The organism is Mesorhizobium sp. J18, from assembly GCF_007829525.1.
GTDB lineage: Bacteria > Pseudomonadota > Alphaproteobacteria > Rhizobiales > Rhizobiaceae > VLJP01.
The window spans coordinates 1-53963 of sequence record NZ_VLJP01000018.1; the positions used below are offsets into that span (position 1 = coordinate 1).

50 protein-coding genes are annotated in these 53963 nt (G+C 59.7%); 26 read left to right on the plus strand and 24 right to left on the minus strand.

Annotated features, from left to right (window positions below; translation table 11 throughout):
* Together L598_RS08840 and L598_RS08845 are read right to left on the minus strand one after the other, a co-directional pair.
* Positions 1-265: ATP-binding cassette domain-containing protein (locus L598_RS08840; RefSeq protein ID WP_144861690.1), on the minus strand; the 265-nt coding region annotated here is incomplete at its 3' end.
* A gap of 93 nt (positions 266-358) precedes the next feature.
* Positions 359-1366, minus strand: a complete 1008-nt coding sequence (locus L598_RS08845) for a sugar ABC transporter substrate-binding protein (protein ID WP_246658692.1) — start codon at positions 1364-1366, stop codon at positions 359-361.
* A gap of 272 nt (positions 1367-1638) precedes the next feature.
* Here L598_RS08845 and L598_RS08850 point away from each other — a divergent pair, with 272 nt between their 5' ends.
* Positions 1639-2670 (plus strand): LacI family DNA-binding transcriptional regulator, encoded by a 1032-nt coding sequence (locus L598_RS08850; protein ID WP_246658688.1) that lies wholly within the window; start codon positions 1639-1641, stop codon positions 2668-2670.
* Positions 2671-3039: 369 nt separating this feature from the next.
* Here the strand turns inward: L598_RS08850 and L598_RS08855 are convergent, their stop codons facing one another.
* On the minus strand, positions 3040-3816 hold the full coding sequence (locus L598_RS08855; protein WP_144861696.1) for a sulfotransferase family protein: 777 nt from the start codon (positions 3814-3816) through the stop codon (positions 3040-3042).
* A gap of 155 nt (positions 3817-3971) precedes the next feature.
* Here L598_RS08855 and L598_RS08860 point away from each other — a divergent pair, with 155 nt between their 5' ends.
* Positions 3972-6314, plus strand: a complete 2343-nt coding sequence (locus L598_RS08860) for a glycosyltransferase (protein WP_144861699.1) — start codon at positions 3972-3974, stop codon at positions 6312-6314.
* 150 nt (positions 6315-6464) lie between these two features.
* On the opposite strand, the gene L598_RS08865 is transcribed toward L598_RS08860, so the two are convergent.
* From L598_RS08865 to L598_RS08870, 3 genes are all read right to left on the minus strand, one after another.
* Positions 6465-7463, minus strand: coding sequence for an LLM class flavin-dependent oxidoreductase (locus L598_RS08865; RefSeq protein WP_144861701.1), 999 nt, complete (start codon positions 7461-7463; stop codon positions 6465-6467).
* Between the two features lie 79 nt (positions 7464-7542).
* The gene (locus L598_RS21400; RefSeq protein ID WP_186444969.1) at positions 7543-7686 is read right to left on the minus strand and encodes a hypothetical protein; all 144 of its coding nucleotides are present in this window, start codon (positions 7684-7686) and stop codon (positions 7543-7545) included.
* On the minus strand, positions 7683-8063 hold the full coding sequence (locus tag L598_RS08870; protein WP_186444970.1) for a hypothetical protein: 381 nt from the start codon (positions 8061-8063) through the stop codon (positions 7683-7685). The genes L598_RS21400 and L598_RS08870 overlap by 4 nt, the downstream gene beginning before the upstream one ends.
* Before the next feature lie 787 nt (positions 8064-8850).
* Between L598_RS08870 and L598_RS08875 the strand changes: the two genes are divergently transcribed.
* Positions 8851-9246, plus strand: a complete 396-nt coding sequence (locus L598_RS08875; RefSeq protein ID WP_348642744.1) for a MucR family transcriptional regulator — start codon at positions 8851-8853, stop codon at positions 9244-9246.
* 25 nt (positions 9247-9271) lie between these two features.
* Here the strand turns inward: L598_RS08875 and L598_RS08880 are convergent, their stop codons facing one another.
* On the minus strand, positions 9272-10042 hold the full coding sequence (locus L598_RS08880; protein ID WP_144861705.1) for a response regulator transcription factor: 771 nt from the start codon (positions 10040-10042) through the stop codon (positions 9272-9274).
* 607 nt (positions 10043-10649) lie between these two features.
* Here L598_RS08880 and L598_RS08885 point away from each other — a divergent pair.
* From L598_RS08885 to L598_RS08895, 3 genes are read left to right on the plus strand one after another with little or no spacing between them, the layout of a single operon-like run.
* Entirely contained in the window at positions 10650-11918 is a 1269-nt protein-coding gene (locus L598_RS08885) for a polysaccharide biosynthesis/export family protein (protein WP_186444971.1), read from the plus strand.
* Between the two features lie 38 nt (positions 11919-11956).
* Positions 11957-12202 carry a sugar nucleotide-binding protein gene (locus L598_RS08890; RefSeq protein ID WP_144861708.1) on the plus strand — a complete coding sequence of 82 codons (246 nt, stop codon included), beginning with the start codon at positions 11957-11959 and terminating at the stop codon, positions 12200-12202.
* Between the two features lie 5 nt (positions 12203-12207).
* Entirely contained in the window at positions 12208-13725 is a 1518-nt protein-coding gene (locus L598_RS08895; RefSeq protein WP_144861710.1) for an O-antigen translocase, read from the plus strand.
* Positions 13726-13730: 5 nt separating this feature from the next.
* Here L598_RS08895 and L598_RS08900 read toward each other — a convergent pair whose 3' ends face one another.
* Genes L598_RS08900 through L598_RS08925 form a run of 6 tightly spaced genes read right to left on the minus strand, consistent with a single transcriptional unit; the run spans position 13731 to position 19229 of the window.
* Positions 13731-14903, minus strand: coding sequence for a DegT/DnrJ/EryC1/StrS family aminotransferase (locus L598_RS08900; protein WP_144861712.1), 1173 nt, complete (start codon positions 14901-14903; stop codon positions 13731-13733).
* On the minus strand, positions 14900-15874 hold the full coding sequence (locus tag L598_RS08905; protein ID WP_144861714.1) for an NAD-dependent epimerase/dehydratase family protein: 975 nt from the start codon (positions 15872-15874) through the stop codon (positions 14900-14902). Before L598_RS08905 ends, L598_RS08900 begins: the two co-directional genes overlap by 4 nt.
* The gene (locus L598_RS08910) at positions 15871-16596 is read right to left on the minus strand and encodes an acyltransferase (RefSeq protein WP_144861716.1); all 726 of its coding nucleotides are present in this window, start codon (positions 16594-16596) and stop codon (positions 15871-15873) included. The genes L598_RS08905 and L598_RS08910 overlap by 4 nt, the downstream gene beginning before the upstream one ends.
* Complete coding sequence (locus L598_RS08915; RefSeq protein WP_144861718.1) at positions 16586-17692, minus strand: DegT/DnrJ/EryC1/StrS family aminotransferase; 1107 nt, start codon at positions 17690-17692, stop codon at positions 16586-16588. The genes L598_RS08910 and L598_RS08915 overlap by 11 nt, the downstream gene beginning before the upstream one ends.
* Positions 17689-18726: a Gfo/Idh/MocA family oxidoreductase gene (locus tag L598_RS08920; RefSeq protein WP_144861720.1), complete on the minus strand. Its 1038-nt coding sequence runs from the start codon at positions 18724-18726 to the stop codon at positions 17689-17691. Before L598_RS08920 ends, L598_RS08915 begins: the two co-directional genes overlap by 4 nt.
* Positions 18723-19229 (minus strand): acyltransferase, encoded by a 507-nt coding sequence (locus L598_RS08925; protein ID WP_144861722.1) that lies wholly within the window; start codon positions 19227-19229, stop codon positions 18723-18725. The genes L598_RS08920 and L598_RS08925 overlap by 4 nt, the downstream gene beginning before the upstream one ends.
* 305 nt (positions 19230-19534) lie before the next feature.
* On the opposite strand from L598_RS08925, the gene L598_RS08930 reads away from it, so the two are divergent.
* On the plus strand, positions 19535-21190 hold the full coding sequence (locus L598_RS08930) for a glycosyltransferase (protein ID WP_144861724.1): 1656 nt from the start codon (positions 19535-19537) through the stop codon (positions 21188-21190).
* Positions 21191-21193: 3 nt separating this feature from the next.
* On the opposite strand, the gene L598_RS08935 is transcribed toward L598_RS08930, so the two are convergent.
* Together L598_RS08935 and L598_RS08940 are read right to left on the minus strand one after the other, a co-directional pair.
* Positions 21194-22405 carry a glycosyltransferase gene (locus L598_RS08935; protein ID WP_144861726.1) on the minus strand — a complete coding sequence of 404 codons (1212 nt, stop codon included), beginning with the start codon at positions 22403-22405 and terminating at the stop codon, positions 21194-21196.
* Positions 22402-23553 carry a glycosyltransferase gene (locus L598_RS08940; RefSeq protein WP_186444972.1) on the minus strand — a complete coding sequence of 384 codons (1152 nt, stop codon included), beginning with the start codon at positions 23551-23553 and terminating at the stop codon, positions 22402-22404. Before L598_RS08940 ends, L598_RS08935 begins: the two co-directional genes overlap by 4 nt.
* A gap of 199 nt (positions 23554-23752) precedes the next feature.
* On the opposite strand from L598_RS08940, the gene L598_RS08945 reads away from it, so the two are divergent.
* On the plus strand, positions 23753-25243 hold the full coding sequence (locus tag L598_RS08945; RefSeq protein ID WP_144861730.1) for an O-antigen ligase domain-containing protein: 1491 nt from the start codon (positions 23753-23755) through the stop codon (positions 25241-25243).
* Here the strand turns inward: L598_RS08945 and L598_RS08950 are convergent.
* Together L598_RS08950 and L598_RS08955 are read right to left on the minus strand one after the other, a co-directional pair.
* On the minus strand, positions 25166-25894 hold the full coding sequence (locus L598_RS08950; RefSeq protein ID WP_144861732.1) for an SDR family NAD(P)-dependent oxidoreductase: 729 nt from the start codon (positions 25892-25894) through the stop codon (positions 25166-25168). The two genes, L598_RS08945 and L598_RS08950, sit on opposite strands and share 78 nt — an antisense overlap.
* A 114-nt stretch (positions 25895-26008) precedes the next feature.
* Positions 26009-26815 (minus strand): IclR family transcriptional regulator, encoded by an 807-nt coding sequence (locus L598_RS08955; protein WP_144861735.1) that lies wholly within the window; start codon positions 26813-26815, stop codon positions 26009-26011.
* Positions 26816-26996: 181 nt separating this feature from the next.
* On the opposite strand from L598_RS08955, the gene L598_RS08960 reads away from it, so the two are divergent.
* From L598_RS08960 to L598_RS09010, 11 genes are all read left to right on the plus strand, one after another.
* Positions 26997-27530, plus strand: coding sequence for a 2,4'-dihydroxyacetophenone dioxygenase family protein (locus L598_RS08960; RefSeq protein WP_144861737.1), 534 nt, complete (start codon positions 26997-26999; stop codon positions 27528-27530).
* A 141-nt stretch (positions 27531-27671) separates the two neighbouring features.
* Positions 27672-28478, plus strand: a complete 807-nt coding sequence (locus L598_RS08965; protein WP_144861739.1) for an ABC transporter permease — start codon at positions 27672-27674, stop codon at positions 28476-28478.
* On the plus strand, positions 28475-29281 hold the full coding sequence (locus L598_RS08970; RefSeq protein WP_144861741.1) for an ABC transporter permease: 807 nt from the start codon (positions 28475-28477) through the stop codon (positions 29279-29281). The genes L598_RS08965 and L598_RS08970 overlap by 4 nt, the downstream gene beginning before the upstream one ends.
* Entirely contained in the window at positions 29278-30036 is a 759-nt protein-coding gene (locus L598_RS08975; protein ID WP_144861743.1) for an ABC transporter ATP-binding protein, read from the plus strand. Before L598_RS08970 ends, L598_RS08975 begins: the two co-directional genes overlap by 4 nt.
* Positions 30033-30356: a hypothetical protein gene (locus L598_RS08980; RefSeq protein ID WP_186444973.1), complete on the plus strand. Its 324-nt coding sequence runs from the start codon at positions 30033-30035 to the stop codon at positions 30354-30356. The genes L598_RS08975 and L598_RS08980 overlap by 4 nt, the downstream gene beginning before the upstream one ends.
* Positions 30357-30366: 10 nt before the next feature.
* Entirely contained in the window at positions 30367-31434 is a 1068-nt protein-coding gene (locus L598_RS08985) for an ABC transporter substrate-binding protein (protein ID WP_246658689.1), read from the plus strand.
* Between the two features lie 80 nt (positions 31435-31514).
* Entirely contained in the window at positions 31515-32294 is a 780-nt protein-coding gene (locus L598_RS08990; RefSeq protein ID WP_144861745.1) for an SDR family oxidoreductase, read from the plus strand.
* A 25-nt stretch (positions 32295-32319) separates the two neighbouring features.
* Positions 32320-33087 carry an SDR family oxidoreductase gene (locus L598_RS08995; RefSeq protein WP_144861747.1) on the plus strand — a complete coding sequence of 256 codons (768 nt, stop codon included), beginning with the start codon at positions 32320-32322 and terminating at the stop codon, positions 33085-33087.
* A gap of 42 nt (positions 33088-33129) precedes the next feature.
* The gene (locus tag L598_RS09000) at positions 33130-34251 is read left to right on the plus strand and encodes an iron-containing alcohol dehydrogenase (RefSeq protein ID WP_144861750.1); all 1122 of its coding nucleotides are present in this window, start codon (positions 33130-33132) and stop codon (positions 34249-34251) included.
* A 276-nt stretch (positions 34252-34527) separates the two neighbouring features.
* Entirely contained in the window at positions 34528-35748 is a 1221-nt protein-coding gene (locus L598_RS09005) for a GNAT family N-acetyltransferase (protein ID WP_144861751.1), read from the plus strand.
* Between the two features lie 16 nt (positions 35749-35764).
* Positions 35765-37069, plus strand: a complete 1305-nt coding sequence (locus tag L598_RS09010; RefSeq protein WP_144861753.1) for a glycosyltransferase family 4 protein — start codon at positions 35765-35767, stop codon at positions 37067-37069.
* Here the strand turns inward: L598_RS09010 and L598_RS09015 are convergent.
* The gene (locus tag L598_RS09015; RefSeq protein ID WP_144861756.1) at positions 36954-37916 is read right to left on the minus strand and encodes a glycosyltransferase family 2 protein; all 963 of its coding nucleotides are present in this window, start codon (positions 37914-37916) and stop codon (positions 36954-36956) included. The two genes, L598_RS09010 and L598_RS09015, sit on opposite strands and share 116 nt — an antisense overlap.
* 409 nt (positions 37917-38325) lie before the next feature.
* Here L598_RS09015 and L598_RS09020 point away from each other — a divergent pair, with 409 nt between their 5' ends.
* The 3 genes from L598_RS09020 to wecC are packed head-to-tail and all read left to right on the plus strand — an operon-like array spanning position 38326 to position 41589.
* Positions 38326-39528 carry a hypothetical protein gene (locus tag L598_RS09020; protein WP_246658690.1) on the plus strand — a complete coding sequence of 401 codons (1203 nt, stop codon included), beginning with the start codon at positions 38326-38328 and terminating at the stop codon, positions 39526-39528.
* Positions 39529-39544: 16 nt separating this feature from the next.
* Positions 39545-40309: a WecB/TagA/CpsF family glycosyltransferase gene (locus L598_RS09025; protein WP_144861758.1), complete on the plus strand. Its 765-nt coding sequence runs from the start codon at positions 39545-39547 to the stop codon at positions 40307-40309.
* Positions 40310-40332: 23 nt separating this feature from the next.
* The gene (gene wecC, locus L598_RS09030; protein ID WP_144861760.1) at positions 40333-41589 is read left to right on the plus strand and encodes a UDP-N-acetyl-D-mannosamine dehydrogenase; all 1257 of its coding nucleotides are present in this window, start codon (positions 40333-40335) and stop codon (positions 41587-41589) included.
* Here the strand turns inward: wecC and wecB are convergent.
* The 5 genes from wecB to L598_RS09055 all read right to left on the minus strand — a co-directional run bounded on the left by wecB (position 41545) and on the right by L598_RS09055 (position 48320).
* Positions 41545-42771, minus strand: coding sequence for a UDP-N-acetylglucosamine 2-epimerase (non-hydrolyzing) (gene wecB, locus L598_RS09035; RefSeq protein ID WP_281407381.1), 1227 nt, complete (start codon positions 42769-42771; stop codon positions 41545-41547). The genes wecC and wecB overlap by 45 nt on opposite strands.
* Positions 42768-43670 carry an AAA family ATPase gene (locus tag L598_RS09040; protein ID WP_144861762.1) on the minus strand — a complete coding sequence of 301 codons (903 nt, stop codon included), beginning with the start codon at positions 43668-43670 and terminating at the stop codon, positions 42768-42770. Before L598_RS09040 ends, wecB begins: the two co-directional genes overlap by 4 nt.
* Positions 43671-43773: 103 nt before the next feature.
* Positions 43774-44580, minus strand: a complete 807-nt coding sequence (locus L598_RS09045; protein ID WP_144861763.1) for a CpsD/CapB family tyrosine-protein kinase — start codon at positions 44578-44580, stop codon at positions 43774-43776.
* Between the two features lie 44 nt (positions 44581-44624).
* Positions 44625-46184, minus strand: coding sequence for a Wzz/FepE/Etk N-terminal domain-containing protein (locus L598_RS09050; protein WP_144861765.1), 1560 nt, complete (start codon positions 46182-46184; stop codon positions 44625-44627).
* Between the two features lie 444 nt (positions 46185-46628).
* Complete coding sequence (locus L598_RS09055) at positions 46629-48320, minus strand: GMC family oxidoreductase (RefSeq protein ID WP_144861767.1); 1692 nt, start codon at positions 48318-48320, stop codon at positions 46629-46631.
* A 128-nt stretch (positions 48321-48448) separates the two neighbouring features.
* Between L598_RS09055 and L598_RS09060 the strand changes: the two genes are divergently transcribed.
* The 3 genes from L598_RS09060 (at position 48449) to L598_RS09070 (ending at position 51231) form a co-directional block, all read left to right on the plus strand.
* Positions 48449-49450, plus strand: coding sequence for a glycosyltransferase family A protein (locus tag L598_RS09060; RefSeq protein ID WP_246658691.1), 1002 nt, complete (start codon positions 48449-48451; stop codon positions 49448-49450).
* A gap of 285 nt (positions 49451-49735) precedes the next feature.
* Positions 49736-50422 carry a sugar transferase gene (locus tag L598_RS09065; protein WP_144861769.1) on the plus strand — a complete coding sequence of 229 codons (687 nt, stop codon included), beginning with the start codon at positions 49736-49738 and terminating at the stop codon, positions 50420-50422.
* A gap of 74 nt (positions 50423-50496) precedes the next feature.
* Positions 50497-51231 (plus strand): class I SAM-dependent methyltransferase, encoded by a 735-nt coding sequence (locus L598_RS09070; RefSeq protein ID WP_144861771.1) that lies wholly within the window; start codon positions 50497-50499, stop codon positions 51229-51231.
* Positions 51232-51332: 101 nt separating this feature from the next.
* On the opposite strand, the gene L598_RS09075 is transcribed toward L598_RS09070, so the two are convergent.
* Positions 51333-52142, minus strand: coding sequence for a response regulator transcription factor (locus tag L598_RS09075; RefSeq protein WP_144861773.1), 810 nt, complete (start codon positions 52140-52142; stop codon positions 51333-51335).
* Between the two features lie 1016 nt (positions 52143-53158).
* Between L598_RS09075 and L598_RS09080 the strand changes: the two genes are divergently transcribed.
* A complete protein-coding gene (locus L598_RS09080) occupies positions 53159-53890 on the plus strand; it encodes a Crp/Fnr family transcriptional regulator (protein WP_144861775.1) in 732 nt (243 codons plus the stop codon).
* Positions 53891-53963 lie beyond the last annotated feature (73 nt).

The following is a 53963-nucleotide window of genomic DNA, read 5'->3' on the forward strand; positions in this document are numbered from 1 at the left end:
CCAGCGCCCTTGCGGGCGTATCGATCGTGACTTCCTGCCCCATGAACTCGATCGTTCCGGAGGTCGGCTGGTGCACGCCCGCAAGCGTCTTGACCAGCGTGGATTTGCCCGCACCGTTATCGCCTACCAGCGCCACAACCTCGCCCGCATAAACATCGAGATCAATGTCGGTCAGTGCAGAGACCGCACCGAATTGCTTGGAAATGCCCCGCAGACGCAAGATCGGCTCGCCTCGCGGAGAGCTGTCGGCCGGCGATGCGGTCATACGCGCGTTCCTCCTCATGGCTGGTTTTGCGCCCGCTTGTCTTAACCGAGCGGGCGCCTCCTTCGCGATTTCAGAATAAGGCTCGTGCAGGATTTATTCCAGAATGCCGAGTTCCCTGCAGGGCGCCTCATACTCGCCCGTGCAGATCTCCTCGGGAGTCTGGATACCCTTGTCGAAGATCTCGGCCTTGATGTTCTCCTTCGTCACCACAGCGGGCACGAAGAGTTCGGCGGGAGTATCGTAAAGGGTCGTCTTGGGTTCGGGGGTTTCACCCTTGAGGAAAGCCACGGCGACTTCGGCAGCAGCCCGGGCGACGATCTCCGAGGGCTTGGAGATGGTATTGTACTGATCGCCCGCTATGATCAATTGCAGGGCAGCGATCGTCGCATCATTACCGGTAACCGGCGGCAGCGGATCGACACCCGCAGCTTTCAGCGCCGCAATGGCGCCGCCCGCAGTGCCGTCATTGGCCGCGACAATGCCGACGATGTCGGAGCCGAAACGGGTGATCTGGCCTGCCGTCCATTCCTGCGCCTTCGGCGGAGCCCAATCCGGCGTGTCATATTCGGCCAGCGTCTTGTATTCGGAGCCGTCGAGGGCGGAATCGATGCCGTCCCGGATCAGGCCGGCGGCGGCATCGGTGGGCGAACCGTTGATCTGAAGCACTCCGGAACCGGCCGGAACACCCTCGGCCTTCAGATGGTCCACGAGGGACTGCGCGATCGCCTGGCCGATACCCTTGTTATCGAATGACACATAGTAATCGGCCGGCGTATCGGGGATCGGGCGGTCATAGGCGATGACCTTCACATCCTGGGAGTGCGCGATTTCCACGAGCGCGGCGGCAGCAGAGGAATCCACCGGGTCGAGCACGACGATCTTGGCGCCCTGTGCGATCACGGAATTGAACTGCTGCTGCTGCAGGGCAACATCCGCATTCGCATTCTGGTAGATCACGGTGCAGTCGGGGCAAAGCTCCGCCATCGCCGTCTTGAAGCCGGGGAAATCATGTTCCTCATAGCGGGTGGATGCCTGATCAGGCATCAGAAAGGCGATCGTGGCCGCTTCCTGCGCGCCGAGGCCTCCCGAAAGGCTTGCCATGGCCAGGCTTGTCGCGCCGGCGAACATTAGGATTCGGTTCATTTGGGCATCTCCTCCAGTTCTCCATGCCGAGGCCGGGAGCACCTGCTAGCCGTTGCCAAGAATGCATTTCCAACCGGGTATCGGCCTCCCTGCCACCGATTTTTGCCGGCAGTCACTGCCGCGCCTACCCGGTTGCACCATCGATTGCACAAGCCTGCTCAATCGATGAAGCTAAGATTGTTGTTCCTTCGCTTTGGTGTCAAGATCAAATCGAACAGGAGGATGAGAGCGTGGACAACGGACGTCGCGCCGACGATGGCGCCGGGCAGACGGCGAAAAGAACGACCATTTACGACATTGCCGAAATCGCCGGGACGTCTCCCAGCGCTGTGAGCGCCGTGCTGAACGGAACCTGGAAGAAGCGCCGGATCAGCGAAAGGCTGGCGGAGCGGATCACCCGGATCGCCGAGGAGCAGGGTTATGCCCTCAACCTTCAGGCAAGCGTGCTGCGGCGGGAACGCTCCAACATCGTCGGCATGATCATGCCGAAATATGACAACCGCTATTTCGGCGCCATTGCAGAACAATTCGAGGCTCGCACCCGCCGGCGCGGCCTCTTCCCCGTGATCACCTGCACCCAGCGCGAGCCGGAACTGGAACTGGAGGCGGCACGGGCGCTCGTCTCCTACCAGGTGGACTGGCTGATCGCGACCGGCGCCACGGATCCCGACCGCATCAGCGCCTTTTGCGCCTCGGCCGGCGTCCCCACCTTCAACCTCGATCTTCCGGGAAGCCTCGCGCCCTCCGTGGTGTCCGACAATTTCGCGGGCGCGCGCGATCTGACGCGCCTCATCATTTCCCGCGCGCATGCGGAATTCGGGAGGAGCGAGCCGCTTTATTTCATCGGCGGCCGCTCCAGTGACCACAACACGGCGGAGCGGCTGCGCGGCTTCCTCGAAGCCCATGCCGAGATCGGACTGGACGTGCCGGCAGATCGCATCATCATAAGAGGCTATGGAGCCGAAAAGGCCGAATCAACTCTTGAAGGCATGGACCTGCCACAGCGTTTTGGCATCTTTGTCAACTCCACAATCACCCTGGAAGGCGTGGTCCGCTGGATGCAGCGCAACAATCGCGGAGGCGAATCCGGCCTCCGTTTCGGCTGCTTCGACTGGGACCCCTTCGCGGCCCGCCTTCCCGAAAATGTCGGCATGGCCGAGCAGGACGTGAGCCGCATGCTGGAAGCGGTGTTCGAATTGATAGACGCGCAGCCAGCAGGCAATGTCCTTCGCCAGATCCCCTGCATCCTGAGGGCGCCGTAAATTACCGATAGCCGAGGGAGGAGATGCCGTGCCTGGCGGGGGACGGCATATGACCGGCGGCTCTTGAGCTTCGATCGCCTCTACATCCGGCTGCCGCTGGCCCCTGCCCCAGAACCAGGATGCTCAGATGGAGCATTAAGGTTTGGTGACCGGTTGGCATTGAGAGGCGCATTGTTCACTTGATGTGATACAGCTCCTCCAGTGGCGGGCTTTCGAGATAATTGCTTATAGTCCAAGGGAGTTTGAAGTGTAAATCCACCATTTTCAAGTCTTTCTGTTCGCTCACCTGAATCTGGGTGACGTTTACATAAATAGCACTCCTAAGCTGCCGCAAGATGCCCTCGGAATGACCAATGGATACACATGTCATCAAAAAGTATACCCAAAGCGCCGATAGTCCTCGGCATATATGTCCCAGACCAATTGCCGTGTCGTTTCGTTTTCATAATCCTTACGAACTTTTGACGCGCTAACACTGTGTTCTTGCCCAAGAATAACAGGCGGCTTCCTCCACCATCCATTGCGCTTCTGGATCAAGCCGAGAACATGATCAAAGTCGTGGGTAAAGCTCTCAAGACGGCCAATAAAATCGAAATCGATCTCTTCTGCCATCAACGATCCAGTCAATGTACGCCAATGAAGATCGCGCTCATTGTCGGGTTGACAAGCCACAGCCTGCAGAAATTCTTCAAAACTCCATTGTGCATCCAGCGAAGCCTTGCCAACAGGTGCGTAGGGGAGCAATGACTTCATATGGCCAAATTGCTCTCGGACTACAATCTTATTGAGATAGGCTGACAGTACCCGGTTGAACGGCTCTCTCACGAACGTGAACTTGAGGAAGCGAGGATTTTCAAGCAGGTCCCAAAATTGCGCGTTACTCAATTCCATTGGAGAAACAAGTGGATTGGGATAAAGTTTTCCGTTCCAACGTCGGTTAGTGTCTAACTGCGCGATATCCGCCACTGGGTATTTCTTATTTTCATATTCTTTGACTGCCAACGTGCGGCGAATGGTTTGACTAGCAACTTTCGCGGGAGAGAAGCAAATATATTCATTCGGATAGGAAATGAATACGATTTTATGAAGGACAATTCGACCGTATTTTTGGTGTAGATTGGGTCGCTCTCCCGGCATCGCTGTCATTCCAGCAAACCTCCGTTCTTAGGGCCTGGTTTCGTTGGCCAGGCAGAGTTTTTTAGTTTTTCAATTTTAGATTGCAAGATTGATTTTTACAACCTTATGGACTATTGCCCCACGGCAGTGAAGCAACCATCCACCAAAGTAGGGGGCACCGACGGATGGCCAAACTGTCTGTTATCATACCTTTGCGCGCGAACGAGAACATCGACGTGATCGAGCGTCTGTGCTGGAAAGCAATTCCCGAAGACTCTCAGATTGAAGTGGTCATTTCGGATGATGGCAGCTCAAACGCACGAGCTATCAAATCTCTCTGCAATTCACGCGGATGGAGATATGTCCGACTACGTACGGCAGATGCGCCTTTTTCGCTTTCGCGGGCGCGCAATGCCGGTATACGTGCAGCGATGGGAGAATACTTATACTTTGAAGACGTCGACTTCCTGCACCGCGGCGACTTCTATCAAAATCTATTAGATTTGCTCCCATCTTTTGATGAAGCACCATTTAATTTCGCGTCGATACCTACCCTTTTCCTAACTGACAATGCATCGAACAAACTAATAGAAAATATTACCGATAGAAAGGAGTTCGATCGGATATTTACCTCTTATATTCAGCGCCTTCCGTTTACAAATCCCGACGAACCTAATGACCTTTGCAATAGCTATGCAATTATTGGATCGAATATCTTACTGAGACGAGATCTCTGTTTTCACATAGGCCTGTTTGATGAATTCTTCAATGGCTGGGGCGGAGAGGACCGCGATTTCGTGTTCAGGCTACTTCACCATAATAGTCATCTATTACGCCCAGCAAACTTTTCTTCAACTAAGAACTGGAAACCGCATCGAACAAATGCTTTTGAGGGTTGGCGTTCAGTCTATCGACTCCACGGCGATTGGCTCAAAAGCCTCGGCATCTATGCGGTTCATATCTACCATCCCGAAAATGCCTGGAAGGAGCCAGAGATCCGCCGCCTTAATTTCGAGTATGCAGAAAGAAAAGCAACGGAAATTGAAACTGGACGCCGTAAAATAGATCCGATTCCCTTTCCGGGTAAGGAGCCTCTGAACATTTTCATCGGGCGCAACCCGGTCTTTTATAACGATCAGATAATGCAGGCACTGGGCAACGTTAAAGTTGCCGATCCACTTCAGACCATCCCACCCGCCACGTTCGCTGCGGATGTAAAAGCAGATAATCCAGCAAGAGTTTTCTTTCAGAATCCCTACGGAAATGAATGGTTACGGGAAGTTTGGGCACTTCTGAAAGACGCTGACATCCCCTGTTTTTGCGCCGAGCGCGGAGCGCTGCCATGGTCCATCTACTTTGACAAGAATGGATTCTGTTGTGAAAGCCAGTCCTATCGCCGCGAACTTTGGGACAAATCAGCTCCTGTCGATGCAATGCAATACCTGATGAGGTTACGTCAAAGTGCAGAATTCTTAGAGCCACAAGGCAATAAACCTATCTTTGATCTTACAAATAATCTGGATCCAGATAAGAAAACAGTACTTGTTCTTCTTCAAAGCCTAACAGATACGACTACTTTGCATTTCTGCCATCCGTTAAATAACTACTCAGAGTTTTTAGATACAATACGCGAAATTGATTATATCAAAAAATATAACATTCTTATTAAAAACCACCCCTTAAACAAAATACACCCCATTCATGATGTAGGTATCCAAGTCGATGAATACTCTTTATATGATCTTTTTGATATATCTGAATCGGTAATTACTCTTAATTCTGGGGCAGGATTGCTTGCACTTGCGGCCGGGCGGCAAGTTATAAATTTGGGGACCTCTTTTTATGCACAAGAAGGTCTCGCTCAGAGTGCCAGCACTATAGGAAGCATTCTAGAAATTCTGGAGAGCGGAATCGCTCCTAGCCAGGACGACGTTAACCGATTTTACGGCTATCTCCTCAATGACTTCTATTCTTTCGCCTCTTGGCAATATGGCTCGCGCGATGCAAGTGACCGAACCAAACTTTCAATTATGAAAGAAATTAGATTTAGAGATATTAAAATCGATGATATCAGAAAGAGTGTCAAAAAGAAAGAATTGGAGAAATATTCTCTGATAATGGATCCTTTTTCATACTACTTTTTTGTATCTAGGAAAAAAGATACAAGAGAGTTATTTACGAAATCTGATTCCAGAATCTCAACTAAAGCGAACTCAACCAAGACAAATCCGACACCGTTGCCGACCGCAAAAGAATCAGGTCTTTTGACGGGGCAGATTCTGCCACCAGCCAAACAAATTAATGGATACCAAAGTGTTTCTGCGGATGCGGCTATTACTCAATCTCGATCTATCGAAAAGATACAAAGGTCTGTCCGATTTAGGGTTTACAGCACTCTTTACGGCGCCTTCTTAACTAAAGGACAACGTATGCGTCTAAAAGAAGATCCCATCGACTTCTTTCAACGCGCGCGTCATCCAGCATCCAGACTCGGACGATCTATATTCAGGAAACAAATAGAAGTCTAAGTATACGGTACCGTTTATCGGTATATAGCAGTGACTTAAATATCCCATACCGCCTTGCAAGCTTGATGTTTTAAGGTGCATGAGTACCTCCATCTCCTCACCACAGGTTCTATAACCATAGCCCTCCCCCTGCTTGCTCACTCACCGCCGTCAGGAACGGCGGTGTCTCGGCAGGTATCCCGGAATATGCGAAATGCGCGCTCCGGGCAGGTCGGTCATGTGGGCTCCGCGCGTCCGAACCTCGACGAGCGGCATCACCTTTTCGGCAAAGTCCGAGATCGCCTGCTGCGTATCGAGTCCATGGACCATGAATTCGCTCACGCCGATATCGGAATAGGCGGSGAGCCGGCGAGCGATCCCGGCCGGATCGCCGGGCAGACACACGACCTCGGATTCGCCCTCCTCGGCGGTCGGCGAAGACGGTCCCTGCATTCCGAACCGGGAGACATCCACCGGCAGCGCAAAGCTGATCTTGCCGCCGCGGCCGAATTCGGACGCCGCAACGCGCAGCCGCTCCATAAGCCGGACCAGGCCCAGCGGATTGGCCGGAGGCAGTTCGAAGACGTCCGCATGCCGGCCCGCAACCTTGAGCGAGGTGCCGGAAAGCCCGGTCATCCTGAGCGGGAGGGATGCCGCATAAGGGCTCTTGCGACCCACGAATCCGTCCTTCACCCGATGATAAGCGCCTTCATAGTCGAAGGGCTCGTCATTCGACCACAGCCGCTTCAGCAGCATGAGATATTCGTCGGTGCGCGCCATGAGCTCGGCATGGGCGAGCGATACGAATTCGGCATGGGCCAGAGACGTATCGCCGCTGTCTTCCTCATATGAGGCCTCGGACGGGATGCGCAGCGACACGCGACCGCCGGCGGTTCTGTCGATCGCAGCGATCTGCTGAGCAGCCGCGACGGGCGACACGACGCCAGCCCAATGCGTCACCACGATATCGAGAGACCGCGTCTGGCGGGCCGTCTGTCCGGCCAGGTCGAGATTGGAAAGGATGCCGCCGATATCGTCTATGACGACCCGGCTGAATCCAACCTCTTCCAGCAATTCCAGCATGTTCCGCGCTTCGTCGATCTCAAAAAACGACGCATCACCTTCCGAACCGAAACTCGTCCTGGGCACATAAGTGAATTCGATGGTCATGGCGTTTCTCCTCCGCCTGATGCCCGCGAACGGGCCATGTGCTCGATGCGCGTTGCCTGCCGGTCTTTTGCCGCCCTTCTCAAGGGATGATCCCCAGGACGACTGCGGCGGTAAACCCGAAGGAAAGCAGGAAGATCAGATAAGCCACGAGCGCCCCGCCCGTCGCCGGAACCATCTGCATCTCACCCTGCCGTCGGGTATCGGTGGATTGCCGGATGCTCATCGGGCGATCTCCTTTCCGGCTCGCCAGAGGCGAGCGGCAGATTTGCGATGGATGGCAGGCGCCTTCAACCGTTCGAGGCACAGCGCCCGTAGGATGAAGGCCGCCGCCGCATAGGTGACCTCGCGGCCATCCGGTTCGCCGGCGAGATCGCCGGTGATCGACCGGACGGCCTCCAGTGAACGGATGGGCAGGATGTCGTTGCAAGTCCTCATCCGCCCGAAGATCGAGCTGATCGGGACGAGCCTTCCCTCGAATTCGACGGCAGGCTCTTTCGTCCCCGGCTTCCAGTCCTCATAAGCTTCGATGGCCTCCTGAAACGCCAGATGCAGGAAGATCGGCGCGTGGCCTTCATGAAGTGCGGGCAGAACTCGTGTCATGGCAGTCTCCTGTCATGGTTTTGGATCGTGACTCACGGCCCGACGGGCAGCAAACTCCAAGCTGCACCAAGTCGTTGCAGGTCAACGATTGTCGATGGAATGGGCTGGCGCCCCGGGAACTCGGCCTCTTGTCAAACCATCCCCAGGACGCCGCCATGGCATCTGGGAGCGTTCCCGGCCCTTGCCGGAAGGTATGCTGCACTCTGCGTCATCGTCACCTCCTGGATCCTGCATCCGGCAGGATTCGATTCATTGGCGATAGGCGGCAGTTGTCGAAAGGTAAGAGGAAAGCGAGGACCTGTCAACTAATGTCTATAGAATTAGTAGTGATTAAGTGGATAACCCTCGCCGGGGCAATCCCTGCGTTCCAAGGCCATAGCGGCGCGGCCATCGAGCAAATTTCCGGTGGCAGCAGGCAAAACCGCGGACAAACCCGCACGGGATCAGGCAAGCGTTGAGCCAGCGGGATATCATTTCAGTTCCGGTCGAAATACCCTCCGTCTCTCGCATGTTCTCGATCCAGGCCGGGCTTGGTCTTTGACATTGCAGGGAAATCCATGTTCCAGATGGAACACATTTCCTAGGGAAAACCAGCCGGGATGCCTATTTCGCGGCGTTCACCATCTTCCAGTGGCGGCCATCGGGCGCTAACTCTTTTTTTACCGTGTTTTCAACCGTTGGTGGCGTGGGGTTTCAAGCGGTTCCAAAACCCGGTCCAACCCGTAGTTGTCGTTTTTCCCATCAAATGGAGCGATGAGAAGAGATGGATGAGACGGAACGCACAGGTGTGCTGCAGATCACCGCGCGCATCGTCAAGGCGTTTGCCGCCCGGAACAGGTTGACCACGTCCGATCTGTTCGACCTGATAGAAAGCGTATCCAGTACGATCACCGTCCTCGGCAACCCTGAGGCAAAGCCGGCAGCCGAGAAGCGGCGTCCTGCGGTACCGATCAAAGACTCCATCACGCCGGAATACATCATTTCGCTAGAGGACGGTCAGAAGTTCCGTTCTCTCCGGCGTCATCTGATGCAAAAGCACGGCCTCACCCCGGAGCAATACCGCATCCGCTGGAATCTTCCCGCCGATTATCCGATGGTAGCCCCGGAATATGCCCAGAAGCGTTCGAAGATTGCGAAAAAGGCGCGGCAGGAACAATTGAAGGGCTTGAGCAAGGATTCATGAACCGCGCTTTTGTGCGGTCACCCTTTCAGCGGATGTCGCGACCTGCAAAGGCCATGCGATCCTGATGGTCGCGAAAGCGCGCGGCGGCCTCGGTGCGATTGTGAGCGCCGAGCTTGCTGATGATGTTGTGCAGATGGATCTTCACCGTATGTTCGGACAGACGGAACTCCGCGGCGATTGTCTTGTTCTGCATGCCGCGCGAGACCATTTCCAGGATCTGATATTCCCTGCTCGTCAGATCGGCCAGACGCTCGCTCGTGCCGTTCAGACCGCCCGGTCGGATTCCCGAATTATGGCCGTCGCTCATTCTCCTGGCATGCAAGTGGAACATGCCGGTCGGAAAATATTCGCCGCCGCGCAGCATCAGCCCGATGACCGAAAGCCAGACATCGAGCTTCAGGTTCATCGGCAGAACGCCGCGCACGAGGCGGGAGCCGAATATCTCCGCCAATGAGTAGGACGGATTGTGACTGTCGAGTTCAAGCAGCGCGGTCAGCGCCGTCGGATGCTGGCGTGCGAGTTCGGCAGATGCTTCTTCCGCCGACCGCAGAAGGGCCGGATCGACAAGGATCAGCGCCACCATGTGGCCGAAGGAAGCGCATGCCTCCTCGATTGTTTCCACCTGCCTTACCGTTACCCAAGGATATTCCCGCTCAAGCGACCAGACCAGACATTCCGGCACCGTACCCTGTGCGGCAATGAACAGGACAACGCGCCTGGGCTCTGCATGGGCCCGCGGCCCGCCCGCCGCGCGGATTCCGGGCTCCCTGCAATTCTCGACGTCCGGTTCGGGCATGCGTCACCTTTGGAATTGTTTCGTTCAGTCCGGCCTCGCCGTCATGAATCCTATATCCAAATAGCAACGCAAAGACATAGATCGGTCGATTTAGGAAATCTCCCGATATGACATCATTGTGGCCGAGCTTCAGCTTTACCGCGAAAGCGGTAAAAGGATGAACCTCTATCTATTTGCACCTTTCCATTACCCATTTTTGCTTTCTTCATGTTCCTTTGTTTTCGCAAAGAGGATGAAGCTGGACCATGCTGGCCAATCCCGCCACTCCCTAAAATGATCAGCACGGGCGTGGTTTCCTTCTAGTCGAACGGTTTAGGCGATCTTGGCCGCCGGCGAAGCCAAGGAGGCACGTCCACACGCTCCGACCAAGGGAGTAGGTGGACGGTATATGGCGGGTTTTCTCCCTCGCCATTGTGCTTAGAAACACTCACGCCGACATCGCCGGACCGCCTCCAATTAAGCAGTGCTCCACCCTCGCCTCGCAGTTTGTATGAGGCCCGAGCGTCTGTCTCCCACTTCTCAAGCTTTGCGTAAATCCGCAGACTGCAAGTGCCCAGGACCCGCCATGGGGGCGCGGTTCCAGCCGGATGGCAGGTGGAGCATTTTGATGGGTGGATCACGCCTTTTCGCATCGAGCCAGTTCGTCCGGCTGCTGGTAGCTGGCACCGCATTCTGTGCCATATCCGGCATCTCGCTTACACAAGCTGCGGCCCAGCTTGCCCCACAGACCAAGCTGCGCCTTACCGTCGTGAAATGGAATCCGACCGAGGGCGAATATCAGCGTTGGGACGCCCTTGGAGGCGAGTTCGCAGTAACCTCCGAGGGCACGATCGTCCTGCCGGTGATCGGTGCCGTCGCAGTCGGCGAACTCAACAGCTCTGACCTCGCCGACGCAATCGCTACAAGGCTCCAGGATCAGATCGGGCTTGTGCGCAAGCCGGACACGACGGTGGAGATCGTCGAATTTCCCCCGGTCTATGTGGTGGGCGACGTCAATGCGCCAGGCCAATACCAGTTCCGCTCCGGCATGACGGTGCTGCAGACGCTGGCCCTGGCCGGCGGCGAATATCGCGATGCAGAGGGAACGAAATCGCAGGAGCAGATACGGCTCATCAGTGAACTGCAGAGCACCGACAACGAAATCCTGCGCAGCCAGTCAAAGATCGCGCGGCTCGAGGCCGAACTCACCGGCGCAAGCACCATAGCCTTTCCGCCCGTGCCCGCGACCGGACCGTTGGCGAAGCTGGCCGCACAAGTCTACGCGAAGGAGAAGATCATCTTCAAGGCGCGCGCCAACGGGCTGGAGCGGCAGGCCAAGTCGCTCTCCGAACTGCGCGATCTCCTGAGTGCCGAGATCGACGTATTGAACGAGAAGATCAAGGCAGCCGACCTCGGCATCGCCTCCGGCGAGAAGGAATTGGCTGGCGTCAAGACGCTTGTCGAAAAAGGCATCGCTATCGCCTCGCGCCAGTCGGATCTGGAGCGACTCCTGGCAGGTTTCCGCGCCGACCGGCTCGATCAGGTCACGGCTGTCATGCGTGCCCGGCAGAGCATAACGGAGGCCACGCGCAGCCTGGAAGGGCTTCGTGACCAGTTTCAGACCGACGTCGCTGCGGAACTCCAGCGCGAGGAAGCCAGTCTCGACCAGTTACGCTTCAAGCGCGACATGGCGCAGAAGCTGTTGCTCGAAACCCTCGCCTCGCAATCAACGGCTGGCCTTCCCGGCGAGGACCGGACGGTCGAATTCACGATCACCAGGAAGAAGGCAGGCGATGCCAGCGAGATCGAAGCAGACGAAGCCACGGTGCTTTTGCCGGGCGATGTCCTCAAGGTGAGCTTTCTGCCGTCGCAGAAGCCGGAGGACATCGGTCAGTAATCGGAAGCCGACGGACGTTGCTGTTATTTGGGGGCGCAATGAAGGGTATTTTTCTCGCCGGGGGTAGCGGCACGCGGCTTTATCCGAGCAGCATCGCGGAAGGGTCCTACGCCGACGTGTTTGACATCCCCGTCGCGGATCATTCCTCCAAGGTCAGGCGGCCCACGAATTCCCGTCTTTCCGGCGACAAATTCGAAGCAACATTCGGATGGCAATTGCCGGACTGGCACTTGAGCGCAGAGACGGCAGCGCGGCGGCTGGTTCCCGAGAGCCGCAAGGTCTAGGACCGATGGCAATCGCAAGCCAGACCGGCGAACAGACCTATACCCAGATCCTGAAATCGACCGTCATGATCGGCGGCTCATCTCTGGTGAATATCCTCTTCGCCATCATCCGCAACAAGGCGATGGCCATACTGCTGGGGCCTGGCGGCGTCGGCCTGATGGGACTTTACACCTCGATCGCCGACCTGACGCAAACCCTTGCCGGCTTCGGCGTGCAATCGAGCGGCGTCCGTCAGATCGCCGAAGCGGCAGGCAGCGCCGACGAAAACCGCATCGCGCGCACGGCGACCGTGCTCAGGCGCATCTCGGTCGTGCTTGGGCTCATCGGTGCGCTGCTTCTTGCGGGCTTCGCCATGCCGGTGGCGCGCCTCACCTTCGAGGATAACGCCCATGGGGCAGGCGTCCTGCTCCTTGCCGCCGCTGTCTTCTTCAGGCTCATCTCGGCCGGACAGATGGCGCTGATCCAGGGAATGCGGAGGATCGGCGATCTCGCCCGCATCAACATGCTGGCGGCCCTGTTCAGCACGGTCATCAGTATTCCACTGGTCTACTGGTTCGGCGAGCAGGGCATCGTGCCCGCTCTGGTCGCCATGGCCGCCGTCTCAGTGGCCACATCCTGGTGGTATGCGCGCAAGGTCCGGATACCGGCACCGAAGATGTCGGTGCGCGAGGTCCGGGATGAAACGGCAGCTCTGATGAAGCTCGGCATCGTCTTCATGGCGAGCGCAGTGCTGACGGTGGGTGCAGCCTATGCCGTGCGCATCATCGTCCTGAAGCATGAGGGTGTGGATGCGGCCGGTCTCTATCAGGCGGCCTGGGCGCTCGGCGGCCTCTATGCCAGCTTCATCCTGCAGGCCATGGGCACAGACTTCTACCCGCGCCTTACCGCGGTTGCCGACGACCATCCCGAATGCAACAGGCTCGTCAACGAGCAGGCGCAGATCAGCATGCTACTGGCCGGTCCCGGCGTGCTCGGCACGCTGACGGTGGCACCTTTCGTCGTCACACTCTTCTATTCTGCCGAATTCGCCCCGGCCGTCGATCTGCTGCGCTGGATATGCCTCGGCATGATGCTCCGGATCATCGCCTGGCCGATGGGCTTCATCGTGCTTGCCAAGGGCGCGCGGCAGATCTTCTTCTGGACCGAGGTGGCAGCGACGGTGGTGCATGTCGGGCTTGCCTGGCTGCTGGTGCCGCTGATCGGACCGGACGGCGCGGGCGTCGCCTTCTTCGGCCTCTATGTCTGGCACGGCGTGCTGATCTATCTCATCGCCGGCAGGTTGAGCGGCTTCCGCTGGTCGACGGAGAATGTGAAGTTGGGCCTCGTCTTCCTGCCGGCATCGGCCGCAGTCTTCGGCGCGTTCTATCTGCTGCCGTTCTGGCAGGCGACGGCAGCGGGGGCGTTAGTTACCGGTATAGCCGGCATCTATTCGCTGCGTTTGCTCCTGACGCTGCTGCCGCCCGAATCCCTGCCGACGCCGCTTCGCGTCCTGGCGGTGCGGGTAAATCGAGCAGTTCGGTGACTCGCTTAGCCGCCGGCGCTCAGAATATCCTTGAGCGTATCGGCCACATAATCTAGGTCGGCATCATCCATTTGTGCATAGAGCGGCAGGATGATCGCATGCTCCTGCGCGGCGACGCTGCGTTCCATGCCTGAAGCGATGCGTGAAGAAGCACCGTCGGAATAGGCTGGTTCCAGATGGGCGTTCATGATGCCGCGCCGTGTCGATACGCCCCGATCGAGAAGCGCCTGCATCACCGCCGGCTGGTCGCTTCTGGCAGGCAGCTTTACGCAATAGCTCTGCCAATTGCTGCGCGCCCAGGCCGGCTCCTTCGGTAGGCAGAGGCCGGAAACGCCCTCGAGCCGGTGCCGATAGCCGGCGGCGAGCGCGCGGCGCTGGGCGATGATCTCCGACAGCCGCGCAAGCTGCTCGCGCCCGACGGCGGCCTGCATGTCGGTCATGCGGTAATTGTAGCCAAGTTCCGGATAGGCTTCGAAGACGACATCGCGCGAACCGTGCCGCACAGTGTCGCTGACGCTCATGGAATGCTGGCGCCAGAGGCGGAATTTCGCATCGTATTCGGGATTGGCAGTCGTCAACATGCCGCCGTCGCCGGTTGTGACCACCTTGCGCGGATGGAAGGAGAAGCAGGCGATGTCGCCATGCGGCTTTCCGATCTTCTCCCACTTACCATCGAAGAGGATTTCGCTGCCCGTCGCGCAGGCCGCGTCCTCGATCACCGGCAGGCCGTGGCGAGCCGCAATCGCAAGGATACGCTTCAGGTCGCAGGGCATGCCGAGTTGGTGCACGCACAGGATGGCTTTCGTCGCCGGCGTGATCGCGGCTTCAATGAGATCGGGATCAATGTTGAAGCCGTCCGCCTCGATATCGACGAAAACCGGCACCGCATCGCAATAGCGGATGGCGTTGGCCGTCGCGATGAAGGAATGACTGACGGTGATGACCTCATGCCCCGGCCCGACGCCGACTGCCCTCAAAGCCAGATGCAGCGCCGTCGTGCAATTCGACACCGCGCAGGCATATGGCGCACCGGTGAACCCGGCGAAATCCTTTTCGAAAACAGCTACTTCCGGCCCTTGTGTCACCCAACCCGAGAGGATGACGCGACGCGCGGCTTCCGCCTCGCGCTCGTCAAGCACCGGCCGTGCCACAGGTATTTTCCTGAACGCGCGCGTCATGCCGCCGCCTCCGCCGCAAGTGCGCGCTCGGTCCGCCACCAGGCGACGAGGTCGCGCAGGCCATCATCGAGTTCCACCTCGGCTTCGAAGCCGAGCAGCCGCTTCGTCTTGCTGATGTCGGCATGGCGGCGCGTTACGGCATTCACCTTGCGCGCCGGCGCATGCTGAGGCTCGACGGTCGAACCCATGATGCGGATCAGCTTGTCGGCCAGTTCACGCAGGCTCGTTTCCGCGCCGCTCGCGACGTTGAAGACCTCATCGGTGACGTCTGACTTCGCGGCCAAGACATTGGCGCGGGCGATGTCATGCACATGGACGAAATCCATGGTCTGCAAGCCGTCGCCATGGATTAGCGGCGGCTGGCCGGCGGCGATCCGCTCCATCCAGCGGATCAGCACCTCCGTATAGACGCCATGGACGTCCATGCGCGGCCCGTAGACGTTGAAGTAGCGCAGCGCGACATAGTCGAGCCCGTACATCTCGTTGAAGGAGCGCAGGAGCCCCTCGTTGAAGGTCTTGGCCGCGCCGTAGATGGTGCGGTTGTTGTAGGGGTGATGGTTCTCGTCTGTCGGAAAGATTTCAGCAAGCCCGAGCACGGAGGCCGAGGATGCAGCCACGACCTTCTTCACGCCGGCATTTACCGCCGCCTCCAGCACGTCGAAGGTGCCGGCGGCCAGAACGTCGAAAGCAAGCCTCGGCTCCTCGGCGCACTGCGTGATGCGGATGGCGGCCTGATGGAAGACGATGTCCACGCCCTCGAACAATTCCGCCAGAAGCGGCCGGTCGCGGATGTCGCCCTCGACGATGGTCAGCGGCATGACGCGCATCGCCTCTGCCAGGTTCTCGCGCCGCCCGCGGACGAAATTGTCGAGAATGATGATCTCGCTCGGCCCCTCGCGCGCTGTCAGATCGGCGATGTGCGAGCCGATGAGACCGGCACCGCCGGTGATCAAAATCCGCTTGTCTTTCATTGCCTTGCCCACTCGCCTTGCGAAACCGATTCAGAGACTTCATGTCGATCGCGCCAGCGCAGGAACCGTGCCGGCACACCTGCCACGATGGAGAAGGGTTCCACATCCTCGGTCACCACTGCCCCCGCCCCAACGATCGCGCCCTTACCCACCGTCACGCCCGGAAGGATGGTGGCATTGGTGCCGATATCGGCCCATGCCTCGATGCGGACCGGGCGGATTTCGAGATCAGTGGCGACGATCGGGACGTCGATGGGAAAGCCGGTATGCGCGGAACCCAATACCTTGGCGCCCGGCCCCCAGCCGACATGCTCCTCCAGCACCAGGTCACGCGCGTCGAAATAGGCTTGCGGACCGATCCACACGTGATCGCCGATCACGCATGTGCCGTCGAAACGGCCCTGGATATAGGCCTGCGCGCCGATGAAGACGCCGTTGCCGATCTCGAATGTCTCGGGATGCTTGAAGCCGGCGCCGCTGCTCACCTGCAGCCCCTGCCCGCAGCTTATGGCCAGCGCGCGCAGGATCGATCGCCGCATCATCGCGTCCAGAAAACCGTCACCGTTCACGAAGCGTGCATAAAGCTCGATAAGCCCTGACGTCCCGTAGGATGTTTTCAACGCCTGCGAAAGGCCGCTTTCGAACTCCGGATCGGCAGGCGCCTGCCGCCGGCCATGGACCGCCTCGACGATACGGCCGGGCCGCTTGGGCTCATGCTGCATAGGCGACCCCGTCTATGGCCGCGGCCACCCATTCTACCTGCTCGGCATTCATTTCGGGATAGATGGGCAGCGAGAGCACTTGCCTTGCAGCCGCCTCCGACTCCGGGAAATCGCCTGCCCTGTGGCCGAGATCGGCATGCGCCTTTTGAAGATGGACGGGGATCGGATAATGCAGACCGGTGGGGATACCGGCCGCAATGAGACGGTGTTGCAAGCCGTCCCGATCACCCGTCCGAACCGCATAGATGTGATAGACATGCCGGCGGTCCGGCAGTTCCGCGGGCTTTATTACCGAGGGCGAGGTGGAAAGCAGCCGCGAATAGTGCCGCGCATGCCGGCGCCGCGCCTCGGTCCAGTCTTCGAGATATCTGAGCTTCACGCGCAATACTGCGCCCTGGATGCCGTCCATACGGTAATTGAAGCCCTTCAGGACATGGTGATAGCGCCGTTCCTGCCCCCAGTCGCGCAGCATACGGATCTGTCTCATCTGCTCGTCGTCACTGGTCACGACCATTCCGCCTTCGCCGCAGGCACCAAGATTCTTGCCGGGATAGAAGCTGAAGCAGCCTGAGAGGCCGACGGAGCCGGCGCGCCGCCCCCTATATTCGGCGCCATGCGCCTGGCAGGCATCCTCGATGACAGGCAATCCGTGCCTCTCCGCGATCTCCATGATCGCATCCATCTCCGCCATCTGGCCGTAGAGATGGACTGGCAGGATCGCTTTGGTTCGGGGCGTGATTGCCGCCTGGATTGCGGCAGGGTCCATGGTGAAAGTGACCGGGTCGATATCGACAAAGACCGGTCGTGCGCCCGTGTAGCTGATGGCCGATACACTGGCGACGAAGGTGAAAGGCACGGTGATCACCTCGCAGCCCGGCCCGACACCGGCGGCAAGCAGCGCCAGATGCAGGGCGCTGGTGCCGGTATTGACGGCGATCGCATGCTTCACGCCGCAATAGGCCGCGAATTCATCCTCGAAAGCCGCAACCTCGTCGCCCAGCACATAAGCGCCGGAAGCCAGCACCTTCAGCACTGCCGCGTCGAGCTCGTCCTTGATGCTGACATATTGCGCCTTGAGATCGAGAAAGGGCATCATGCCACGCACCTCGCCTGTTCAAGCTCAATGACACGGCCGCGCTGCGTTAGTGAAAGGGTGGCCGCTTCCAGTATCCTGACCACACGCAGGCCCGCCTGACCGTCGGCCTCGGGCGTTTCGGCCCGATCGATGCAATCGACGAATTGGCGCAGCTCGGAGGCGAGCGCCTCGGTTACATTCAGGTGCGGCGCCCACATGTCGCCGGTGCGATAGCCGACCAGCATCTGATAGACCTTCTCGCCGTTCTTCTGCGGATTGCCGTTGAGGGTGATGCCCTTGTCGTAGACCTTGATCTTCTCGCTCGGCTCCAGATCGTCGTAGACGATCATTTTCCGACTGCCGCCGATCAGCGTCCGGCGCACCTTCACCGGCGCCAGCCAGTTCACATGGACATGGGCGATCAGCTTGGAATCGAAGAAGAGGTTGAGATAGGCGATGTTCTCCGGCTCGCCGGCGACGTGGCTCATGCCGGTGGCCGAGACAGCGACAGCCTTCTCCTGCAAGACGAAATCCATGATCGAAAGGTCGTGCACCGCCAGGTCCCACACGACGCTCACATCATGCTGGAAAAGCCCGAGATTCACGCGCACGGAATCATAGTAATAGACCTCGCCCAATCCGTCCTGCACGATCTCGCGCAGCTTGCGGACGGCACCGGTATGGATGAAGGTGTGGTCGACGGCGAGCACCAGCCTTCGTTTGGCCGCCTCGTCGACAAGCCTCTGCGCCTCTTCCACCGTCGAGGCGATAGGCTTTTCCACGAAGACATGCTTGCCGGCCATAAGCGCCCGCATGGCAAGCCGGAAATGGGAGGAAACCGGCGTGGCGATCGCAATTGCATCGATGCGCGGATCGCGTAGCAGCGCCTCGAAATCGTCCGTGATTTCGACCGCGGGATAACGGTCGCGCACGGCGGACAGACGCTCCAGCCTCAGATCGCAGACCGAGATAAGCTTCGCACCTGCGGTCTCGGAGAAGTTGCGGACGAGGTTCGGCCCCCAATAGCCGTATCCGACGACGCCGATCCCAATCATAACGCGCCTCCGCTAACCACGCGCGGCGAAACCGTGCTGCCCGTCGTGCCGACTATCTTCGCCGGCACGCCCGCGACGATGGCGAAGTCCGGCACGTCCTGGGTCACCACCGCGCCGGCGCCCACCAGCGCCTCGCGCCCGATCGTCACGCCCGGCAGAATGGTCGCGTTGCTGCCGATCGAGGCCCGCCGGCGCACCCTTGTCGGGATCACGGACCAGTCTTCCTCGGTCTGCAGATTACCGTCGCTGTTGACGGCCTGTGGATAGAGATCGTTGGTGAACATGACGCCGTGACCGATAAAGACGCCGTCCTCCAGCGACACGCCTTCGCAGATGAAGGAATGACTGGAGATCTTGCAGTTGCGGCCGATCTCGGCGTTCTTCTGGATTTCCACGAAGGCGCCGATGCGCGTACCCGCACCGATCGTGCAGCCATAAAGATTGACCAGGTCCCGATGATGAATGACGACATCATCACCCAGGACGACATTCGAAGCGATCATCCTGCCCCACTCCCGTTCCGCAGAACCCGCGGCCCAAAGCCCGAATACATGACGGAAGCAGATTGCTTTTCGCCAAGCCGGTAAAGGACAGAAAATTCGGTAGCGCCGCCGTCGAAAGGCTTATGAGGTTTAGGATCCACTCCACCCGAAGCAGAGCCGGGCGGCGGGCGACGTAGGTCCGTTCTGCGAGCGATCGCCAGGCGCTAAGCCGGTAGGACTATCGGGCTAGACGACCTTCTGTCTTGCATTATCGGCTCGCATTTCCAGCATTGGAACCGGATGACCAGGGTCAGGGGAGCCGTCGTTTGGGGACATTGCCGATCGGAACGGAACAGTTTCTGGCGGCCAACAGCGATGCCTATGAATGGCTGTTGGGCGAGATCGGGATGCGCTCGAATCTTTCGAAGCCGGAAACCGTTCTGCGCAAGATCGAAGCCGCCGCCCAGTTCGCGGCCACGTCCCACACGGGCCGCTTCGCCGACGGCGCCATCGAAAACCTCGCCCTGCATATCGGGGCAGAGCTAAAGGAGCCTGCCGAGAGCGACGGCGACGAACCGGTCGAGCCCGATAACGTCCGCCGCGTCCTGCATTATATCGACCGCGTCAGCAGCATAGGCGGCCACACCCGCACTCTGATGCATTGGGCGCGTGAGGATCATACGTCCCGCCATTCGATCGTGCTCGCCTTTCAGGACGATGTTCCGATACCGCCGGGCGTCAAGGAGGCGATAAGTCGAAGCGGCGGCACGATAACGAGGCTGCCCGAAACCTCTTCGCGCATGGAACGCGCGCTTTTCCTACGGCGTCTGGCGAGACGGGATGCCGATCTCGTCGTGCTCCATCATTCCGCCTGGGATGTACTGCCTGTCGTCGCCTTTGCGGTCGGCGGGCTGCCGCCGGKGGCGGKGSTGAATCATGCCGAACACATATTCTGGCTCGGCAGTTCGGTGACCGACCTCGTAATCAATCTGCGCAGCGCTTCCATTTCCCATTCGCTTGACAGACGCTTCCTGCAGCGCGGCGTCGTCCTTCCTGTTCCGCTGGCCCACCCTCCGGTGCTACCGGACAATAAGGCTGTCCGTCACGAGCTTGGCATGGGAGAAGACGAGGTCGTCCTGATCAGTGTCGGGAGGGCCGAGAAATACCGGTCCTGCGGCGAACATGATTTCGTAGCGGTGGCAGCATCGATCCTTGACCGCGAGTCGAGGGCGCATCTCTACGTCGTCGGAGAAAGCGCGGAAGGGATTGCCCGTCACATCGCCGGCCCATTGCATCCGCGTCTGCATTTCGTCGGGGAAATCGAGGACCCTTCCGCTTACCGCGCGGCGGCCGACATCTATCTTGAAAGCTTCCCTTTCGGCTCGCAAACAGCACTGCTGGAAGCGGCGCTGGCTGGCCTGCCGGTCGTGCCCGCCCCCGCACCCCTCAGCCCCTTGCTCGTCGCCAATGACGACGCGCTTTGGGAAATCCTTTCCAATCCTGCCAGCCGGGAGGACTATATCGAGCGCGCTGTTACTCTGATGCGGGAACCGGAAAAGCGTAAGGCGCTGGGAAACGCACTGCGGGAGCGGCTGCTTGCCCGCAATGTCGGTGCAGGATGGTTGGACAGGCTTGGTCTCGTCTATGCGCAGACGGATGCGCTCATCCATTCACCGCATCCCATTCCGGCGGCTGCAAGCCTTGCCGAGGAAGGCGATCTCGGCCTCTGTCTCTGGCAGGTCATGTCGGGCCGCAGCGCGCCTGCCACTGTCCGGCACAGCGAACTAAGCCCTTCGGTCACCCATGGCACATTCGCAAGACAGCGTGTCGGAGACTTCCGCACCGCGCGGCGCAAGGTGCTGGAGGTGCTGGCCAGAGCTCCGCATCGTCCTTCCACATGGCACTTGGCCGTCTTTGCGCTGCGCAGTCACGTCGGGGCGGGCCTGCGCTGGATCAGAAGCCATCGTCCGCTGCTTCGGTAATGTTCAGATATCTAGTAATTCAGGCTCCGACCGCCATCCGACGCGCCCGCCCCCGCCGAGCGGAATGGCGCGCCTTTGCTGCCATGCCGAAGGCAAGCGCGCGGCGGCAGGTCCCGTCACGAGCCACAACATGCCGTCATGCACACCGATAAGCGCCGGCACGGGGCTGTCCTGCAGCAACATCCGCAAAGGCGCGAGATCAGTCATGGAAAGATGGGTGACGAGTGCAGAATCCTTTCCCGGCACCTCCCGCAAAGCGGCAACGAGCTCCACAGGCGAAGCGACAGCCCGGAGGCAGACTGCGCCGCCCCGGCGCAATAGCCGCAGCGGCTCCGTCTCATAAGGCGCGAAACTGCCGTCTCCGTCGACATTGACCACATGCAGCACACGGCCGTGCCCGACCTCGAGCAGGTCGACATCGCGGCGGATGTCGCAGATCACTGCGGGAAGACGCAGCTGCCACCGTGCCCGCGTCGCAAGCAGGGATTCCTGCAGCCATTGATAGCGCCAGCCATGGCGGCCGATGACCGGCCATGTGCGCATGCGGTCCCTCTCGTCGCCGCCCACCGTGCCGCAGGTGGTGCGAACCGGAACAGCACCGGGATGCATGGCGGCGACTTTCCGATGGGCGACATCGAGCCGGGCCAGATTGGTCGTCATGCTGTTATGGGTGATAGCGAGATCGACCGCACCCACCTCGAGCCCGTGCGCCTTCACCCGCAACCCGTATTCGACGGCATAAGTGTGCCAGGCAAGGTCCTGATGCTCCGACAGCGGATCCTCCAGAACGAGATTGCGCCGAACCATGAAAAGCACCTCGTCCAGGCTGTCGACGGGAACGGGATGCGGCGCCGATCTTCCCAGGAGCTGGACGCGGTCGCGAATCCGTCCGACGAGGGCACCGGCGGAGGTCACCCCGAGCGCGCCGAGCATTCCCCATCGGCCTTCTTTCCGAAGCAGCGCGGCCGCTTCAAGGAGACGGTCGATCGAATGCAGGTAGACATCCTGATGCACAAATATCACGACGTCGTGCCGAGCCTTCCGCGCCCCGTGATTGAGGGCTGCGCCGGCCGTGGTGAAAGCGTGGGCGGTATTGTCGACAGGGATGAAATCAATCTCCGCCCGGCCCGCGATCGATCGGTCGAGGCAATCCCGGCGGACCTCGGGATTGTTGAAGACGCAGACGAGGGATACGCCTTGCTGCTTCACGGTCATGCCTGGGCCTCCTCCTTGATCGCTCCCGCATCCGCGCAGCGCGCCGCAGTGCCGAGCGCTCCCTCCACTATGGCCGCCAGCCGCGCGGCGAATGCCTCGCGGGAAAATTCCCTCTGCGCCCGCCGCATCGCCCTTTCGCCGAGCTCGAGCCGTTTTACTTCGTCCGAAAGCAGATCCACGATCGCGCTTGCAAAGCCTTCCACGTCGCCGGGCGGGACCAGGATGCCTGCATCACCGATCTGGTCGGATACGCCGCCAACGGCGAAGGCGACGATCGGCCTGCCGAGGAGCATCGCCTCCATCACCACCAGCGGAAACGGATCGTCCCGCGACGGCAGCGTGGCAACGGTGAAGTGCCGCATATGGGCGTAGGGATTGTCCGAAGGGCCGAGGAATTCAATCCCCTCGATCTTCTCCGCCCCTTCAGGGGGAGCACCCTCCCCCACCCAGAGGAAGCGCAACGGAAGCTCAGGGAGGGCTTGCCGTACCCGCCGGTACGCCTCGACCCACAGATCGGCTCCCTTGCGATGCTCGACGCGACCGCAGCAGCCGACGACGAATTCTTGCGGCGTATAATCCCGGCCCGGCGGCTCCGATGACAGTGTTAACACACGGGCGCCGTCCGGTATGGAAGGCAGGAGGGCAACGGGCTTGCCGGCATGAAGCCGTTCGAGATCGCCTCCCACGCTTGGCGAGCAGGCGACGAGGGCAATGCCGGCCGGCATCACGGCAATAGCGGCCTGTTCCAGGAAAGGGCCGAACACCTCCGCGGATTCATGGAAATGCAGCMCCMCCGGCAGGCGCAACAGCCGCGCCGGTCGGATATAGATCGCCGCCGACGACGAATTGACATAGACCAGGTCCGGCCGCGCCAAAAGCAGGGTGGCCAGGGCGCAGCCCATGTCGAAGACGCGCGCTATAGCCCTGCCCCATGCTCCGGGCAAATCCCACAGGCGTCGGCGCACCCGCCACAAGGGCTCCATACGGGTCGGCGCGATTGCCCGGAATTCCGCCATCAGGGGCCCGGCACGGCGCGAGACCATCCGGACATCGTGTCCCTGCTCCATCAGGCATCCGGCAACGAGCTGTGCCACCCGCGGCGCGCCCGACCGCGAGGCCTCGTGGGTGACGAGCAGAACTCGGCTCATGGATATTCCCGCCCGGTAGACCATATCCTCTCGCGCACAAGGCCGAGAGGATCGCGATCAGAGTTTCACGATCGCAGAGGCAAGACAATTCCACCCAGCATCCATCAAAGGGACTAATCGCCTTGATGCACCCCCTTGCTGTAACTCCATCGGGGAGCGCGTTTTCACTACGGATGAACGGACCGGACGGGGCGGCAACATGCAGACAAGGGCGCAGATGGGGGCGCAGGCAGGGACGATGCGGCCAGCCGTGATGCCGCAGCGCATAGCCCCGGTCCCTCGGGCAAGGGAACGGTCGAGGGCACGTGCTCAGCCGCAGGCGGAGAGCGCCACCGACGCCCGCAGCAGGAAGCTGCCGCTGCCGATCACCCTCTTCCTGCTTTCGCAGCTCGTGCCGTGGATCATCACCATCGGGCCGATCAGGATGTCTGCCTACCGTTTCGTCCTCATCGCGTGGCTCATCCCCTGCCTGATCATGTGGCTGTCCGGGAAGGTCGGGCGGATCAGGATCGCGGATTTGGCACTGCTCGCCTACTGTTTCTGGTGCTTCCTGGCCATCATCGCGGTGCATGGCTTCAGCTATTCGCTGGAGCCGGGAGGTATTATCTTCATCGAGACCATGGGCGCCTACATGATCGCCCGTTGCTACATCCGGGATGCTGATGACTTCTACAATACGGTGCTGCTTCTGTTTCGCATCGTGGCCGTGCTCCTGCCCTTTGCAATGCTGGAATCGATTACCGGACGCAATTTCGCACGCGAAATCCTCGCCATGATCTATCCGACCTTTCCAGATGCGATGCTCGATCCGCGCTGGGGATTGCGGCGGGCGCATGTGATCTTCGAGCATCCGATCCTGTTCGGCGTTTGCGCCGCGAGCATCTTTGCGCTCACCCATCTTGTGCTCGGCTACAAGGAAAGCTTTTTTCGTCGCTGGACACGCAACGCAGTCGTCATCGGCGCGGCATTCTTTTCGCTTTCTTCCGGACCTCTGAGCGCGCTGGGTGCGCAAGGAATGCTCATCGGCTGGAACTGGGCGGCCGGCAGCATAAAGGAGCGCTGGAAGATCCTTCTCGGCTTCTCCTTCATAGCGGGCCTGTCGGCCGAGTTGCTCTCCAATCGCTCGCTGCCGGCGATATTCATCTCCTATTTCGCCTTCAACGAATCCTCGGCACGCGTCCGGCTGCAGATCTGGGATCACGGAATGGCGTCGGCCATGAAGCATCCGCTCTTCGGCGTCGGCTTCAACGAATGGGAGCGCGCGTCCTGGATGACGACAAGCATCGACATGTTCTGGATCATCGACGCTGTCCGGCACGGCGTACCGGCCGAGCTCTTCATGGTCATCGGCTTCTTCGCGGCCGTGCTCACCGTCGCGTTCAAGAAGGGGCTCGACGAACGGGCAGGCGTCTACCGGACTGCCTATCTGATTGCCATGACCGGCTTTTTCATGTCCGGCTGGACGGTCTATTTCTGGAACGCCACCTATGTGCTCTTCCTGTTCGTTCTCGGCAGCGGCATGTGGATCGCCGATATCGGCGGCCAGCATTCCGGACACCATGCCGCTTCACTGGCGGCAAGGCGTTCGGATGCTCACGGTGATCGTCGTAATTCAGTACGTGGCACGCCCGCCCGAGAGGTCGAAAACCGCGCCGGTATTGAACGAGCACGAGTTGGAACTGAGCCATAGGACCATTTCGGCAACCTCCCGCGGCTGACCCAGACGACCCATCGGGCTCTTGGCCAGCATAACGGCAACATGTTCGGAGCTCATCTGATCGAGCAAACTTGTATCAACAGCCGCAGGCGCAACGACATTCGCCAAGACGCCGCTTCCGGCAAGCTCCTTGCCAAGGGATTTCGTAAGAGCGATCACGCCTGCCTTTGATGCGCTGTAGGCAGCGGCGTTCGGGGTGCCTTCCTTGCCGGCAAGCGACGCGATGTTGACGATGCGTCCCCAGCCATTCGCTTTCAGCGCTGGCACGAGTCTGCGGCATACATTGAAAGTGCCCGTGAGATTGACATTGATGATGTGGCCCCACGCATCGTGATCGTATCTTTCGACCGGCAACGTAGCACCGGCGAAACCAGCATTATTGACCAAGATATCGAGCTTGCCATGCGCATTTAATGTTGCGTCAGCCGCCCGGTCCACCGAACCGACGTCCGATACGTCGACCTTGAGCTGACCAGCCCCGAGATCATCCTCAGCCGCCATGTCCCAGATGACAACGGTCGCCCCCATTTGCCGGTAAGCTGCCACGATGGCTGCACCAATCCCCTGCAACCCTCCCGTAACGACCGCCACACGACCGCTGAAGTTATAGGTTGCGTCTGACATGGCCGGTTCTTTCAGGAGAAAATTTGATGCTCACTATATGGGTAAGTTGACCATATATTGGATAACAATCGAACCAGAAGAGGTCAATGCAAGGTTTCATGCGTCGGCGCGTTTTCAAACAATGGTTGCCATAGAGTCGGAAATGGCCTGCACGGTCTCCTGAATCTTCTCGACATATGCTTTTGCCAATTCCTTGTTATAGCGATAGATCGGGATGCTGAGGCTTACCGCGCCGACTGGCCGCCTCGAACGATCAAAAATGGTGCCGCCAAAGCAGCGGATATCGGCCTCGTTTTCTTCGTTGTCATATGAATATCCTTGCGCGCGGCTTTTCTGGATATCAGCGTATAAAGCGTCAGCGTCAGTGATGGTGTTCCGGGTTCGTGGCTTCAGATCCATCCCCTCGATAATGGCGCGGCACTCCTCCTCCGGTAATCCTGCCAGATATGCCTTGCCGACCGAGGTAGAATAAAGTTCGACCCGCGTGCCGATACGTGATGTCATACGCACGGTACGGGGGCTTTCCAGCTTGTCGATGTAAACCATGCCATTGCCGCTCGGCACCGCGAGATGGACTGTCTCACCGGTGGCATCGCGTAGAGCTTCGATGTGGTCGCGTGCTATGGAGCGCAGATCCGAGGTCTCCCAGCTCCGTGAAGCCAGCTGAATGAGCCTGTGCCCTAGCTGGTAGGTGCCATTTTCAAGGCTTTCGGCAATAAGCCCTTCGGCCAGCAATGCCGTGACGATGCGATAGAGCGTGCCTCGTGGATAGGGAAGAATCTTGGTCAGCTTCGCGAAATCGAGCCGGGTCGGTTCATCGGCGATCGCCTGAAGAACGGTCATGAACTTCGAGAAGGACGCAGTGCCCTGAATTTGCGCGCGCACAGGCTGAACCCTTGGACCGGAGGTAGTCTTGCTCATGCCGGATATCCCTTCATCCGATGACGCTTGACAATTGATCGATACGCCATCGATAATGTGGGCATATTGTCCATATTATGGTCAATATGTTCAAGTGTATTTCCGTTTCGGTATCGCCCTGTCTGGATCGGCAGGACGAAGTGCCGCTGAAAGTGGTTGGGCTGCCTTTGGGAGGAGGAGCATGACAGATCATCAGCCGGATGCCGGCGACGGGAAGTTGGTCCCCTACAGGAAGGCGCAGCCGCCTGAATCCCCGCCGGAACTCGTCATTCCCGATGCGATACCGGCGGACGAGCGCGTGTGGGTGCCCGTGGAGGAGAATGTTTGGTTCCGCCCGCTGCTGATGTGCGTTTCGCGCGGCTACTGGATGAACCTTCTTAAGGTTCGGAAGTCCGGCGTGCTTTCGCGTCATCGCCATCCTCTCCCTGTTCATGGCTTCGTTCTGAAAGGCGAGTGGCGTTACCTGGAGCATGACTGGATCGCGCGCGAGGGTGGGTATGTCTACGAGGCGCCCGGCGAGACTCACACTCTTGTGGTCGACGATCACGTGGAGGAAATGATCACGCTGTTCCAGGTGAATGGCGCCATGATCTATGTCGATCCGGACGGCAACACCATCGGCTATGACGATGTCTTCACGCGCATCGACAAATGCCGTGCCCACTATACCGGGAACGGTCTCGGGGCCGACTTCATCGACCAGTTCATCCGCTGAACACGCTTTTATAGAGCGTCCCCGCATACAAGTTCAGGAAAGTTCGAACCTTACGGAGGCCGGCGTCAAGCTGGCGATACGAGAGAAAGATGGTTTCTGACGAGGCGGAAATCCGCATGACGAAATCGGGCCAGCCACGCCATGGCTGACGAAGCGGTTATTTTCTCCCCGGTGCCGTACAGGCGGACTTGGCAGGCGGTGAAATTCGTCGCGCCACTGCTGTTGCTTGTATTGCTGTGGCAGGTGGTTGTATCGGCGTTCGACGTCAACCCCCGCATTTTCCCGGACGTTCCGACCGTGCTGCGTGCGGGTTGGGAAACTATCGCCAACGGCTCCCTGGCCGCCCATGTCGGCGCCAGCATGCTGCGGGTTTCGGTCGGCACGGTGCTCGCGATAGTCACCGCCGTGCCGCTCGGCATAGCCATGGGTGTCAGTAAGGGCGTCTCCGACTTTCTGACGCCACTGTTCCGCTTCTTCTCCGTGCTGGCTGGCATTGCCTGGATCCCGATCGCGACACTCTGGTTCGGTTACGGTTTCGGCGCCATCACCTTCGTCATCTTCAACGCAGTGTTCTTCGTCGTGGCCTACAACACGCTGTTGGGCGTCTCGACCATTCCGATGCCGCTGCGCCACGCCGCCGCTTCGCTGGGTGCCGGACGCTGGCAGATGCTGACCCAGGTGCTCTTGCCTGGCGCGCTGCCAAACATCGTCACCGGCATCCGTACCGGCATGGGTTTCGCATGGCGCGGACTGATCGCCGCGGAGATGATCGCCACCAATGTCGGGCTCGGCTACATGCTGTTTCTGGCCCGCGACTTCTACCGCACAGAAGTGATCGTCTTTGCGATGATCGTCATCGGCTTGATCTGGCTGGTGCTCGACCGACTGCTGCTGGCACCGCTGGAGCGCGCCACGATCGAACGCTGGGGGCTCGTGCAGCGGTCATGACGGCACTCTACACCATATGGGGCTGCTATGTCCGCTGGTCGCAGCGCTGGCCGGCACTCGCCGCCTTCGTTCCCTTCATTCCACTGATCGCTGCCTGGTGGTTCATCGCCTGGTTGCAAATCTTCCCGCCCGTGTTCCTGCCTGGCCCGGTCGAGGTGGTACAAACGGGATGGGATCTTACCTACAAGGGCATCCTCAGCGAATATCTCGCCGACAGTCTGGCGCGTCTGGCCGTGGGGGCGGCCGCAGGCATGGCGATCGCCATTCCGCTCGGCGTCTTCATCGGGCTTAATCGCAAGGCGCACGAATTCTCCTGGCCGATCCTGCTGTTCTTCCAGGCGATCGGCGACATTGCATGGTTGCCGATCCTGCTGGTCTGGTTCGGCTTCGGGCTCACGACGATGACCTTCGTGATCGTCTACACCGTATTGTTCCCGGTTGTGCTGAACACTGTGCTCGGCATCCGCTCGGTCAAGCCCGAACTGGGTCGCGCCGCACAAAGCCTCGGCGCCTCACCTGCACGCATCCTGTTCGAAGTGACGCTGCCGGGCGCGCTGCCCAACATCATCACCGGGCTGCGCAACGGGCTCGGCTACGGCTGGCGCGCGCTGATTGCCGCCGAGATCATCGTCGGCACCAGTGGCATCGGCTTCCTGATGTTCGATGCGCGCCGCGCCGGTTCCGTGGAAGAGATCGTCGTCGGCATGATCGTGCTCGGCGTGCTCTGGTACATCGTTGACTCCTGGTTCCTAGCGCCGATCGAGCGCGCGACGGGCCAGCGCTGGGGATTGGTGACGTCATGAAAAGCCTGGCTCTGGAAAACCTTTCGAAAACCTATTTCGACCCTTATCGCGGTACCCAGCTCACCGCGATCAAGGACGTGTCGCTGAATGTAAAGGAAGGCGATTTCGTCGCTGTGGTCGGACCTTCAGGCTGCGGCAAATCGACGATCCTTAACATGATCGCAGGTTTCGTGCCCGTCACCAGCGGACGCATCCTGGTGGATGGACGCGAGGTTAAGGGGCCGGGGCCGGATCGCGGGGTCGTGTTCCAATCTCATGCTCTGTTTCCCTGGAAGACGGTGGCTGAAAACGTCACCTTCGGTCCAAAGATGCGCGGCGTCGGCAAGCAGGAGCGGGCAAAGATCGCAGAAGAATATCTGGCGCTCGCCGGTTTGTCGCACGCAGCCGACCAATATCCCGCCGAGCTTTCCGGCGGTATGCAGCAGCGCGTGGGCGTGGTGCGTGCGCTCGCCAACAATCCGGACGTGCTGCTCATGGACGAGCCCTTCGCCAGCGTCGATGCGCAAACGCGCATGACGCTGCAGGAGGAGCTGACCCGCATCTGGGAGGAACGGCGGCCAACCGTAGTCTTCATCACCCACGACGTTTCGGAGGCTGTGTTCCTGGCCAATCGGGTTGTCGTGCTGTCGAAAGGACTTGTGCTCGAGAAGGTCGAAATTCCGCTGGCACGGCCACGCTCCTGGGAGCGGCTGGTCGAGGACGACAAGTTTAAGGCACTGTCCAACCAGGTGCTGCAACTGGTGCGCTCGGCATGAGCATGCTTCGCGACGCCATATATTCGACACGCGGCAAGGTGGTGATCGGCGTGATCACCGCGATTGTCGGTTGGCAGGTATGGTTGAGCGTCGCGGCAGCCGGCAAGATCGGTGAAGGCATTCCGCAAGAGGGACGGAGGGTCGACGTGCTGGTCACTCTGGCCTTTCCGCCGGAACGCTTTCACATCCAGAAATTCCAGAAACTCGGGCGGGTCTCGGGCACGAAGGAAAACTCCGTGCAGGTGCGCGGGGTCAACAGGGCGGATTTGAAAGCACTCGCCAGGCCCTTCTGGGTCCTACGGGTGGAGCCGCTGACATGAGGAGGAGATAATGATTAGACGACTGGCATTGGCGGTCGGTCTGGTACTGGCGGCACCCATTGCCGCAAGTGCGCAGGACGACCTCATCGAACTCAACGCAGGCATGGTCTCCGGTATCGACCAGCTCGGCTTGCCGATCGCGCTCGAACAAGGCTTTTTCGAAAAGCACGGCCTCGATGTGACTATCGCAAACCCATATGCGACGGGTGTCGATTCACTCAATGCGCTGCAGGCAGGAGAGGTGGACACCGTTCAGGTCGGCGTGCCCATGATTGGCGCTGTCGTGCGCGGGATGGATCTCGTAGCGCTCGGCAACTATTCGGGCAACGCCGCGCAGCTCGGCTCCGACACCACCATGGCCCTCGTGGCGCGTGAGGGCTCAGGGATCGATGGCGACGATCTTTCGACGCTGAAAGGCAAGAAGGTCGCAGCTTCTTTCGGCACCATCAATCACCTATACATCCTCGCGTTGATCGAGGCTGCCGGCCTGTCGGTCGACGAAGTGGAACTGGTCAACACCCCGCCTCCTGATATGACTGTGGCGCTGCTGTCAGGTGGCATCGACGCCTTCGTCGGTTGGGATCCCTGGCCGATCGTCGCCCAGAAGGATGTGCCAGGCGCTTATCAGGTCGTGCGCGGCGGCAATTACATCTCCTATGTCGGCTTCAATGTCGCCATGCGCGACTGGGTAGCCGAGAACGGCGACACGATCGAGAAATACCTCGCCGCTCTTTCGGAAGCCGACCAGTGGATGCGCGCCAATCCCAAGGACGCCGCCCAGGTGGCGACCCGATGGATACCTGGTCTCGACCCGGCGGTTGCCGAGGAAGCGATGGGCTACAACATCCAGCAAGCCGACCGGCGGCTCTCTGCCAACAATTACGAGGCTCTTCACGCCGCCGTTTCGACACTGCACCGCCTGGGCTTCATCGACAGTACGTTTGACGTGAACAAACACATGAACGCCACGCATATCGTCAATGTCATGAAAGAGCAGCCGGAGCTGTTCTCCGATCTGCCGGAAATCCCGGCCGAGGCTATGATCGGAGAGGATTACACCTTCACTCCCAAGGATTGACATGGCACGTCCCGCCGCCTCGAGTCGGCGGGACAACCACCCCGCGCCACGAAGGCGCATAAAACGGAAAGTGTTTACCGATGGATCTTGGAATCAAGGGCAAAACTGCCATCGTCTGCGGCGGATCGAGAGGGCTCGGCAGGGGCTCCGCGGAAAAACTTGCCGAGGCTGGCGTTGATATCATCCTCAATGCGCGCTCGCAGGAGCCCCTCGAGAAGGCGGCAAGCGAGATCGCACGGAAATACGGGGTCAAGGTAACCCCTGTCGCTTGTGACGTGACAACGCCGGAAGGCCGCGCCAAGCTGCTGGAGGCTGCACCTGCGCCCGACATCCTCATCAACAACGCAGGCGGCCCGCCGCCCGGCATGTGGTACGACTGGGGCGAAGAGGAGTGGCAGGCCGCGATCCGCGCCAATATGCTCTCGCCGATCCATCTCATCACGGCCGTCCTGCCGGGTATGATCGAGCGTCGCTGGGGACGCATCGTCAACATCACCTCCGGCTCGGTGAAGGCTCCAATCCCCGTACTCGGCCTTTCAGGTGCAGCGCGCAGCGGGCTGACCGGCTTCGTCGCAGGCACATCGCGCCAGGTGGCACAATATGGGGTGACCATCAACAATCTGCTGCCGGGCCAGCACGAGACCGCGCGTATCGAATCGCTCATGAGCAGCGCTGCACGCGACAAAGGCATCACCGTCGAGGAGGCCCGGGCGCAAGCCTATGCGGCCAATCCTGCGGGACGGTTCGGCACCACCGAAGAATTCGGGGCAATGTGCGCATTCCTGTGCAGCCAATATGCCGGCTATATCGTTGGCCAAAACATCCTGCTTGATGGCGGCGCGATCAATTCGACGCTGTGACGCTGGCAAAGGCAGCGAGGCAGACATGACCATCGACGAAAGCGCCGTAGCTGATCCCGGCTGGGCCCGCCCATTCTTTGCGGGAAAGAGCGTGCTTGTGACCGGAGGGACTTCCGGCATCGGAGCGGCCATCGCGGCCGGATTTGCCGAAGCGGGGGCAAGTGTCACCGCCACTGGCGCGACTGATCCAGAGGTCGAGGCGGCGAAGGCGAATGCTTCTTCCGCGCTATGCTTCCGGCAGCTCGACGTGCGTGACCGCTCAGCAGTCGAGGCGTTGGTGGCTTCGCTCGATGTGCTCGACGTGGTTGTAAACTGTGCCGGCATCATCCGGCGTGGAGACGAACTCGATCCAGATGTTTTTGCTTCCGTCGTAGATATAAACCTGACTGGCTCGATGCGCGTCTGTGCGGCGGCACGGCCCCTGCTGGCGCGTTCCGACGCTGGCGCGATTGTCAATCTGGCCTCGGTGCTGACCTTTCAGGGCGGCGGGCTGGTGCCAGGCTATTCGGCCAGCAAGGGCGGCATTGGCCAGATGACAAAGTCGCTGGCCATCGCCTATGCCGATGAGGGCATTCGAGTCAATGCAGTGGCCCCCGGCTGGATTACAACGCCACTGACATCCGCATTGCAGTCCGACCCAGGGCGCAACGAGGCAATAATCGCGCGCACGGCGATGAGGCGTTGGGGCCAACCGCAGGACATCGTCGGTGGCGTCATGTTCCTGGCCTCGCCGGTCGCCAATTTCATCACCGGCGTGATTCTACCGATCGACGGCGGCTATCTGATTACCTGACCCGGCCGCAACGGACGGCGATAGACAGTTGCGGAGGACGACATGGACATCATCACATATCTGACCACAATCAATTTCGGTGCCGGTGCACTCGCCTCGCTGCCTGACGCCATGCGCGATCTTGGGATTTCTCGCCCGCTGATCGTCAGCGATCACGGTATCGCAGCCGCCGGGCTGCTTGAGCGACTGAAGGTGCATGCACCCGACGCGCCCACTTTTCTTGACGTGCCAACCAATCCGACAGAAAGCGCGACGAAAGCGGCGCTCGCCGTCTATCGCAAGGAAGGTTGTGATGGCGTCGTGGCCTTCGGCGGGGGGTCGCCCATCGACCTTGCCAAGGGGGTGGTGTTGCTGGCTACCCATGAAGGTGATTTGGAACAATATGCTGCAATCCTCGGCGGCATCCCGCGCATCACGCCAGCGGTCGCGCCGCTGATCGCCATTCCCACCACGGCCGGCACCGGTTCGGAGGTGGGACGCGCGGCTCTGATAACGCTGGAGGACGAACGCAAGCTTGGTTTCATCAGCCCGCACCTGATCCCCAGGCGGGCGATTTGCGATCCGGAACTGACGCTGGGCCTGCCACCACACCTGACGGCCGCCACTGGCCTCGACGCGCTGTCCCATTGCATCGAGACCTTCCTGTCGCCGCGCTTCAATCCGCCGGCCGAGGCAATCGCTGTCGACGGCTTCGCACGCATCTGGTCGGCGCTGTCGACAGCATTCGAGAATGGCTCTGATCTTGCCGCGCGCAGCGAGCTGATGATGGGTGCGCTCCAAGGGGGCCTCACCTTCCAGAAAGGATTGGGGGCGGTTCATGCGCTCAGCCACGCGCTCGGGGGACTAAAGGCACTGAAGCTCCATCACGGCACGCTCAACGCAATACTCATGCCGCCGGTGCTGCGCTGGAACGCCGATGCCGCAGGCGAAAAGATCGCCCGCCTGGAAAAGGCGGTCGGCCTGCCGTCGTCCACCAGACTTGCTGATGCGCTCGACGAGCTTAATCGCCGGCTGGGCATACCCGAAAAACTTTCAGAGCTTGGCATCACGCGCGATGTGTTCGGCTGGACGTGTGAGCGAGCCCTGGCCGACCACAGTCATCAGACCAATCCGCGCCGGCTGACTGCAGCCGACTATGCGGAAGTTCTCGAAAGCGTGACGTAGTTCTGCGTGGCGACCCCCCGTCCAAGGCTCGAACGAGACGGCAGCGCAAACAACCAAACAGCCGTCTGTCTCAAATGTGCCGAGGATATGCCTCTTGTACGGCTTTTCGTCCGCGATGATTGAAATTCGGACAGTGTCGAAGCGAAGGCGGCCCCGAAAAACGCGAACATAAGCATTATTGGCGAGCGTTTTACGCCTTTAGAAACCGACAGGGTCGATGGCCCGCCGCCTGCTGCTCGGGTAGCCTTCTCCCGGACAGACAGGGAAGACCGTCCGATGTCCTATATTTCCGGCTTGAAGATGGAGCCTCTGGTGGCCAGCAAGGCCGCCGATGCGGTTACGGTGACAATCGCCACGACTTTCGAGGCGGTCGAGAAACTTCGTCCCGCCTGGCATTCCCTCCCGGTTGCCGAGATCGATTCCGACATCGATTATTTCCTGACCGTGGTGCGCAATGCCGAGCAGATCCTGGCGCCGCATGTCATCCATATCCGGCGTCCCGGGCGGCGCGACCTGATGGCTGTCGCCAGGCTTGAGAATCTGCCAGTCTCCTTTCGCTTCGGCTATTCTATATTCGGGCGAGCGACATTCCGGGCGATCGTGCTTGCCTTCGGCGGCATACTCGGCGCGGAAAGCCGGGAAGACGAAAACCTGGTCATCCGCCATCTGCTGGCCTCGCTGGAGAAAGGCGCTGCCGACCTGATTCTCATGCGCAACGTGCTGGTGGACAGCAGTCTGTACGCCGCTTTCATAGAATCCGTTTCCCCCTTCAGGCGCGCCAATGGCCAGCCTATGGCGCGCCGCTGGATAGCGAGCATTCCCGATTCCTTCGACACGTTCCTTTCAACCCGCTCAGCGAAAACAAGAGGCAATCTGCGCCGGCACGAGCGGCAACTGCTCAAGGACTACGGGGACCGGCTGCGGCTACAGCGCTTCGAACGGCCGGAGGAACTGCCGGACCTCCTCGGGGACATGGAAACGGTCGCCTCGCGCACCTATCAGCGTGGGATGGGCGTCGGCTTCATGGGTTCTGCGCTGGACAAGGGATTGATGAAGCTTGGCCTCGAAAAGGGCTGGTACAAGGCCTGGATGCTCTATCTCGACGAGCGTCCTGTCGCCTTCTGGACGGGCATGGCCTATGGCGACACCTTTTTCATAGGTACGCCCGGATTCGATCCGGAATACACGAAGGATTCGGTGGGCCGCTTCACCATGCTCAAGATGATCGGGGACCTGTGTGCCAACCTAGACATCTCCCGCCTCGACTACGGCCATGGCGATGCGGAATACAAGGCTGCCTTCGGTCACTCTGCCGGCTTCGACTGCGACGTCCTAATTGGCTCGCCGCGCCCGCGCACCATCCTTGTCCTCATGGCCTATTCGGCTCTTTCCCTGCTCAACAACAGGGCGAAGCATTTCATCGAGGAAACGAGCTGGGGGCGGCGGCTGAAGACGGCATTGCGGCGCAGCCACGCCCGCAAGACCAGACCTTCGTGAACAAGGGCGGATTCCGATGGCCAGGCTCCTGCTCATAGCTCCCACCTGTGACGGCGAGGATGTCGGCGAGGCTTGGGTGGCCTATCAATGGGCGCACCGGCTCGGCGAAAGACACGACATAACGCTCCTGACCTATCACAAGCGAGGCAAGACGCCCGCCGCCCGTCAACTGCCGCATATGCGTGTGGTGGAGTGGACGGAGCCGCCCCTGATGGGACGGGCCGAGCGGCTGAACAGTATGCTGAAGCCGGCCTATATCCCCTTTTACTGGCGGGCGCGCAACTGGATCAGGCAGGCGCTTGCCGCCGGCGAGCGTTTCGACCTTGCGCATCAGCCGGTGCCGGTCGCCATGCGCTATCCCTCGCCGGTTGCCGGCCTTGGTATTCCCTTTGTCATCGGGCCGGTTGGAGGCGGATTGTCGTCGCCGCCTGGTTTTGCCGCCGACGAGGACACCGCACCCTGGTTCATGTCGCTGCGCAAACTCGATGGCTTCCGTCGGCGGCGGGACCCGTTGTTGCGGCGGACATACAGCATGGCGGACTGCGTTCTGGGCATCGCAGATTACGTGCGCGAGGAGCTTTCGGACATTCCATTGCCCCGTTTCGAAGTGATGAGCGAAACCGGGCTGGACGAGATACCTCCGCCGGTAGACCGGTCGGGCCGGGCCGGGCCGGTCCGTCTGCTCCATGTGGGCCGCCTTGTGCGCACAAAGGGCGCACGCGACGTTATTCGCGCAATGGCCCTGCTCAAGGGATTGCCGGTCCGTCTCGACATTGTCGGCGATGGCCCTGAACGCGCAGAATGCGAGCGGCTGATCGAAAATTTCGGGCTCTCCCAGCGCGTGACGCTGCATGGCTGGCAACCGAAAGCCAAGGTGGCCGAGTTCTACCGGCGGGCCGACATCTTCGTCTTCCCGAGCTATCGCGAGCCGGGCGGCAATGTGGCGCTCGAAGCCATGGGGCATTCCCTGCCGCTGATCGTGGTGGACCGGGGCGGACCGGGCAGCGCAACGGACGACAGCTGCGCGATAAGGCTGCCGGTTTCCACACCCGAGGCCCTGGCCCGTGATGTCTCCGAAGCAATCCGGCTTCTGTGCGGTGACCCGATGCTGCGCTTCCGCATGGGCAACGCGGCACGACAGCATGTGGCGAAAACCGCGCTGTGGGCGGCGAAGCTCGATCGCATGGACCGCATTTATGCCGAGGTCATGAAGGGAGGGCTGCACCCTGCCGCGGCACCGGCACCCGCATCGTCAGCGCCGCCCGCAGAGCGGCCCGATGGCCCGGTCCCAGCGCAAAGCGCATTGTTTCGCCAGCGATGATGCCGAGGCGGAACATCCCTGTCGGCAAAACTCCATGGTGCCGGCGGAAGTACCTTATCCGGTTGGCAGTCATCAGACCCGACAGGTAAGGATTGTGCTGGTAGTCGCCGCCGATATGAACTGCCTCGGCTTCCGGTACATAGACGACCGAACCTCCCCTCTCGCGAACACGTCGCAGGTAGTCGACCTCCTCGCTATAGAGAAAGAATGACTCGTCCCATTCGCCGACAATGCGTCTGGCGCGAGCCGACACCATGAGGATCGCTCCCGTCGCCCATTGGACGCTGCCGCCTCGTTCGTAGATTGACCGGTCGGCAACGATCTCGCCAAGTCCGAGCCGCGCCGCCCGGCGGGTGCCGAGCAGGGCATCGGCCCAGACGGTCGTCATGGAAGGTTCACGGCGAACCGAATGGGCAAGGCTGCCGTCCTCATGCAGTACCTTCGGCACCGCGACGCCGACCGATCCGTCACGCAGGCGCTCTCGCAAGGTAGCGGCAGTGCCCGGCCGCAGGCGGATATCCGGATTGAGGATCAAGAGATCGGCACCGGACGGGGCAAGAAACGACGCGGCATTGATGCCCGCCGCATAGCCTGCATTGCGGCCCATGCGGATCACTTTCGGCTGGACGGTATGAGCCTCCGTCAGTTCCACGGTCCGGTCCTTGGAATCGTTGTCGACGATGATCACTTCGACGCGCGGAATGCCGGAGAGACCGGCAGGCAGCGAGTCGAGCAGGCCGGAAATGACGGATGCGCTGTTGTAGGTCACAACAACGACCGCCAGGGGCGGCGTTCCCAGGCCGGCACTTCCGTCCGGCCTGGTCTGGTCTCTTGGTGGGATGTTCATGCGTTGCCTGTTCCCTCCAACCACCCCGAGAGTATCCCCCATGGAAGGACGATTGTCGCGCGGACCTGGCGGGTTAAAGCAACCGCACTTCAGGTGAGAGGGCATATCCGACTGACGCCGGCATAGTCCGATCGGGGTAGACCGCGACACGATCGCGATATCCTCCGGCGACCGCCTAACACTTTCAGGCCAATGGAATCTTTGGCCGGATTCAATAGCATCGAAGCGGGTATTGGCGATCTGCGAGACATGGAACTTGTTCCGCATTTTCAGGCATTGCCAATATTTCGATCGAAGAACCACAGTCCTCGCAAAGCACCCTGGACGGGAACATACCGTGCAACAAGTCTCTCAATTCGCCGCATACAGGATCGCCAAACAAAAGGTTGATGATGGATTGGCTTCCGGCATGAATAGAAGGCCGAATTCCACCGAGCGTCTCGAAATATTCCCCCTCGATCGTCTTCGGGCCCTCGGGGTGCAATCGCCGGCGACGCGGGCACGCACCGAAGAATTTGTGGAACTGGCCAAGGCCGGCCTTCCGCAGATGTTCAGGAAAGACGCCTTCGCCCATACGGTGCGCCCCGTGCGAACGCGCAGCGGTCCTTGGGTTCAGCCGGAAGGCGACAGCCTGCGTTATGCGACCAATGTGGCGCTCGGCCTTGCCTATGTGGATGAGGATGTACAGAGGGAGATCCTCGCCGGCATGTCGGCTGCCGACTTGGCCCGGCTCACCGCCGCCCGCGGCGAACTCTCCGATGATCCGGGTGCTGTCGCCCTGGCCGCCTGGGCAGCAGCAGAAGCCGGTAATTTCTTCGCTGCGCCGCTTTTCAAGCGGCTGTCAGTCCTGTTTGCCTCGAACGCTCCGGTCGATACGGTGGATTGCGCCTGGACGCTGATCGCCGCGCTGGCGGCAAATCATCTGGGCGACACGAGGGTACTCGCAACGTACGCTGCCGAAAGGCTGATGCATGAACAAGGCCCCTCCGGCCTTTTCCCGCACAAGCTGCCGGCATCCGCCAATGGGCGTTTGCGCGCCCATATCGGCTGCTTCGCCGACCAGGTCTATTCCATCCAGGGGCTGGCGCGCTATTCCGTCGCCCGCAACGACGCATCAGCGCTAGCATCGGCCGATGCCTGCGCTCTGCGCATCTGTGAATTGCAAGGCTCGTCAGGCCAATGGTGGTGGCACTACGACACCCGAACCGGCAAGGTCGTCGAAGGCTATCCCGTCTACAGCGTCCACCAGCATGCCATGGGGCCGATGGCGCTGCTCGACCTGCGCGAAGCCGGCGGCACCGCCCATTGGCGCGCCATCATCAGCGGGCTTGCATGGCTGGACGAACATCCGGAAGTGAACAAGCCGCTCGTGGCGGAGCGCGAGAAGGTCATCTGGAGGAAGGTCGGACGGCGCGAGCCGAACAAGGCCGTGCGAGCGATCTCGGCCTTCACCACTTCCCTTGCGCCGGGCCTCCACCTGCCAGGACTCGACGCCGCTTTCCCCGCCAATCGGATCGACTATGAATGCCGGCCTTACGAACTTGGCTGGCTCCTTTATGCCTGGCTGTCGCAAGGCGCGGTGGAGGGACTGCGGCCGCGGGCGGCTGGCTGATCGTGCGGGGAGCGCAATGAAACGGGAACAGCGACTGTTGTTCGGGCTGCGCCTCGACGCCATGAACATGGACGAGGTGATCGAAAGCTGCCGCACGGCATTGGCAGCCCGCAGAAGGCTGCTGATCGGCGTTCTGAACGCCGCCAAGGTCATCAAGCTGCGCCGGGATGCATTGCTCAGGAAGTCACTGCTCGATTGCGACCTGCTTCTGGCCGACGGCCAATCGATCGTCTGGGCAAGCCGGCTCCTGCGCCGTCCGTTGCCGGAGCGCATTGCCGGTATAGACGTCTTCGAGCGGCTCCTGCAGCTTGCCCATGAGGAGCAGCGTTCGATCTACCTGCTCGGCGCCCGTCCGGACGTTCTGAAGGCGCTGGAAACTCAGCTCCTCCGGCGCTTTCCCGGCCTGCGGATCGCAGGCAGCCATGACGGCTATTTCGATGAGGCGCAAGCGCCGAGGATCGCCGCGCAGATCAGATCAATCGCCCCCGACATGCTGTTTCTCGGTATGCCGTCGCCGAAGAAGGAGGTCTTCCTCGGCACCTTCGGACCGATACTCGACGTGCCTGTCCTGCACGGCGTCGGCGGGTCCTTCGACGTACTTGCCGGCATTACGAAACGCGCGCCGGTCGCCTGGCAGAAGATCGGCATGGAATGGGCCTACCGCTTGTTGCAGGAACCGCGCCGGCTTGCCTGGCGCTATCTGACGACCAATACGGCCTTCATATTGCTGACGGCGCGCGAGCTGATCGCACCCGCCGAGGCCATGACAACCGACAATTAGCAGAACGGGTGCGAGGGCGCTTCATGGGTGACGTATTTTCCGGGCGCATCGCCATTCTCGGAATGGGATATATCGGCCTGCCGACCGCTGTCGCGCTGGCGACACGCGGCATCGAGGTTGTCGGGGTCGATACCGACGAAGAGAGAGTATCGGCCATCGCGCGCGGCGAAGTGCCCTTTGTGGAGCCCGATCTTGCCATCGGGGTCAGCGGCGCGGTGGCAATGGGAAGGCTGAAAGCGACCACGGAAACGCCCGAGGCCGATGCCTACATCATCGCCGTGCCCACTCCTTTCAATGGCGACCGCACCGCCAATCTGAGCTATGTCGAGGCGGCAGCGAAGCAGATCGCCCCGCACCTCAGGCACGGCAATATCGTCGTTCTGGAGTCCACTTCGCCGCCCGGAACCACCGAAAAGGTCGGCCGCTGGATCAGCGAATTGCGGCCGGACCTCAGGATGCCGGGCGACGGCGAGACCAGCGCCGACATCTTCGTGGCGCATTGTCCCGAACGCGTCCTGCCTGGCCGCATCATGATCGAGCTCGTCACCAATGACCGCGTGGTCGGCGGGCTGACACAGCAATGTGCCGAGCGTGCCGCCTCCATCTACCGCGTCTTCGCCAAGGGCGAAATCCTGGTAACGGACGCCGCCAGCGCCGAGATGGCCAAGCTGGTGGAGAATGCCTATCGCGACGTCAATATCGCCTTCGCCAACGAGATTTCGCTCATCTCGGAGACGTTGCACATCGATGTATGGGAGGTGATCCGGCTCGCCAACCGCCATCCGCGCGTGAACATCTTGAGCCCCGGTCCCGGCGTCGGCGGCCATTGCATTCCCGTCGATCCGTGGTTCATCGTGGCGGCAGCGCCAGAGCAGTCGCCGCTGATCCGCACCGCACGCCAGGTGAACGATCGCCGGCCGCATCATGTGGCCGAACAGGTGGCGGAAAAGGCGCGCCGCTTCCGCACCCCGACGATCGCCTGCCTCGGCCTGACCTTCAAGGCCAATGTGGACGACATTCGCGAAAGCCCGGCCATCGAGGTGGTCGGGCTGATCGCCGGGGCGCTTCCCGATATCGAGATCCTGTTGTCGGACCCTTATGTGGATGAGGTTCCGCCTCTATTGTCCGAATATTCCAATCTTCGCATGGAGCGTGCTCATGCCGCGGTGGACAGGGCGGACATCGTCGTGCTCCTGGTCGAGCATGAGCCTTTCAAGGCGATCCGCAACACGCGACTAAACGGCAAGGTGGTCTACGACACGCGCGGCGCCTGGCGCTGAGGCCATATCCGGCAGCATCGGCAGGGGATCGAACTCGGTCGGTGGCGCGCCGAAACCGAAGAAATTCTCGATCGCCCGCACCGAACGCAGCGACGCAAGGCCGTCGCCATAGGGGTTCACCGCACGCGCCATGATCTCATAGGCCGCAGCATCCGTAAGCAAGGTCGAGACCTCGGCGAAGATCAACTCCTCATCGGTTCCGACAAGACGGACGGTGCCGGCTGCAACCGCCTCTGGCCGCTCGGTGGATTCGCGCATCACGAGCACCGGCTTGCCGAGCGTCGGGGCTTCCTCCTGCACGCCGCCGCTGTCGGTAAGCACGATCGTCGATGCGTTCATCATCCAGACAAAATCGCCATAATCGAGCGGATCGGTGACGACCACATTGGCAAGACCGGCAAGCGGTGGCAGCAGCACTTCGCGAACGACCGGATTGAGATGTGCCGGCAGCACGAAGACGATTTCCGGGAACGTCCTTGCCAGCCTTGCGATCGCGCTTGCGGTGCGCTGCATCGGCTCGCCCCAGGATTCACGGCGATGCGAGGTGATCAGCACACTGCGCCTGCCGGCCAGTTTCGCCAGATCTGGATTGGAGGGCACAAGGTCTCGGGAAGCCACGTTAAGAAGTGCATCTATGACCGTATTGCCCGTCACCGTGATGACCTGCTCGGGCACCCCGTCGCGCAGGAGGTTGGCCTTGGAGGTCTGGGTCGGCGCCAGATGCACGGCGGCAAGCTGGGTGGTGATGCGGCGGTTCATCTCCTCAGGGAATGGATTGTACGGGTCGCGCGTGCGCAGGCCCGCTTCGAGGTGAACCACCGGCACCTTTGCATAAAAGGCCGCCAGGGACGCGGCAAAACAGGTCGTGGTGTCGCCCTGCACCAGAACGGCGGCGGGCGCTTCGAGTTCGATCACCCGGCACACGCCCTCGAGCACCCGGCCGGTGATGTCCTGCAGTCGCTGGCGCTCGGTGATGACGTTGAGGTCGTGGCTGGGCGTTATCGCGAAGAGCTGGTTCACCTGATCCAGCATGGCGCGATGCTGGCCCGTCACGGCCACAACAGGCCGGCAATAGCGCGAATGACGCATTTCCTCGATTAGTGGCGCAAGCTTGATCGCTTCCGGCCGCGTGCCATAGACGACGAGGATCTTGCGCATGTCTCCTGCGGCTTCACGTTTCATGTCCATACCGGCAAGCCCCATTCCAACTGCGTCGCACGAGGGGCAGGCGCCTCCGTCATGCTGTTCAAAGTGACTCCGCGATCGGCCACGACCTGTCGGATCATCCGCCGGTCGACATGCTTCCGTTCCTGCGCGAAGGCATAGACCAGGGCGTAGTCACAAACTTGGTTGATGACACGCGGCAGGCCGCGGCTCACATCGGACACCGCTTCGCAGGCATCGGCCGTGAAAATTTCCCGCTCCCCGCCTGAAACCCTCAGCCGATGAGCGATATAGTCCGGCACTGCATCGGCCGGCATGCCGGCAAGATGAAATTCCGAGGACACGCGCTGCGCAAACTGCATCATGCCCGGCCGCCGTACGATGTCGCGAAGCTCCGGCTGGCCGACGAGAACGAGCTGAAGCAGCTCTTCCTTCTCATTGTTCAGATTGGTGTAGCAGCGCAGTTCCTCCAGCATCTTCGCCGAAAGGTTCTGCGCCTCGTCAAAGATCAGCACCGTATGACGTCCGGCCGCATGCTCCGCCCTCAGAAGCGTCTCGAAACGGGCGAAGAGTTCGACATAAGGCGTGCGGCTCTTCACCGACTGACCGAAGGAGGTCAACATCCAGTGAAGCAAGCGGCCCTGCTGGCTATGCGCGTCGGAGACGAGTCCGATGCGCAGATCATGCGGCGCATTGCGCAAGAGATAGCGGATAAGGGTGGTCTTGCCCGCTCCCACCTCGCCGGTGATCAGCGTTATGGGCGCAAGGCTCGTCAGGCCGTATTCCAGCATGGCATAGGCCTGCGAATGGTTGACGGACCAGAAGAGAGATTCGGTTTCCGGCAGCAGGCTGAACGGTCTCGCCTTCAATCCGAAATATTCCGCATAGATCAGAAAAGTGCCGCCCGCTACACCCACAACGGTCTCCTGAGTAGTTTTTTATATTTTATTCCACTATATATTTTCTAAAACTAGATATTTATATTGATTAGTGTGGCTAAGTTGAAAGTATTATATTCAATCAATATCCATACTTATCGGGCATATATCTGCATTTATTGAGGACAATTCCGAGAACGTTCGTCTTTTGGGATAGTTCCCGCTCGCACAGATCAGCCTCGTTCATGGTGGTTGCTTCCGCCGCTACCACCAGGATCGCGCAATCGACATTGGGCACGAACGCCATCACATCGTCATTGGCCAGCATTGGCGGAAGATCGAAAATGACGACATCCGGCCGAAGCCTGCGCGCCATATCCTTCAGGATGCCGACTGTCTCGGGCGACTGCAGCAATTCCGCCGCAAATCTGACCGGCCGGTCATTGGCGGCAATCGCAAGATTGTCCCCATAGCGCTCAAAGGCGCGCTCGATCCGCTTCTCGCCCCGCAAGAAACTCTCCAGCGGACGAGGACCCGACATGTTCAGGGTCTTGGCCACCTGGGGGCGCCGCAGATCTAGGTCTACAAGCACCGTCCGGCAATCTTTCTGATGCTCCAGACTGAAGGCCAGATTCAATCCGACTATGGTCTTTCCGCAGCCCGGCGTGGGCGATGTGATCGCTATCGAGGTCCATTTGTTCTGCCGCAGAGCCTGAAGCACTTTCGTGCGCAGGATATCGAAGGCCGTATGAGAAGGGTCGGAGCGACCGACCGTCACAACGCGTTTTCTGCCGGCCAGCACAGGGTCGGCTCTACGCCCCGGAAGCCTTGACCAGAGCGCGTCTCCCTCAATCTGATGAGCATGCAGGGGCGGCGGCAGCACCTCTTCGACCCATGGCCGTCCCTGCTGCTCCCGTGCCTTTTGCAGTGCCGTGCGAATATGTTCCATTTATTTCCCGCCGTTCTTGATCTTGAAGGTCCGGTGCTGCCGGATCACATGGCGCTGCTAACAATGTCAGCACTGTTTCCAGCCGCGTCCTTGCTCGCCGGGACCCGGTAGTAGGTCGCCAGCAGAAGAAGAACGGCCGCTGCTGCTCCCGCTGCCACAGCGCCGCCCGCTACTAGTCTCTTGCGCAACCACCCTTCCCTCTCCGTCCGGATGTAAGGCACGGTGGCCAGTGGCTGGACCTGGAAGAAGCGCGTGATCTCCGCAGGACGTCTGATGCTCTTGTTGAGGAGTTCCAGCAGCACGACGAAACCGAGGCCGAGGCAGATGCCGGCGGCGACCCCCGCGGCGGCGATGCGTTTGCGGTCCGGGCTTATCGGCTTTTCAGGAGGCACTGCCGGCTCGACCACGGAGAAGCGTCCACCCTTAGAGCGTGCCTCGATCTGCTCCCCCGTCGAGGCCTCGGCAAGCTTGGCCGTGGCTGTCTTGTACTGGGCCTGAACGTTGCCCCGTTCGAGCTCGAGCGCATTAAGGGTCATCTCGTTTCGCGGGGTAGCCGCAATGGACCTGGCGAGGTTTTCGAGATTGCGCGCGATCGCCGTCTTTTCCTCGGCAATGAAACGCAGGCGTTCATCGATATCCGAAAGCTGCAGGTCAAGTTCCGACAGCCCTTTCTTCCCCTCCTTTCCGGCATTGGTCCTGTTTTCCGCCCACACCTTCTCCTGAAGAGCGGTGATGCGCGCCTTGAGAGCAATGATGTTCGGACTGTCCTCGGAGAAGATGGCAAGCTGGCTGCTCAGCGCCCTGTTCAGATCCTGGAGCATCTGCTGCTCGACGGTCGCCGGACCGGCATTGGTGACGAGCCCTGTCGTCTCGAACATCTGCACCAGATTGTTGCGTCGGCTGCGCAGGCTCGCTTCCTCGCGCTCCAGCATCGACAATCTTTCCTGGTCGCCGCGCTGCTGGTTGCGGCGGAACTCAAGGCTGTCGGGAAGCGCGTCCTTGTTGTTGTTCTTGAAACGCAGGATCTCCTGGTCGAGACGGGTGAGATTGGCTCCCAGCCGGTCCACTTCGGCAGCGAAGAATTGCAAGGTGTCCTCTGCCCGGTCCGCACGCGTGCGTGCGTTACGAGCCAGGATGAAGCTCACCAGTTCGTTGACCACCTTGGCGGCAATGACCGGATCGCCATGGTCGAACGATACGGCGAAGACTATGACGCCTTCGCCGCTGCGCGAGGCATCCATCACCACCTGCTCGAAGGTGGTACGCGAGCGCATATCCTCCACCACATCCGCACTCGAAAGCTTGCTGAAGTCGTCGCCATAGACATGGAGCCTCTCGGCGACTGCCAGCATATTCTCGCGGGTGGTGATCTGCTGACCGAGGATCTGAAGTTGCTCGAAAGCGCTGACCGGGACAGTGGAGCGCGCCAATTCTGCGGGAATTTGTGGTGCCTCGACGAGAATTCTGGCGCTCGCGCGATAGACGGAGGGCAGCATGTAGGCGATCGTCACGCCCGCCGCTGTCGCGAGCACCAGTATCGCGAGACAATATGGCAGCCGTCTGAGAAGGATGGAAAGGTAGAATCTGATATCTATGTCGCCCATCGAGAAGAAGCCCAAGCCCGAATAAGAGATCGCCAGATGGCGCCGCGCAAATCGATCTTAAGCCCAGACTGGATGGGTGATAGACCTTCGATGGTGGCTGCCGCGGCAACGTTCCGATCAACGGTCTAGTCCCTAAGGATGATGTCCTCGACCGAGGACTTATCCTAGAGGCTGCTTCCCGCAATCTCCGACGGGAATTCCGATCATCGCGAACCAGTCAGATCGCTGACTTTGTCCGGCACTGCTAAAAGGCGGGAACCTCACGGCGCAGCCGCTGCAAGAAAGCCGCCTGTTCCTCCAACTCGGCGATACGGGAGGAATGACGGGCTATCGAGCCGGTCATCTCGTCCAGCCGGAACGACATGGCCTTGTCTTCGTCTGTCTCGAGTGTCTGCAAAGAGCTTGCGGTATCATCGGCCGCATCCTGAACCGAAGGCCGAAAGGCTATAGAGGCTGTCCCTTCGGCAGTAGGTCCTGACCGGCCGCATGGCCGATCACCGACAACGGTTCCTCCGTTGCCTTGGCAAGAGAAAATGCTTCGCGCCGGCTGGTCGTACGACACAAGAGGCTGTCAGCGAGCGACAGCGCAAGCATCATGATGGTGAAGGTCGGATTCGCGCTGCCGGCCGTGGGGAATACCGCCGCGCTTGCGACGGAAAGATTGGGAATGGCATGACAGCGCAGATCGGGGCCGACAACCGATTCGGCCGGATCCGTCCCCATGCGGGCCGTACCGGAAGGATGCGCGCATGCTTCCGCATTGTCGGTAACCGGGATTTGCCTGTCACGGCTGGCAGCTGACCACTCAAGAGGGCAAAGACGATCAAATCCCGCGCGGACCCAATAGTCGCCAATGCGCGATATGGCGGAACGGAAAGTTCGCTCGTCGGGCTCTGTCGGTCTCCACTCCAATTGCGCCTTCTGCATGCCGAGCCGATCCCGTTCATGCGACAGGCGAATGCGATTGTTCCAGTCGGGGAGCTGCTCGGCGCAGACGAGCAGCCGCAGCCCGATATCGGGCGGGACGAAAAGCTGGTGACGGGCATAGCGCCACCAGGCCGATTTCGCGACAAGGCCAAAGCTGCCGGCAAGGCGCCAGACCTCGCCGATATCGACCTGACCGCGCTGGACGCTGTGGGCTATCTTCTTGACCTCAGCCAGCGGACTGTCCGCCAGGTTCATTGAAACATAGGCGAAAGCGCTCGCCACCCTGTCTTCGCGCTGCGCCTTTTCGGATAGCTCCAGATGCAGATCGCGCCGGGTGGCATTGAGGAAGCGATAGCCGAAGAGGTGATTTGTGAGCACCGGATCGGCCCGCCCGATGGTCGCCACCTCTGATTTCAGATGATCCTGGAAATACCTGCCCAGCACCTTGCAGCGGCTGAAAGCCTGCTGATCGGCTGCCGCATCGATCAAAAGGAGAAGCCGGGTCGACTCAATCGTGCCGGCGGCGATGACGAATTCATCCGCCTGCACCGTAAGCTTCCTGCCGCCAAAATCACAGGCCGAAACCGAAACCAGTCTTCCGCGTTCTCGGTCGAGTTCGAAATCGCATACGGTCGCGCCGAGCCATATCTCAATATTCTCATGGGTCCGAATCTCCCCTTCAAGCAGCGTTGCAATATTGCAGTTCTTGAAGGAAGGGCATTTCGCCCAACGCGCCACAAGATCGGGATCGTTCCTCGGCAGATATTGCCGCCTATCTATAACGTCCAAAACGTCGTCGTTGTAGGACCCTGCTTCGACACCGAACAGCTTCTCAGCCGTTTCTCGATGGACATACAAGCTTTGCGGATCGACAGGCCAGGCTTCCTGCCCGACATGAGGTCGCGCGGCCGCCTCATGATCGCTGATCGGGATCATCCTGCCGCCCCAACGGCTCGATGTCCCGCCGAGACCGCGATAGCGCCCATCGAGCGACCGGGAATAGCGGCCCAGGGGGTCTTCCACCTCGTTCAGTTCGTGGATGGCGGCGTCGAAGGAAAGGGTTCCGCTCTCGAGGACGATCACTCTTCGCCCGCTCTGCGCAACGCGACGCGCGAGAATGAGGCCCGCAATGCCGCCTCCCACGACACAGAGCGACGCAGAAATTCTTTTACGTTCTATTTCTAGTTTATTTAGATGAAACAATGTCATAGCAGGAGTAGAACACTCGAAATTGTCATTTTCAATATAACCTTTCCTATAACTTAAGACGTAATATTTATATGCGCTGAGCCAAGCTAGGATGTCTATTTCAGACAATCCGACGCCGAGGCGATCCCATGCATGACGACCTGATGCAGCATCCCTCCGGCCAGCCCGCCCAATCGCGGAACGAAGAGGGACAGGGCGAGCAGGAGACAAATCCCCGTCTGAGCATCGTCATACCCCATCTCAATGAGCCGGAGGATTTGCGACGCTGCCTGTTGTCGCTGGAGGCGCAGCGCAACGACGGCATCCCCTTCGAGATCATTGTTGCCGACAACGGCTCCACGAAACGGCCGGAAGCGGTCTGCGCCGCATTCACGGATGTGCGGCTGGAAACCGAAACCATTCCCGGTCCCGGTCCCGCCCGCAACAAAGGCGCGGCCGCCGCAAGGGCGGAGATGCTCGCCTTCATCGATGCCGACTGCGTTGCCGAAGCGGGCTGGGTGCGGGCGATCGTCGATCACTTTGACTGCCATCCGGAGACGGATTTTCTCGGCGGCGACATCCGAATTCTGCCCGCGCAACCGGACCGTCTGACCGCAATCGAAGCCTACGAGAGTGTCTACAGCTATCGCGCCCAACGCTATGTCGAACAATATGGATTTGCTGCGACAGGCAATATGGCCGTGCGAACACGGGTTTTTCGGGACGTCGGCCCCTTCGGCGGCATCGGCTCCATGGAGGACACCGAATGGGGCCAGAGAGCGACGGCCAAGGGTTTTCGCATCGCCTATCTGCCCCAGGCGCGAGTGAGGACGGCCTCATGCAAATCCTTCGCCGAGCTCGCGCGACGCTGGGACAGGCACGTCGCTCACGAATTCCGTCATATAAGAGGCAGCAGAACAGGCTTTCTGCGCTGGATGATCAATGGCACCCTCATCGCGGCATCGCCGGCCGGCGAGATCGTCCAGCTCCTGCGCACAGATCGCCTTTCATATCTCCGCGATCGGTGGGGGGCATTCACATGCCTGACACGGGTCCGTCTCTACCGCGCACGGCGTATGTTTGGCCTGGCGTTCCACGACAACGCAGGCGCTTTGGTCGACTCCTGGAATCGCGAGCGCTCCAAAAGCTGACATTCCATAATACATCCGTCAGGCTCCCTATCAGCCGGCAGCGGTATTTTCTTCAACCTTTGTCCGCCATCTCAAAGACTAGACCGAATTTCCTATCGGCGATTGATTGTCGATGAACGTATTCTTTGGATAATAATATATCACGATTTCTGATTCCTGAATAAAGTACGGAATAATTTAAAGTATCAGGAATAATTCTCCGACGCATTACTTATAGCTCGGATCACTACAGAAATATTCAAAGCGCAAAAGCGGAAGAAATTCCTTCCGCCTCAGGGGTGGGGCATGCTTGCAATATTCTCGCGACCACAGCCGGGTTATGGCTCTCTCGATATTGTCGTACCGGCAAGACTGCCGGTCCGTTCCCGGTTCTTCTACCTTGCCGCCAAACGGTGCTTCGACATCGTTGCGGTTGTCATCTCGGCACCATTGACGCTGCCTCTCATCGGCATACTGGCCTTTCTAGTCCGGCTGGATGGTGGCGCAGCGTTTTTCGGCCAGCAGCGCCTCGGGCGCAATGGCAAGACCTTCACCATCTGGAAGCTCCGCTCCATGGTTCCAGACGCCGACCGGGTTCTGGAGACCTATCTGCGGGAGAATCCGACTGCCAAGAGCGAGTGGGACCGGACGCAGAAACTGCGCAACGATCCTCGAGTCACATCGCTGGGACGGTATCTGCGCAAATATTCCGCCGACGAACTGCCGCAGCTTTGGAATGTATTCCTCGGTCATATGAGCCTAGTGGGCCCACGTCCCATGCTCCCCGAACAGCGCGCAGAATATCCCGGCACCTCCTATTTTGAGATTCGGCCCGGCCTGACCGGCCTTTGGCAGGTCAGCGACCGAAACGCCTGCTCATTCGCCGAGCGTGCGATCCATGATACGCGCTATGCCGATATCATGTCCTTCGGTACGGACATGTGGATTCTGTCGATGACCGTATTGGTGGTAGTGCGCGGTACCGGGGTTTGAGCTCTGAGAAATGGGACTTCAGCCCTGATGATCGCGGCATAGTGCCAGCGCGATCCTGTTCATGAGGCTGCCCGATGCCGATGCGCAAGCGCGCAAGGTTATTGAAGCCCCTTTCGCAAAAAATCGCACGCAAGCTGCGACAGGACGGATTGTGCGGGCTCTTCCGGCAAGGTCTCAACGAGGCAGGGATATGGTTCCGGGGTCGAGGCCGCATCCTACCGCAAGATTCCTTCGACAACGAATACGGGACGGATACGGGCGGCGTCATTCCCCTCTGGAAGCTCCAGATAGATAGCCCGCATAGCAACGAAGGCGTCCGCTACCAGACATTGGAGGCGGGCCTGTTGCGCGAGCTGATCGGCAGCCTGCCGATCCGGCACGAAGATTTCGTCTATGTGGATCTCGGATCGGGCAAGGGACGGAGCCTGCTCATCGCCTCGGAATATCCGTTCCGGAAAGTCATCGGAGTGGAATTCTCGCAGGAGCTGGATGTGATCGCCAACCGCAACATCCTGCGCTATCGACCCCCGAACCGCAGATGCGGCAACGTCTCCTCGATCTGCGTCGATGCAGCCGATTTCCGGTTCCCACCCGACAGGCTGGTTGTTTTCCTCTACAATCCGTTCGGCACAGGCGTATTGAGCCGCGTGCTCGAGAATTTGGAAAGGACGCTCCACGAGCACCGTCGTGAAGTCTGGATCCTCTATAGCAATCCGGTCCATGCCGACCTGCTGGACGGAGCCGGATTTCTGGACCGGGAGAACCTGGCCTTGCCTGACAATGCGGCAGTCTACAAGACCGGGAATTGAGCGGATTTCCGCCCCGAAGTAGCAAATGGCGCCGGATACGACACCCGGCGCCACCCTGCTTTGCTTGTCACCAGCTACCGGCGAATTGCCGGAATGGCGGCTTATCTGTAAAGGCTGACCTGTCCACTCGGCCTCAGGCCGGAGGGATCTGGCGGGAAGAGATCGTTTATCTTGTAGGCAACTTCCGTTCTGTTTGTAGCCTTGAGCTTCTTCATTATGTTGCGGATATGCACCTTGACCGTGCTTTCCCGCAGATTGAGCTCATAGGCTATTATCTTGTTGGCCTTCCCGCGTCTCAGCGCCTCGACCACTTCCGCCTGGCGTGCGGTGAACATGCTGGCCATTGGCCTTGTTACGGCAGCCCCCGAATCGAGCAGCTGACGCATCGCCAGCACGCTGCTCGCCGGCACGAATATGCCGCCGGCAAGTGCCAGGCCAACAGCCTCGATACAAACATCGATGCCGACGGAAGAAGGTATGTAGCCCCGCGCCCCGTATTCGAGCGCCTTGAGAATCTGGATCAGTTCATCCGTATCGGCCAGCACTATGACCGGCGCTGGCGCAAATTCGGAAGCCATGTTCCTGATTTCTTCGGCGACTCCTGGATCGGAAGCCTTGCGGCCGCCAATATTGAAGAGAATCGCAGCGATGGGCGGATGTCTCTCCTGTTCGAATTTCCAGCCTTCGATCGATCCAAAGGCGAGCACCTTCATACCCACCCTGCGGGCCTCGATGCTCCTGGCGAAACATTCACGATCCAGTGCCCGACTGTCTATGATGACAAGTGATCTATCGGATTGCTGTAGTTTTTCAGTTTCGGCGACATCAGAAGAGACCGGTTTAACGATCGCCCCCGGTGGCGTCAGCTTGATATGTTGCCGGCTCTCATTGCCGGGTATTGACGAATTCATGACATCCTCCCCGTGTTTACAGTGCGCCCACCGTTTGGCGCAGCGGACGCTTCGCCCCTGCTGAAGTTCTAGTACTCATTGGTATTTGCCCCCTACCAGAGGTCGCCGAAACAGACCCTGGTTTATCGACAGGCCAGCACAAAGGCCTGCGGCACACCCGACCGAGCATCATTTTTTACGTGTTCGAGGATACACCACCAGCGATCAAATACAAGCACTAACCTAGATTAACTAAACATATGGATCGACCGGATAAATATCAAATGATGTTACCATAAATATCTAAAATATGTTTATGGAAATATATAAAAATACTAAGAATTTTCATTACATACTACGTTAAATGATCGTGAATAATAAATTATAATAAAGTAAATCAAAAAGATAAATATGATTTATTCAAAAGATTTACTATAGACTTTAGATTTATAATATACATAGATAAATCATCTATACATTTATTTATGTATATAAAGTACGCTCAAAAATTTCCTTATATTAAAAGTTTATACACTTAAATATAGTTTTTTACCGTTTGGTAAAAAAGCATTGCCTTATATATTCTTTCCCGCTGGGATCCCGACATTCTCAGCAGGTGATCTATGCATTCGGAACAGTGCCGTTGGATTTCCCAAGTCAACTACGCCCATGTTGGCAGGAAAAAAGTCCTTCCGGCAGCCGACCCAGACACATTTCCTCAAGTTCATCAGGTGTGTTCGGAAGAGTAATCTACGCCAAAAGGGGTAGGCAATATTAGACTTATTGGTTGTAATCTGGCGAGAGTACAAGAAGCATGCGAGCTGAGCTTCAGGTCTGAGAGATCGATGGCTTGGGGCATGGCTCCGGTCCGAGTTGACGGACTGATTCTACATCCACCCGGCACGAGTGGGATTTTCTAAACCAATCGTATTAGCATATAGGAAATATTCATTACAGTCTCCTCAAAATATATCTATTTTTCTCAAAATTATCCCTGGATATCATAGGTTTTGATTCCTTATGAACTGAAATGGACTATGAAATCAGGATCGGATGCTTTCTCCAGGAAGCTTGGAACTTATCTGCCGCTGGATGCAGATGAGCTAGGAATATTACAGCGACTGGCGAATCCACGCACTATTTTTTCGGCTGGCAGAGAAATCGCTCAAGAGGGCCAGAACGACCATGCAGCCTATATTCTCCACGACGGCTGGGCTTGTTCCTATAAGCGGCTGCATGATGGCGGCCGCCAGGTCATCAATATACAGATTCCCGGTGACTTCCTCGGCCTGAGAAGTCTGCTGCTTCGCTCTTCCGACCAGAATCTTGTCGCTTTGACGCCAGTGGAAGTCAGCCAAGTATATCCGGAGCGATTGCTTGAAATGTTCAGCACCGCGCCACGTCTGGCGATGGCATGGCTCTGGGCTGCATCGCGGGATGAGGCGATGATCGTCGAGCACCTCGTCAGTCTTGGCCGACGCGATGCTCTTGCCCGCACGGCCCATTTCTTTCTGGAGCTCGGCGCTCGCATGAAGCTTATCGAACGCGGAACCGCCGACGGCTACGCTTGTCCCTTGTCACAGAGTATGCTTGCGGACGCGCTCGGTATCACGGCCATCCATCTCAATCGCGTGTTGAGACAATTGCGCGAATCCGGCCTTCTTGTGTTTCGCGACAGCACAGTCACCTTTCTGGACCGGAAACGTCTTGCCGAGATTGCCGATTTTGATCTCTCCTATCTCGACCACGGGACAGCGGCCAAGGATTGAGACTCTCATCAGCGTGCCATGGGCAAACCTCCGATGAGTGATCGGAACCAGGGATCCGTGGGCCGCACCGGCT

Coding starts and splice junctions, on each gene's coding strand:
- L598_RS08990 (WP_144861745.1), top strand. CDS start 31,515: ATGGATCTTGGAATCAAGGGCAAAACTGCCATCGTCTGCGGCGGATCG.
- L598_RS08890 (WP_144861708.1), top strand. CDS start 11,957: ATGAAGGGTATTTTTCTCGCCGGGGGTAGCGGCACGCGGCTTTATCCG.
- L598_RS08910 (WP_144861716.1), bottom strand. CDS start 16,596: ATGCAGCATGAGCCCAAGCGGCCCGGCCGTATCGTCGAGGCGGTCCAT.
- L598_RS08960 (WP_144861737.1), top strand. CDS start 26,997: ATGACAGATCATCAGCCGGATGCCGGCGACGGGAAGTTGGTCCCCTAC.
- L598_RS08975 (WP_144861743.1), top strand. CDS start 29,278: ATGAAAAGCCTGGCTCTGGAAAACCTTTCGAAAACCTATTTCGACCCT.
- L598_RS08895 (WP_144861710.1), top strand. CDS start 12,208: ATGGCAATCGCAAGCCAGACCGGCGAACAGACCTATACCCAGATCCTG.
- L598_RS08880 (WP_144861705.1), bottom strand. CDS start 10,042: ATGCCCGAACCGGACGTCGAGAATTGCAGGGAGCCCGGAATCCGCGCG.
- L598_RS09075 (WP_144861773.1), bottom strand. CDS start 52,142: ATGAATTCGTCAATACCCGGCAATGAGAGCCGGCAACATATCAAGCTG.
- L598_RS09045 (WP_144861763.1), bottom strand. CDS start 44,580: ATGGAACATATTCGCACGGCACTGCAAAAGGCACGGGAGCAGCAGGGA.
- L598_RS08945 (WP_144861730.1), top strand. CDS start 23,753: ATGCAGACAAGGGCGCAGATGGGGGCGCAGGCAGGGACGATGCGGCCA.
- L598_RS08870 (WP_186444970.1), bottom strand. CDS start 8,063: ATGACACGAGTTCTGCCCGCACTTCATGAAGGCCACGCGCCGATCTTC.
- L598_RS09010 (WP_144861753.1), top strand. CDS start 35,765: ATGGCCAGGCTCCTGCTCATAGCTCCCACCTGTGACGGCGAGGATGTC.
- L598_RS08970 (WP_144861741.1), top strand. CDS start 28,475: ATGACGGCACTCTACACCATATGGGGCTGCTATGTCCGCTGGTCGCAG.
- L598_RS08855 (WP_144861696.1), bottom strand. CDS start 3,816: ATGACAGCGATGCCGGGAGAGCGACCCAATCTACACCAAAAATACGGT.
- L598_RS08845 (WP_246658692.1), bottom strand. CDS start 1,366: ATGGCAAGCCTTTCGGGAGGCCTCGGCGCGCAGGAAGCGGCCACGATC.
- L598_RS08995 (WP_144861747.1), top strand. CDS start 32,320: ATGACCATCGACGAAAGCGCCGTAGCTGATCCCGGCTGGGCCCGCCCA.
- L598_RS08860 (WP_144861699.1), top strand. CDS start 3,972: ATGGCCAAACTGTCTGTTATCATACCTTTGCGCGCGAACGAGAACATC.
- L598_RS09065 (WP_144861769.1), top strand. CDS start 49,736: ATGCTTGCAATATTCTCGCGACCACAGCCGGGTTATGGCTCTCTCGAT.
- L598_RS08905 (WP_144861714.1), bottom strand. CDS start 15,874: ATGAAAGACAAGCGGATTTTGATCACCGGCGGTGCCGGTCTCATCGGC.
- L598_RS09050 (WP_144861765.1), bottom strand. CDS start 46,184: ATGGGCGACATAGATATCAGATTCTACCTTTCCATCCTTCTCAGACGG.
- L598_RS09080 (WP_144861775.1), top strand. CDS start 53,159: ATGAAATCAGGATCGGATGCTTTCTCCAGGAAGCTTGGAACTTATCTG.
- L598_RS08985 (WP_246658689.1), top strand. CDS start 30,367: ATGATTAGACGACTGGCATTGGCGGTCGGTCTGGTACTGGCGGCACCC.
- L598_RS08935 (WP_144861726.1), bottom strand. CDS start 22,405: ATGACCGTGAAGCAGCAAGGCGTATCCCTCGTCTGCGTCTTCAACAAT.
- L598_RS09020 (WP_246658690.1), top strand. CDS start 38,326: ATGAATAGAAGGCCGAATTCCACCGAGCGTCTCGAAATATTCCCCCTC.
- L598_RS09005 (WP_144861751.1), top strand. CDS start 34,528: ATGTCCTATATTTCCGGCTTGAAGATGGAGCCTCTGGTGGCCAGCAAG.
- L598_RS08900 (WP_144861712.1), bottom strand. CDS start 14,903: ATGACGCGCGCGTTCAGGAAAATACCTGTGGCACGGCCGGTGCTTGAC.
- L598_RS08925 (WP_144861722.1), bottom strand. CDS start 19,229: ATGATCGCTTCGAATGTCGTCCTGGGTGATGATGTCGTCATTCATCAT.
- L598_RS09025 (WP_144861758.1), top strand. CDS start 39,545: ATGAAACGGGAACAGCGACTGTTGTTCGGGCTGCGCCTCGACGCCATG.
- L598_RS08950 (WP_144861732.1), bottom strand. CDS start 25,894: ATGTCAGACGCAACCTATAACTTCAGCGGTCGTGTGGCGGTCGTTACG.
- L598_RS08955 (WP_144861735.1), bottom strand. CDS start 26,815: ATGAGCAAGACTACCTCCGGTCCAAGGGTTCAGCCTGTGCGCGCGCAA.
- L598_RS21400 (WP_186444969.1), bottom strand. CDS start 7,686: ATGAGCATCCGGCAATCCACCGATACCCGACGGCAGGGTGAGATGCAG.
- L598_RS09055 (WP_144861767.1), bottom strand. CDS start 48,320: ATGACATTGTTTCATCTAAATAAACTAGAAATAGAACGTAAAAGAATT.
- L598_RS08920 (WP_144861720.1), bottom strand. CDS start 18,726: ATGATTGGGATCGGCGTCGTCGGATACGGCTATTGGGGGCCGAACCTC.
- L598_RS09000 (WP_144861750.1), top strand. CDS start 33,130: ATGGACATCATCACATATCTGACCACAATCAATTTCGGTGCCGGTGCA.
- L598_RS08980 (WP_186444973.1), top strand. CDS start 30,033: ATGAGCATGCTTCGCGACGCCATATATTCGACACGCGGCAAGGTGGTG.
- L598_RS08915 (WP_144861718.1), bottom strand. CDS start 17,692: ATGATGCCCTTTCTCGATCTCAAGGCGCAATATGTCAGCATCAAGGAC.
- L598_RS09060 (WP_246658691.1), top strand. CDS start 48,449: ATGCATGACGACCTGATGCAGCATCCCTCCGGCCAGCCCGCCCAATCG.
- L598_RS09015 (WP_144861756.1), bottom strand. CDS start 37,916: ATGAACATCCCACCAAGAGACCAGACCAGGCCGGACGGAAGTGCCGGC.
- wecC (WP_144861760.1), top strand. CDS start 40,333: ATGGGTGACGTATTTTCCGGGCGCATCGCCATTCTCGGAATGGGATAT.
- L598_RS08965 (WP_144861739.1), top strand. CDS start 27,672: ATGGCTGACGAAGCGGTTATTTTCTCCCCGGTGCCGTACAGGCGGACT.
- wecB (WP_281407381.1), bottom strand. CDS start 42,771: ATGAAACGTGAAGCCGCAGGAGACATGCGCAAGATCCTCGTCGTCTAT.
- L598_RS09070 (WP_144861771.1), top strand. CDS start 50,497: ATGCCGATGCGCAAGCGCGCAAGGTTATTGAAGCCCCTTTCGCAAAAA.
- L598_RS08885 (WP_186444971.1), top strand. CDS start 10,650: ATGGGTGGATCACGCCTTTTCGCATCGAGCCAGTTCGTCCGGCTGCTG.